Consider the following 57,292-nt stretch of genomic DNA (forward strand, 5'->3'; position numbering starts at 1 on the left):
AACTAGCTTCTTCACCATCCCAAACACTAAAATCAACTTTATTGGCTCTAGGAGGCTTTACAGCACTAGTAGGTATAGAAGTTACTAACTTCAATGAATACGCATTCTTATAAGACGTATGGAACATTCTGTGAACCTTTAATATAGTAGTAGGGGATAGATTAGTTTCTGTTAGCAGCTCATTATAAAACTCTTGAATATCAGTAGACTTAAGAGAAGCTAACTTAGTTTTACCTAGATGTTTATTTATAGTTTTAGCTAATTCTCTATATCTTTTAAGAGTAGAGGGAGCTAAATTAGCCTTGCAATAAGTATTAAGCCAATAATCTAGATATTCCTCAACAGTCATCTTAGATTCTTCAATTAAAGTTCCTGAATTAACTTTATTAATAACTATAGAAAGCGCTGCTTCAGCTTCAGCCTTAGTTCTAAAACCTCCTTTAACCTTTCTTCTTCTACTTCCAGTCTGAGGATCAATTCCTATATCAACTAAGTAATACCAAGAATTATGTTTTTTGTAGACACTACCTCTCATAATGAATATTCTCCTTATCATAATAAATTGATTGATTTATGGAATAGGAGATACCTTCTATATTTAAATTAGGTCTTTCTAAGCGTAAGAAATAAAACCTATCTAACACAAAAACAGGTGTAACATTAAAATAGTCTGACAAGTCATCAATAGACCTGCAGCCTTTCTTAATAGCTTTTATAAGCTTATCATAGGGCATGATGAATTCAGTAGCCCACTTTCTAGCTAATCTTTCTTGTTTTGATCTTTGGATTTTCTCGGAGTAGACAAAGCATTCAGCTGTTAAATCTCCATAAGATGTGAAATGATGGCCCAGTTCCTCAGCGAGAGTAGAAACCAGTCTTTTAGAATCGTTTGAGATAGATTTCCTAATTCCAATAGTAGGTGATAACCCTGGAACCTTAAAATAGATTCCATCCATATAGTAGTATTTAAATTTTACTTCCTCAACTATTATACCTTCTTCTTCGATTATTTTATATATCTTTTCTAATATTTTCATATATCATTACCCCTTTTATCTAAAGTATGGTAATATTATATCATAAACATGAGAACATATGTACGAGGTTGATGTAACTAATTTTTATTGCTAAAATATTGTTATTATTTTAAATTATTATAAATATGTTAATTTAATAGAATTTAATTAGTAAGGCGGAATAGAAATTATGAATATATTTAAGTATAAAAATAATTTGAGAGCAAAAAAATACACAGTTTTAAAAATAGCTTCTTTTATTACATCAATGCTACCTTTTAGTGTTTATATAATTTTAAAATATTGGGATAATTCTTTTAAAGTATTAGATGTGAAATTTATTACCCCACAAATTGGGGCTTTTATATTAGTTATAATTGAGATATTTTCATTAGTATATGTAATAATTTTTTATAAAAGAGATATTTTTAATCAAGAAAAATATAATTATGTTTCAGTAAAGGTAGATAACTTAATACAAGATAAAATTAATACTTCTAATTATGTGTTGGCTAATGTATTACCATTAGTATCAATAGAATTGAATGATTATGTAAATTTAATTTTTACATATATCTTAATAGTTTTTCTTGGATTTATGTATATAAAAAATAATCTTTATTACATAAATCCTCTTTATGATTTAATCGGTTTAAAAGTATACTCATGCACAATATCCCAAAAGCTAGATAATGGTAAATACTCCAATAGAAAAGAAATAAAAACAATTATTACATCAATATCTATATATGAAATTAATAATAAAGATTACTGTATTATTAATGGAGATGATATAGCATTTGTTATAAAAGAAGTATAATTCACATTTGGTGAATTATACTTCTAGTAGCGTACGTTTATTAATTTGATAAAGTATTTCATTATTGGCTCCCCTTAATATACAACCGCAAATAAATAAGGTTAAGTTTTTTGCAACCTTAGGAGTATTTATGTCAATTTGTCCCTCATTTGAGATGGGTATATTAAGTTTTTGTTTTAAAAAAGCTAAAGTTTCTTTATCTTTTTTCTTAATTTTATTAAGCTCTGTTTTATCAAAATCAGCAAAAAGATTAGGATTTCTTCCAGCAAGAGAAAATTTCTCAATTAATGAGTAAGAGTCTTTTGATAATTTTAATTCTTCTTTTATTATATCTAAACTTTCTACGCATACAGCTTTATTGTGCTGTTCAAAGCCAAATATAGCTTCAACATTATGCTCTATAAAGAAACAAGAGCTATCAAATACTATAATATGGGGGTAAAGTGGTAGTCTCAAAAAAGAACTGCTAACTACATCAAAACCTTCTATATCATCTTGCGAATCAACATTAAACATATATAGCCAACCCTTAGGATTATATATAGGAGAGCATTTGTTTATTATAGTTATCCTTTTTTCATCATTTGTTATTAATTGAATTGCTGAATATCTAAGTCCCTTATAATCTTTTTCTCTTTTAGCAAATTGGTTAGAGGTCTCTAATTCATTTAGTAAATATTGAACTTTGTAGTTGCTTTGCTTTAGCCCTTTAAGTGTTCCTTTTTTTACAGATGCTTTAGTAAAATCTAATGAGGATAAATTAATATAATCAATAACATTTTTTGAATTACCTACATTATATTCCTCATAAACTGTATTATCTTTATCTAAAAATTTATACTTAAAATATGATAATATGTCTTTAACTGATTTAACAACATCTCTTTTATCCATAGATGTGTTATAAAATTCATATTCAAGTGATATTAATTTATTATCACTTTTAGGTTTTTTTGATTTAAATGCATAGAGAGTAGCGCTTTTTATTTTCTTTTTCTCAATACTATCAATTATAGGGCTTATTAATTTAGTTAGATTATCATTATTCATTTTAGCCTCCAAAAAATTGTTTATGATATATTTAATAAGTTTATAAATTAATCTTTATTGATTATTTTTATCAGCAAGCAAGTCATTAGAACATGCATGTACTATATTATTAGAAACCTAAGAATCAATTCCAAAAAATTATAATAAGTCTTGTACATACCAGTTTTATGTAATAAGTCTTTTGATCCCAAAATGCAACAATAAGCTTAAAAGTTAAAGTCTATTACATATATCTTATGTAATTATATTGTAATGCAAATATTTTGCGAAATCACAAGAATAAGGTCGAATAAAAATATTTTATATGGTAGTTAGATGCTGAAAACCTAAAGGTGTCCGTGGCGGACACCTTTTAAATTAATTCTTATTTTATTATATTAAGATTATCCCTTATATCGAAAATATCAATAATGTTTGAATTTTATTTTTTTATGTCTAGTACCTTATTATTAGATTATTTCATATATATTTTCTAATATTTCATTATATTTATGATGTTAGTATGCCAAAATAAAAGAAAGAACATATGTTTGACCAACGTGTTTTAGTATGGTAAAATTTATATATAGATAGAAAAAATCAATAATAATGTGCTATAATGTAATGTAAAGTATTTGTTAGTAGTGAATAATCTAAAAGAAAGTAGGGGAAATAATGAGTAACAAAATTAAAGCTATGGATATAATTTTAGCTCTATTATATTTACCTGGTAAAGAAAATAGAATTAATGAACCTATTATTGGTAATACTAGATTTACAAAAATGATATTTCTTTTTGAAAAAGAAATAAAACCAGTTTTAGGTAAAAAGATAGACGAGGGCAGTATGCCAGAGTTTATAGCATTTAATTATGGACCATATTCTAGAGATTTAATGGATCAGCTAGAATATTTAATTAATCTAGGATTAGTTGAAAAATGTAGAATTGAATCAACTAGTATTGATGCGAACTATGAAAATAGATTGAATGAATTAGACAATATAGTTGATGATTTATTTTATGATACAGAGCAAATGGATATTGATTCTTCGTATTTTAATTCTTCATTGGATGTGTCAATAGCATCAGATGTAGATGAGGATGAAGATGATCCATATGGAACATATAACATAACACCAGATAATGATATAGAAGATAATAAAGAATCTGAATATAGACTTACTGATAAAGGAATTCAAGTTTTTGAGGAAAAGGTTAAATCTAAATTTGAAGGATCCAACTTAGATTTTCTTGAGAAATTTAAGAATCGAATTACTACATTAAGTTTACCAGCGATTTTAAGTTATGTATATAATAAGTATCCAGATTATGCGGAAAACTCTTTAATAAAGGAAAAATATCTTAAGAAGTAATGTGGTGATTTTATGACTGAGACAGAAATGGTATTAGATTGTTATTATAAACTAACATCATCTAATAGGTTTAAAAGAATTGTTTTAGAAGTACCATATTTATCTAGGTGCATAGATATGGTATTAGTAGATAGGGATGACAAAATAATAAGTATAGAATTTAAGTTAAAGAATTGGAAAAAAGCTATTGAACAGGCACAGGATCATAAACTAGGTGTAGATAAAGCTTACATATGTATGCCAGACAATAAAAGAGAATGTTCAGAGGCAATGTACAACTCATTGGTAAATAGTGGGGTAGGATTATTCGGTTATGATCCATTAAATACAATTCCTATAATAGAAAAAGTACCTGCACAATTGATAACTGATCATTGGAAACCATACGTAGAAAGTTTAAAAAATAAAATAGAAATAATTAATGAAATACAAAAAAAAGAAACTCTTGCTTAAGCAAATGTTTCTTTTTTTAAGTTGCTAAAATATTCTTCAGCACCATCATAGTAAAAATTTACTTTTTGATTTCCAAAAAGAGACTTATACCTATTTGGAGGTTGGATTATGTTTTTAGCTAAACTTTCAAAATTAGTATTATCAGAAGTTTCTTGAAGATAGTTAATTAAATCAGTTTTTATTACAGGGTTATCATTATTACATAGAACAACATCTATCTCAACATCTGATCTCATATTTTTTTTCAGCAAATATCTTAAGTCAAAATCAGCATCTGGAAGTGAATACCCAACAAAAACAATTTTCGTAGCTTCTGAAATTTCAATTCCAGCATTAAACCATACATTACTTAAATGGACATTTGAGAAGTCCTTTAAAAAAGTTGGAGTTATAATAAGACTTGAAAGCTCATGTTTTAATCCATTAGGTTCACAAAAGTCACAATTCTCCTCTAAAAGAGCTGTTTTGTTTCCTTTTTCATCAACTGCATGCATACAGTTAAATGCTATATTATTTTTATAGCTGGTAATAATTCTATTACAGTTACTACAAGTCAACCAATTAATAGAACCGTGAAGTTTTAATAATTTTATATTAAAATAGCCTTCGGCTTTTAGTTTCGGAGAAGGGGGGGAGTCACTGTCCTTATCGTAATTGTAAAAACATAAATCAGGCATCAATTTTTCTGACTCAGTAGATTTTTGTTTGCATAGTGAATACAAAGATAGATCAAGTAATGTATCCCAATTTAAAGTTATTATAGAAAAAGGATCTTCAATTTGCTCATGCATTTTTGATCTCAGATTAACAAAATAATCTGAGATATTTGAATAAACTCCTTGATTTGCTTTAGATTGAAAATATTCAAGAATATATATTATACAATTACTTAATGAATATTGTATTTTTTGTAATTCGACTAAATTATAATTAAAAATGCATTGCTTATTTAATAGGGCTTTATCTAAAATTGTAAATACATCTTCCAGACTAATATTATTATCAGATAAATAACTACTTAGAGCATCATATGTTTTCTTAGAGTAAGGCTTTAATGCGTGTCTTAATTTATTGCTTCTTGGAACGAAATTGCTTATTATAAATTCTGCTAGTTGGGACCTAAGTATAGCAAAAACTTCATAATATCTATAATTAAAAGTTGTGATAGTTATATTCTCCATACCAAGAAAGCTGTCTAATTGATCCAGTTTATAAATATCCAAATCATCTTCAGTATGTGTAAAAATCTTAATAAGAAGTTCATTTTGCATTGGTAGTCCAGCAGCTTTTGAAGCCCCAGCACCAAATATAAAAACTGTTTTATTATTTTTCATCGAACAACAATTCCTTCCAAAGTAAAAGATAATATAAATTATCGGAATATACTCGTTTAATTTTCGTATACTCAATATATGCGTCCTCTAAAGATTCAGCCATCTTTTCGAATGAAAATCTAGATACTTCGTGGAATTCTCTGTTTTTACTAAATAAATAATGATATAGGCAAGCTTCTTTAGTCTCTTTAGATGCATAAGGACGTCTTTGAATGATTCCATTCAATTTGACATTATAAAATAATGAGTTTTCAAAAATAGTAAAGTTTTCAATATCATTTTTTAGAATATCTTTGCATAAAGGGCAGGCACAAATTTCTTTATGATACTTTAAACAAGAAGTAATAGAATCAAAGTTTCTATATTTTGTTCTAATAAGTTCAGAAGCTGTTTTGTAATCTACTCTTTGATGAATTGGATAGAAATAATATTTAGAAGTAGGAATACCACCTCCAACAGGTGCTACAGCTCTAAATTCACCATACTCTAAGCCATGTCCAACACCATACAAACCAAATCCTAAATCTTCTTTATATCCTGCTAATAGTATTGAGAAAAAGCCACCGTAAAGATTAATAATTTTTCTGCTTCCGATTGATAGATTTTTGGTAAGATAAATAAATTGTTCGAGACAATAAGATGAAACAGTATGTTCATCAAAAGAATCAATCCAAATTAAAATATTTGTATCTGGAAACTCGTTATATCTAGAAATAATAGCATCTAAGGAATGCTTATCAACTAATAAGTCTTTTGATATAGTAATTTGAGCGTATATTTCTCTATCATAATTTAGTGTTTTTGAAATTTTTAGAAATTCTATATTTAAATCTAGCCATTCTTTATAACTAGGTGGGGTTAGATAAAAATAAGGTGCTATTAAAAATTCTGGATATAATTGAGTATAGCTTGGACTATCTTCAGGTTCATATTCAAGATAACCTTTTTTCATAACGACATCATAAACAGTCTTATTTTGAAAATCTAGTACATTTCTACAAAAAACTTCTCTTAAGGCTCCATTTTTGAAATCATCATAAGAAACAACCTCATCATTAGATAAAACTTTTTCTTCTAAAGGTTCGCCATAACTTCTAATCATTTTTTCTACAGACTTTTTTATAGTAGCAATTTGCTCGTTTTTACCTTTGCTTTTTATCATATCTAAGTCTAGTTGAAAAGCATAGGTGATTGGATCAATAAAAAAACCTCTATCTGAATTTAAGATATTTTTCAAAATAAAGTTAGTTAAAGCATTAGTTGAATGTGCTAACATATTACCATTTATTGCAAGTAAATCGTAAGGATTGTTCATATTTTCTATAAACTTTTGATCAGCATTTGTTCCATATCTAAGAATGTGAAGAGGCTTTTTTTTCTTTGACATTAAATCTCCCCCTTTTATGTAAATAAGTATTTTATATTTAAAAATTATACAGTAATAACGTTAAAAGTAAGTGTCCGTCACGGACACCTTTATCTTTTATTCTTTCTTTCCATACTTCTGTTTAACAAATTCAATGAAATTATCTATTTCTTTCCTAGCTTCTTCAGGAAGTTCTTCATCATAACCATTATTGTTATGTAGTGCTATTGTGTATTCACTATCAGAAGAAGATGGTATTTTACCTATAGCCTCTAAAAGTTCTTGAAGTGTCATACTCATAGCTTTAGCAACTTTTTCAATCACATCTAAAGTTGGTTCAATAGGTTTGTTAGTTCTAGTATCAATTCCTTTTTGTAATTTTCCAACGTAAGTATGGCTTATAGTAGCTTTCTCAGCAAAATCTCTCAATGAAAGATCATTTTCATTCATGTATTGAGTAATTATTTCTCCTAAAGTTTTCATAACAACACCTCTATAATAATTATACCCTCTGTAACCTATCGTTTACAAAAATAAAACACAAATATTTTGTATAACATAGTTGACAAAGAAAAGATTTAATAATATAATCAAAATTGTAAACAATAGTTTACTTACCTAAATCCGTTTATAGGAGGAATAAAATTGAGTAATCTAGTAAAACAACAACGTGAATTATTAAAAATGTCTCAGGAGGAATTAGCTAGTAAATCTAATATATCTAGGGTATATTTATCAAAAATTGAAAGGGGAAAGAGTATGCCGTCCTATGCTATAGCTAGTCAAATATCAGCAGCACTAGGAAAAAAAGTGAATGAAATTTTTTTAACTAATATGTAAACTATAATTTACTTAGTATTAAAAAGGAGGTAATAAATAAATGAAAGCATATTCAACACACGAAGCAGCAGAAATATTATCTGTATGCAAAGACACAGTGGTAAGAGAAATTGATAAAAAAAGAATTAAAGCATTTAAGGTTGGACGTGATTGGAGAATCCATGAGAGTAGCTTAATGGAGTACATGGATGTTGTAGCTAACAACTATAAGACTAAAAAGGAAGTTGAGCTTGAACAAAAGCTTAAAGAGCTTGAGAAAGAAAATAACAAGCTTAAAAATGTTCTTGTAAAAATCAGTACAGCTGTTGTTGAAATCAACACTTAAGAAAAAGAGCAGAGTAAGTGGGAACCCTGCCAAAATAGAAATTTATATGTATTTAGATGTGATTAACATAATTTAATTATAAATGACGAGAGGTATAAAAGGAATGAATGAAACATGCGTAAATTACTACAAAACTTGCAGAGAGAATGCGGGTTTAACTCAAGCTAAAGCTTCTGAGCTATTGGGAGTTAGTGAAAGATCTATATCAGACTATGAGAACAACAAAACAAAAGTTCCAGATGAGATAGTGGATAGGATGGCTATGGCTTATAATACCCCACTGTTAGCATGGTGGCATATCAAAAATAGCAGTGTTTTAGGTAAGTATTTGCCTGAAATAATAACACCACAAACCAATGTTGATATGGCATTTCAGACTATACTTGCACAGGATGAACTTGATCCTGCTGTAACATCCTTAAAAAAGATAATGTCAGATGGAATCATATCAGAAGATGAAAGGCTAGAATTTCATAGCAGCATAAACAGAATAAATAGTGTGGCAGGTAAGCTGATTTCAGTTGTTACTTTTGCCAAAGATTGAGGAGGAAATTTATATGAAAGAGTATTCAAACATTATATTTGATATATCCAAAATGAAAGATAATGAGGAACACGCTTTTAAAATACCAGAAGACTCAACTATACATTTTGGAGCAGCTATTTTAGGTAAAAAACTTATAACTTCAATTAAATTTAGAAAGGTCACTTTTGAAGATAAGGATGAAAGCTTATTCATTGAAGCATTTGCAGGACATATAACGGTAGCAACAATAGTGGATGATATTCCATATACGTTAGTTTTAGGTGATGATAACTATTTTGTCATTGGCCCTACAGAAATATATCTAAAAAAGGGCAAAAAAATAAACCCTTATAAAAAGAGTTTATCTTCTTATGTAATTTTTAGGACTACGATGCTCGAACATCGTAGCTCCATTATAACATAATTAAATATTTGATGTAAAGGAGCTTATAAAAATGAGAAAGATTAAGGTTGAAATGAGATCATGGATAGATCCTAAGACAGGAAAGAAAATTGTAGCGATAGCTGGAAAGAATTTTTAAGGGGTGATTTTATGGGAACAAGAGTTATAAGTTTTTTAAACATTAAAGGTGGAGTAGGTAAGACTATTTCCACTACAAATATAGGAGCTGCTTTAGATAAGATGGGTTATTCAGTTTTGATTATAGATATTGATCCACAATCTAATGCAACCAAGTATTTATCAAGTTATAAGGAAAATGACTTATCTAGCTATGAACTTCTAAAAGGTGAAACAGGAATTTATATAAAAGCTACAAAGTACAATGCCCTTCAAATAGTACCAGGTAACATAAAGCTTATCATGGCTGAGAATGAGATAATGCTTGATACTAGAAAAGCTAGAGAAACAAGACTTAAGAAATGGATAGATTCATTAGACCATGAATTTGACTTTATATTAATAGACTGTCCACCATCATTAAACATCTTAACTACTAATGCATTAGTTGCATCTACAGAGGTACTAGTACCTATTAAGATAGATAAGTTTGCATTAGATGGATTTGAGTACCTAATGTCAGCTATAGAAGAAACTAGAGAAGAATTCAACCCACACCTAAACTTATTAGGTGCATTTATAACCATGGACAAGTCAACAACAATCAACAGAGATATAAAAGCAGAACTAGATCAGATACTTGGAGATAAGTTTTTAAAACAAACAATAAGAGAAAATGTTGCTGTAACTAAAAGCACCTTCCATGAAACACCAGTAATATACCATGATCCTAAATCAAATAGTGCTAAAGACTACATCAAACTAACGGAGGAGATAGTAAATGTTCTTACAAGGGTTATCTGAAAAAGTTAATAGCTTTGATGCAAAAGATAAGTTTTCCCTTTTAGAAATAAACATAGAGCTGTTAGAACCATCTACCAATAACTTCTATGGAATAAGGGAAATTGATGAACTATCAGAATCCATAAAAGAACAAGGCTTACTCCACAACCTAGTTGTAAGAGAAAAAGAAGGAAAGTATGAAATACTCTCAGGAGAAAGAAGGTACCACGCATTAAAGAAATTAGGCTTTAAAAAAGTACCATGTAAAGTACAAAGGAATCTATCAGACATAGAGTCAGAAATCCTATTGATTGAAGCTAATGCAAGAACTAGAGAACTTACACCTTCTGAATTCATGAGAGGTATTAGTAGATTAGAAGAAATCTATAAAGCTAAGAAATCCAATGGTGAGCAGATAGAAGGAAAAACAAGAGAAGCAATAGGAAAAGTATTAGGTAAATCAGGAACTCAAGTAGGAAGATATCAAAAGATAAATAAGAAGCTCTCAGAGGATTTAAAAGAGGACTTAGACAAAGATAAGCTAACAGTAACCCAAGCTGAAATAATATCTAACCTAAAACCTCAAGAGCAGAAAGAAATAGCCAAACAAATAAAGAATTTAGATCCAAAAGAATCAAAAGAAGAAATCAGCATCCTCATAGAAGGAATTAAGCAGCCAGTAGAAAAAAGGCGAGATAAAGAACTATTAAAAGAGATTTATCCAGAGCCTAAACCTAAAGAGAAGAAACCCAAGACAACTAAGATTGTCTTTGAAAACAAGGAGCAGCTACAAACAATACAAGACCTTTGTGAACAAATGGTAAGAACACTAAAGAGTATGCTGCCCAAAAAAGGACAGAAGTGGACTGAGTTTGATCATGAGGTTAAGGGGCAATATGATGCCTTTGACCTGATGAGAATAACCTTGAGAGATCATGGATATTCGGATGGGTTGGTTTTTGAGATGCCAGGGATTGAAAGTGAGGAAGAAGATTAAATGATAGGAGAAGTAATATGGCAGCTGTTAAGAAAGTGAAATATAAAAGATTAACTAACGCAGAGAAAAAGTTTAATAAAGATATAAGAGAGCAGCTTAGAGAAGATGGAATATTACCACCAATAAAACCTAAGCTTAATAGAAAGAAATTCTCAAAAGAAGTTATTGAAGAGTTTAAGGAGTTTGGTAGTTATTCTGACTTAAGAAGCTTATATGAAGCTATATCGTGGATGCTTCCATCAGACATTGAAAGAAAAGTAACACCAGAGCAAATAGGCTTAGTTAAGACATTAAAACTAGCCTTAGAAATAAAGAAGTTTAAAGAGAAGAAAGAAGCAGAGGGGTTAGACACCTATAAGGTAGAAGAACTTTATGAAGAAGTAGTTAAGCCTATAAAGAATTTGTAGAGTAGGTGAATTAAGTTGGAGAATTGTAAAATAGAGAATCCAATATACACAGTACATGTTGGAAGTAATTCAGGATTGATTAAGAATGTAACAGATTTATATTTTATTAAAGGCGATAGAATTGCTGATGTTACTTGGGGTAAAGGAGTATTTTGGAAAGAAGTAGATAAATCAAAATATGAAATAGTTGGTTCAGATTTAAAAACAGGTATTGATTTTAGATACTTACCCTATAAGGATAATTCATTTAATCATAGTGTTCTAGATCCTCCATATGCAAGAATAACTAATTTGAAAGGTATGGTTGAATGCTATAACACTACGAGATTCACTACCCATGAAGATATAATTCAGCTCTATAAAGATGGTTTAAAGGAATTAGTAAGAATAACTCAACCAGGAGGATTTATTCTTTGTAAGTGTCAAGATGAAATATATGCAGGAAAGCAAAAATGGAGTCATATAGAGATATACGAAATTGCTAAAGCTCTTGGATTATATGCAAAAGATTTATTTATATTGGTTAGTGATAAGAAACCCAAACCTAGATATAAGCAGCAACATGCTAGAAAGATACATAGTTATCTTTGGGTATTTGAGAAATAAAAATAATCTTTTATAGTTGTAACTTTAAACAGTTAAACAACTAAACAATTAAAACTTTATAAAAAGTTATAAAGTTTTAATTTACAAAAGAAATAGAGAAGAACTCATTATAGGATTGAATGCCCTATATAAGCCATTCATTAGGATTTGTAAAATATTATGTTTAATAACCATATAACCAGTTAACCAGAAATACAGATATCCAGATAACCAGAAATACAGATATCCAGATAACCAGAAATACAGGAAATAAGAAAAAACAAAAGAAAATAAGCTTTTTGAATAGGAGGTAAATATGGCTAAATTTAGATATGTTTATACAGATTTTTGGAATGATACAAAAGTTATAGAAAGATTTACACCAGAGGACAAGTTATTTTGGCTTTATCTTTTGACTAATTCACACACGAAGCAGATAGGTGTTTATAGGGTACCGAGGAAGGTTTTAGCCTTTGAGCTTGGGTATAGTATAGAATCAACTACGTCTTTGCTAGAACGCTTTGAGTACAACTATAAACTGATTAAATATAACAAAGATACTGGTGAGGTTGCTATAAAAAATTGGGGTAAATACAACCTAGTTAATGGTGGACTACCTATTGAATGTTGTATAAAGTCCGAATTAAAAACTATAGATGATAAAGATCTTGTCTTATATGTACTTGATGGAGTAAAGAATGAAAAATTAAAGTTATTTATCATTGAATGCTTAAAAGAATACGGTACGTACTACGGCACCTATGACGACACGTACCACGATACGTCAACAGAAGAATCAAGTAAAATTGTCAATGTGGAAGAAAATAACAAAGGGCGAAATCAAGCCATTCCTACGGCACGTACTACGATACGTGGGGAAAATAAAAATGAAAATAAAAATATAAAAGAAAAGATAAATAATATATATAGTGTGCAAGACACTTCCTCAGATGAAACATCTGAGACTTTACATGCAAATGATACAAGCAAAGTTTCATATGAAGAAATCATAGCTCAATATAATGCTATCTGTAAGTCCTTACCTAAAGTTAAGGCTAGGTCAAAAGCTCGTGATAAGTCTATGAAATCTATTTATAGAAAACTTAAAAGCCTTGAAAAGATTGCAGAGCTATTCTCAAAGGTTGAAGCTAGCGATTTTCTATCTGGTAGGGATGGGAAGTGGTCAAATTGTGGCTTTGATTGGATATTAAAAGAGTCTAACTATATAAAAATTCTTGAAGGTAACTACGATAATAAATCAAAGACTCAAATGGCGAACCCAAGTAATAATACAAGCTATCAAAGCTCTAATAAGGGCAAGTTAAGGTTTGATAATTTCACTGGCCGTCAATATGACTATGATGCCTTAGAGAAAAAGTTATTAGGCTGGGATGATGAGGAGGATAAAGATGAATAAAGTAGTTCTTATAGGTAGATTGACAAAAGATCCAGAGCTTAAGTTCACACCAGGTAATGGAACAGCTGTAACCACAGTAACATTGGCGGTGGACAAGTTTAATTCATCAACAGGTAAGAGAGAAGCTGATTTTATCTCGATAACAATATGGGGTAAACAGGCTGAAAACACAGCTAACTATATGACCAAAGGTAGCTTGATGGCTATTAGTGGGAGAATTCAAACAAGGTCTTATGATGGGAAAGACGGTACTAAGAGATATGTCACAGAAGTAGTTGCAAATGAAGTTAGTTTTTTAAGCTATAGAAAACAAGGATCTATACCAAGTTTTGATGATATGACTCCAACAGATGATGGTGATATACCATTTTAGGGGAGGGGTTAAATGTCAGTTGTTTTAAGTGATAAAGAGTTTGATGTTATATCCAAGTTCTACGACTATGCAGATAAACTCTATCATCATGCAGATGAAATGCAGTTAGTAACTCAGTACAAAGGTGAAAAGATAAACTATCTAGCCACTTTAAGATATAAGCAATTAACCAAGGAAATTCTTGATAAGAAGCAGCAAGAATCAAAAAGTGTCCGTGACGGACACCTTAAGAAATTAGTGAAATAAATTAACAAAAGAAATATGCAATATAGATAATTAAATATCGGTGAACATTAGGGGAGGAGAATGAAGATGATAAAAGTACTATCGATAATAGAGAGAAAGCGAAGAAGTTTACATAAAGCTATGGATATGTATGGAATTAGTGACAATAGGGTATTAACTAAAAGTATAGAACTTGATAAACTTATAATTATAGAGCAAAGGAGAAGATTATGTTTATTAAATACTGCCAAGTCTTTCAATGCATGTGCAACGAAGTAAAAGACATTATAAAAGGTTATGAGGTTGTATGTAGCGCAGAATGTCATAACTGCCATGAAAGCAAAGACTTGAAAAAAGAAGAAATCGAAGAATAAATTTTTAGGAGGATAATTATGAAAAGCACAGGAATGGTAAGAAAAGTGGACGAGTTAGGAAGAATAGTAATACCAAAGGAGTTAAGAACAGTAATGAATATAGACATTGCAGACTCACTTGAGGTATTTACTGAGGATAAAACAATGATCTTAAGAAAATATAACCCAGGCTGCACTATCTGTGGTCACATAAAAGGTGGACAAGAGTTCAAAGGTAAGTATATTTGTGAGGATTGCTTGGAGGGGATGAGGAAGTAGGAGCTTTGATTTTTGTTCTTTGAAAAGCGAATAACCGGGGTTAGAGTAATATAAAATTATTGTGAAGTAAAATTCGTTCTAGTATTTAATTTAGATATATAAAAAACACCCTTTAATAATTTAAAGGATGTTCAATATATTTAAGAGAATGGGGTTATAAGAAGATTTGAGCTGTTTACTATAGATTGAGTAATATTATTAGCAGCAGTAACCTCAGTCCTAATAGTATAAATATCAGTACTAGTTATTGCTGCAGAATCTATAAAGGTGTAAGAAATAGGAATTCTTTCAGTAGTATCAGTTGATAGAGACTGTGTTAGTCGTGTAAAGTCTATCAAAGTAGCATTTTTATAAAGACGGAGCTGTATAGAAATTTGGGAATCTACATTTTGTGGATGTTCGTATACCAGACTAAGTGAGACATCTATCTTTAAGTTTTGTCCTGCTAACACAGGTACTGATAAAGTATTTAGAGTCACTTCTGTTAAAAAAGGTGGATAAATAACAATATTATCAGTAACTCTGTTGAAGAGTATTCTATTATTTTCAGCAACACCAGTAGCTCCAGTGACACCAGGTTCGCCAGTTGCGCCTGTAGCACCAGTAACGCCAGTGTCTCCAGTAGCACCAGTAGGTCCAGTAACACTAGTTGGAGAAACTATATCATCTTGTACTATAACAAGATTTGCTTTAACTGGGGCAAAGTAGCTTAGAACTGCTGTTCCGTCACCTATATAATTTAATGTTACTGTAACAGGTGCAGAGGTTACATCAATGATTCCAAACCCAATAACCTCACTAGTTTTTGCAGGGGAATTTCCTTCAATTAAATCCCCCTGAGATGAACTTAATGCAAATGAAACAAAGTTTGGGGTTGTAGATGTTTGTGTTGCTATCCACCAGTTTAAAATATAACGTCCAGCTTCAGTAAATGTTATTATACCAGTAGCTGGATCATATACAATATTACCTGAATTATAAACTATATTATCAAATACTACACTTGAACCAGAGGGAATATATTGATCATTTAAACGTTCAAGATGTAAAGCTGAATTACTCATATTAAGCCTCCTTATATAAAAATAATCAGGTCTAAAAATAGCCTGTGTTTTATACTATGGATATTAAAAAGATAATGTGTCGATGAGTGTAAAAAAATATGTTTATAGGGGATTATGAGTAATGTTAGTTCGCAATTCAAAAATAATATCGAGTAATATAAAATTAATGTGAAGTAAGTGGTTCTTTGAAAAGTGAATAGTGTGACATTAGGAAATATATTTTGGTTACTTGTTATATGATATAATTAGGTAATTTAACTATGAAATGAGAGGTCACTTAAATATGATAAATTACAAAACGAAGTTGGTTCAAAAAATCGGAATTATATGTGGAATGTTAAGTTCCATAGTATATATTTTTCATGTATTCTTAGGGGCGAATATGTGGGGAGAATATTCTTCTATAAAGCAGCCAATTAGTGATTTAACTGGAGAAGGAGCTCCAAATGCTGAACTTCTTAGGATTTTTACTAGTATATATGGAATATTAACAATAGTTTTTGCTGTTACTTTATATTTAAGCATAAAAAAATATGCAAATATGCCTTCTAAGATAGGAATGATTTTGTTAATTATAATGGAAATTTCATCATTTCTTGGATATTCATTATTTCCACTTGATGAGACAAATGCAGGAATGACATTTCAAAATCTAATGCATATTATTGTAACTATAATAGTTGTAATTTCAACTATTGGCTCAACATTTCTTATGGGGACAGGCTTTAGAAAAATAGAAAATATGAGAAAGTTAGGAACATTTATTATCGTATGTGGATGTATAATAACAATTTCGGGAGCTTCCACAGGAATTATTATATCAAACTCTATTCCTATTTTAGGATTAATAGAGCGTATAAATATTTTTACAGTGCAACTAATGATTTTTATACTATCATTTTTTTTAGCAAGAAATAATAAATACAGAATAAAATTGTAATTAAATAGATTAGAAATGAGGTAAAAATGAAAGGAAAAAGGAATACTGATAAGCTAGTAACTATATTGCCTAATATGGATTTTTGTTGGTATTCAAAAGATATTGAAAGAGCAATAAGGCTTTGGGAATATGGTACAGGCATAAAAGAAATGTCTAGAATTTTAAAAAGAAGTTGTGAAGAAGTCTTTATGTTGCTAATACATTTATCCTTAGAAGGTAAGATAACTCAAAGAGAAGGTTATGTATGGGGAATAAATAATTTTAATTAAACAAAAAAGAGAGCTGCAAGTTTCCAGACTCATAAGCTCTCTTTAAACCTCATTTAGTTACATATATATTATAACATAGATGTGATTAAGGAGGAAGAAATTTGATAAGCCAAGGAAAGTTAATAGAAGGAATGTTAAATGATTATATAGATTTAGAAAACTCAATAAAGAATTTAGAACTAGACATTGAAGAACTAGAAAATGATTATGTGGGTATATCATCAATAAGTATGGGGGAGAAGTCTAGTCATACATATAAAATAAATAGACCAACAGAAAATGAAGTTTTAAGCAAGGAAGAGAAAATAACAAGACTAAGAGAGCTTAAGAGATCCAATGAAATAAGAAAAGAAAGAATAGATAATGCTCTAAATGTATTAAGTGATAATGAGAGGGATGTTATTTACTTTAAATATCTGAAGTTTAGAAATAAGTCTTGGTGTTTTGTAGCCAAGCAGATGGATCTTAGTGAAGCTTGGGTAAGAAGATTAAGAGATAAAGCTATTGATAAGATGATTCCAATAGTTTATCAAGGAAAGAATGAATTAAGTAGAAAAATAATATCACTTTAGTACTTATAATAGTCTAGTTCTTTAAAAGCATCTATGAGTGGGTAGGTGCTTTTATTTTGATTTGTAATAGATATCTGGAATTTTCCAGTTATCTATAAAATTAACCCTTCAAAAATGAAGGGTTAAAATATCTAACTCAACAAAATTGTGAAATTAAGTTATTTTAATAAGTCATGTTGGGAAATCCAAAGTTGAAAATATACATTGCAAATAGTAACTAATAGTTGTTAACAGAATGTTTATCATGATGACACACTAAGGACACATAGACGCAATATAATAAAATCATACGATAACCATAAGTTTTTTTCATTATTTGTTTCCTTTTTATAAAGCAGTCACTGTTAGGTGGCTGCTTTTTTGCTGTCCATTTTAATGTGAGTATAATTATATGTACAAAATTTACTTAAATTATAAAAAACAAAATAATATGTGGGAAAATGTAGTAAATAAATCCTTGAAATTACAAAAACATACAATATATAATATAAACAGATTAATTTTGAGGGGGACGTAATAATGAAAATACAATCAAAAAAGAAATTTATCGCATTTAGTTTAGTAGTAATATTAGCAACTATATTCTCTTTAACTTGGATACAGGGGGACAGAGTTTCAGCTGCAACTGTTGGCCAAGTATTGACATCTCCAGAAACCGGTTGGAGACGATTTGATGATACAGATTCTAGAATAAAGTACATGGGAGAGAACATGGCTGGCCCACCAAAAAACACTAATTATTTTAATGGTGGATATAATGGATACTTATTTTCTGATAAAAGTCTTTTAGATTCAAACTATGTTAAATTTAGATTTTACGGAACAAAGATAAGAATTATATCAGACCAATCTTATTACAGAAGTAAGAATATTTGTATTGAGATAGATGACGCAGTATATAGATTTTCCGAAGGAGTTACTAATGCAAATGATATAAAGTATCAGGTGTTAACATATGAAAACACAAACTTAAGCCAAGGAATACACAGTGTGAAAATATATATGGATACAAACACACAGCCTAAAGTTCATGATGGAGTATCATATTCATTTTCAGTAGACGCTATAGATATAGATTCAAGTGGATATTTAGTTACTGATGTATCAGAAATATCATTAAATAAAACATCTTCAAGCTTAAATATAGGAGAAACAGAAGATTTAATAGCTACAGTGAAACCAGATAATGCGTCAATCAAAGATGTTACATGGTCATCAAGTGATGAAAGCGTTGCTACAGTAGATGAAAATGGAAAAGTTACAGCAATAAAGGCTGGTAATGCAACAATAACAGCTAAAACAACTGATGGAAGTAATTTAACTGCAACTTGTGATGTAACGGTTGTTCAACCTAGCAATGATAGAGCTATATTAGCTATAACAATGACTAATGGTCAAACTAAAGAATATGATTTACATAATAGTGAAATAGAATCTTTTATAAATTGGTTTGATAGCAGCAATGGTAAAGGACAACCTAAGTTTGGATTCACTAAAAAGATTCAACCATACAAAGAAGTAAAAGAGTATGTTGTGTTCGATAAGATATCTTCATATGAATTTAGAACATATACAGTAAGCAATTAGTATTTTAGGAGGACGTAATAATGAAAAAAAAGAAAATTAAATTTGGAATAGTGTTTTTGGTAGTAGTTATTTTAATAATAGGCTGCTTTAGTAATATACAATATGCCAAAGCTGTAGGTGTAAGTGAGTTGATAGGAGTAAGTAATCTTAATGGTACAGAAGAGAATAGTGCAGTTGTAGGGGATATTTTAAAGCTTCCAGAGAAAGGATGGAAGAGATATGATGATAGAAACGAGAGTATTAAGTATACTAATTTTAGACGTGGAAATTTATCAGATGCTTATAATTCAAGTTATGCTGAAATGCTTGCAAATAATGAAAGTGCTAGTGTAACTTTTAAGTTTTATGGAACAAAATTTAGAGTTATGGGTTTTATTTCTTTACTTTATTCTACAAACATACAAGTAAAAATTGATGGAGATATTGTTGATTCATATTCACCATACGGTGCTACAAGAAGATATCCAGTTCTATTATATGAAAAAGCAAATTTGGGATTAAAAAACCATACAGTAACATTACAAATTATAGATATAAAAGAGTCAGGATATTCGATTGATGCGATAGATATAGATGAAGCAGGATATTTAATAGATGAACCAATAGTTAACTCAAATGAAATATCATTAAATAAAACATCCTTGAATTTAAATATAGGACAAACCGATGATTTACTAGCAACTGTAAAACCAGATAATGCGGATAATAAAAGTGTTACATGGTCATCAAGTGATGAAAGCATAGCTACAGTTGAAGAGAATGGAAAAGTTACTGCTATAAAAGAAGGTAGTGTTACTATTACAGCTAAAACAGCAGACGGAACTAATTTAACTGCTACTTGTGCGGTTAATGTAATTACAAATAATGAAATTGTAACTGTAGAGTCAGAAAAAGATAAACTAGCACTTAATAGCGAATTTACTACAGATATAGTTCTACATAATGTTAAAAATATTTATGCAGAAGATTTTACTGTAGCCTACGATAAAGATGTATTTGAATATATAGGTTATGAAGATGTAGAAGGATTAAAAGTATTTAAAGAAATAAAAGATACTGACAATGGAAAACTTAGATTTATAGTTGCTAGTTTAGGTGAGGAAAATGGAATAAATGAAGATAAGGCAGTGGTAAAGCTTAAGTTTAAAACTAAAGCAAGTGGTAAAGGTAAAATAGATGTATTAAAAACACGTATATCTGATAATGAAGCTCTTGAAAAAGACATATTAGAAGAAAATTGTGGAGAGAAAGAGTTTGAGATATTTGCTGATGTCAATAGAACAGGAGATTTTACATTAATAGATTTAGGTATTGATGCATATTACTACGGAAAAAATGTTGATGATACAGATAAAACTAAGTATGATGCTGATGTAATATCGAATGGAGTTATAGATGATGCTGACTTAGCAGAAATAGCAGAGCAAATGATTAAAAATGATAAATATGAACTAAATAACTAATTGAAGAGAGTCTTTTTAGGCTCTTTTTTACACTTAAAACTAATGATATTAAGCAAGTATCAGAAAAGTAGCAGAATAATATCACTTTAGTATGTAGAATAGTTTCATTTCTTTGTGATATCATTTAAAATGTGATAATAAGTTGGTTCCTGAAAAGCATCTATAAGTGGGTAGACGCTTTTTTATTTTGGTGTAATGGGCGGTGTATTTAACCTAATCATCAAAATAGGAGTGATATTATTGACAATGTTAAAACCTCCAATATGTAGAATGGGAGGAAAATCAAAATTAAGAAAAACTATAATAGAAATGATACCAGAGCATACTTGTTATATAGAACTATTCTTTGGTGCAGGGTGGGTTTACTTTGGAAAAGAGCCTTCAAAAGTTGAGGTCATAAATGATGTAGACAAGGAACTCATAAATTTATTTAAAATGATAAAGTACCATGCTCCAGAAATAGAGAGAATGCTAGAATATGAGTTTTCAGGAAGAGATATATTTGAAGAATATAAAAACTCTACAGTTGAGAACTTAACAGAAATAAATAGAGCTGTAAGGTTTTTATACCTAATAACACAAAGCTTTGCAGGAAAGGGTGGGGTTTATGGTTATGGAACAACTAAAATACCTTCACCACAAATTTTTTATAAAAATAAATTAGATGAAATTAAATCAAGACTAAGAAATACCTATGTAGAGAATTTATCCTTTGAAAAGATAATAGATAAATATGATAGAGAACACAGCTTTATATTTGCAGATCCACCTTACTTAGATGTAACTGGATATGGTAATGAGTTCGGAGAAAAAGAGCATTTACTACTTCGAGACAAGCTATCAAACATAAAAGGAAAATTCCTTTTAACAATTAATGATCATACAAAAATCAGAGAACTCTATAAAGAGTTTAATATTAAAGAAGTTCAAGTACAATACTCAGTAAGCAAAGAGAAGAAAGCTAGAGGGAAATATAATGAACTCATAGTCACAAATTATTAACCGCTAGTTTATATAATTGACACTGTAAGGACACATAATGTTTATATAATAAATTCATAAGTTGAAATTAAGTTTTTCATTATTTAGTTCTCCCTTTTAATGGAGCAGTCACTGTTGGGTGGCTGCTTTTATTTTATAGGATTAATTTTGAACTATTGGCTAAGGATGAAGTATTTATTTCAGTGATAATATCTTTTTTTATAAATGTACTAATACCAGTTAATTTTTTTACTACATAAAAATCATTATCTTGTCCAATTAAATAACCAGTAGTTATATCTTTAGAACTATCTATAAAATTATATTTAGTTAAATCATGTAAATATCCATAACTAAAAAATAGTCCGGTTATAAATATAGTTGAGGTATAATAAAAAATTATAAAAAATATGTAGTAAATTAGTGATATAAAAGCATCTTTTCTTTCAAATAAATTCATTGCATTGGAATCTGGTTGAGTACTTTCATCGCTTTCATTTGAGGTTGAAGTAATATCTTCTGAATTTATAGTAGATTCATTTTGAGCATTAGTTAATTCATATGTTAGGTTTGTATTTATTATAAAAGTAGTATTTGTTTGAACACTTTCAGGAAATCCAACAGTTGCAGTAGCTGTTATATTTATGGTAGTAATGCATTCTATCACAAAAAAACATAGGATAGACAATACCATACTAGAAAAAACAGAAAAAAACATAGATATTTTAAGAAAAATTGTAGATTTCTGTTTATTAGCTATATATATATTATCGGAGTATAATAAAGATTTTTTTTTATTCTCAATAAATCTAGAAAGTGAGGATAGAAATATTAAGTAAAGTGTAAGTATTATTATTGGAATGAAGTTAATAATTGCAAATTGCTTTTCAGTCAAATATTTAGGAAAAATAAAAGTTTGAGTTTTCCAGAGTAAAAAATACATAGAAAAAAAAGAAATAACGTATAACAGGCAAAGTATTAAACTCTCAACATTAACGTTAATTTTGGACAGAACAGATTTATTCGAGACAATAAAATTTTTTATAGAATATGCAAATACATATCTTGTTAATAGAATAAATGAAGAACCTAAAGCAATAAGTAAAGCAACAATGTCAAAATCGTAATTCAAAAAGATCACTCCCTATAAAGTATATATTAATAGTATTCGAGTGCTTATAATATTTCTTAATATAATAATAGAAGTAAATATTGTTTTTATATGATAAAACAAGGAGGCTCAGTAAATGTCAACGAAAAGAAAACTAAATCTTAACATCAAATTTCATGGAGACAAAGTGATATGTGCTAAGTCTCCAGCTGAATGTAAAAAATGTATTGATAGTAGGTCATGTGAAAACATGACCTTATTTTATGATCCTTTTGAGGGAATAAATGAATGTATGAAGTCTAGGAGCTACAAAAGAGAAAAAGGAGCCATAAGGCAAAGGTAGGTGAGATGATGTGCCAAGAAAGGTTCCAGCTAATTCTATACCAGAGAGAAGCTACAATAGGTTTAAATATAAGCTTGAAGAAATGAGTAAGGAATATCCTGAAAGGAATCTTATGATTTTTTATATAGGTGTCGCTACTGGTTATAGAACGCAAGATATAGTGGATTTAACTATAGGTCAGATTAAAGAATCTCTTGAGGATGAGAGGTTTATGATCCAGGAGAAAAAACAATATAAAGCTTGGGAAACTCACATGAAGAATTATCCTAACTCTAAAAAGAAAAGACCACCACCAAGAGAAGTTATGATTAAACCTAATCTAAGAAAGTTATTAAGAGAATATATCAAAGGTAAAAGTAAATCTGAATATGCTTTTCCATCAAATAAGAATGAACATATCTCAGCTAAATCATATTCTGAAATTTTAAATGCTGTTGGTAAGAGTTTAGTCCTTAAGAATATAAGTGGCCATAGTATGAGAAAAACCTATGCAAGTAGATTGTGGGAAGCTAAAAGAGATTTAGAATATGTAAGAATAGCATTAGGGCATATGAATATTGAAACAACAAAGAGATATTTAGGATTAGATAATGAGATTAAAGATGATGCAGCTGCTTTAGCTGATGACAAGCTTTAATTTTTTTTGACCTTATAATCGGTAAAAAAGTGGGGTATGCAGATTCAAAGAGAAAATAAAAAATTCCTACTATTATATGTATATAAAAAATGATATCCGTAATCCTATAGCTTATTACCGATTTAGAGATAAATTAAAAAAGTGCCTTAAAGTTAGTCATATCAATGGATGGAGTGGGTTTTATAAAATCGTTGCTTTTGGCGGATTCTTTTAGGGCACCAAGAGGGCTCTAAGAAGATTCTAAGAAGGTTTTAAAAACGTTCTTAGAGGGTTTCTAGAGGACTTATTTGAAAACTTGAAATCTAAAATATCAAAATTATAGTTATTTTGAAGAGGATTAACTCAATCAGTGCCTTATATGCGTTTAAACATCAAAGCTCTGGGAGAAAAGTTATAGTTTAAAATAAGATAATGGAATAAAAGAAAAAAGATGTCCGTTATGGACACTTTTTATATGTTCATTTTGGGTAAACTCTAAAGAGTACATGAAATAAATAAAGAAATTAATAGATAAACATACTAAAATCTAATCAAATAGTCTCCAAAAGTGTTCAGTAAATTTTACATACTTAAAATGAACACTTATAATATAATTAGGGGTGAGATTATGATTTTTGGATATGTAAGAGTTTCAACTAAAGAACAAAATGAAAATAGACAAGTGAAAGCTCTTAAAGATTTTTGCAATGAGTTAAAACATGAGAATATCTATATGGATAAAGAAAGTGGAAAAGATTTCAATAGAGAACAATACCAGGAACTTAAAAAGATATTAAGGCAAGGCGACACATTAATAATAAAAGAACTTGATAGACTTGGAAGAAATAAAGAAAGTATAAAAGATGAACTTGATTACTACAAAGAAAAGAAAGTTAGGGTTAAAATTTTAAATATCCCAACTACATTAATGGATTTCCCTGAAGGTAGTGAGTGGGTTTTTGAAATGATTAATAATATTTTAATTGAGGTTCTTGGAGCTATTGCAGAAGAAGAAAGAAATAAAATAAGAAGCAGACAAAGGGAAGGAATAGAGCTTGCTAAAAAAGAGGGTAAGTATAAAGGTAGACCACAAGCTGAATTGCCAGAAGGATTCGAAAAGTTATATAAACAATGGAAAGATAATAAAATTACGGCAATACAATTTACTAGCCTTCTTAAATTGAAGAGTAGAACAACATTATATAAATATATAAAAAGATACGAAGAAAAGAATTATAAGTAAGGTGTCCGTCACGGGCACCTTTTATCATGGAGGTAATTAATATGAGTAGAGTAAGAAGTCCAAACAGAGATAAAGCTTTTGAAATATATAAAGAGCATGGCGGCAGAATATCATCAAAGGAAATAGCTGATTTATTAAATGAAAAGGTAAGTAATATAAACTCATGGAGAAGCCAGGACACATGGAAATATAAACTTAAAGGGAGAGCTGGTGCACCTAAAGGGAATAAGAATGCACTAGGAAATAAAGGTGGAGCTCCTGAGAAGAATCAAAACAGGTATAAACATGGGTTCTACTCTAAATATCTTCCTAAACAAGCATATGACATTTTTGAAGCTATAGAAGAAATGAGTCCATTAGAAATACTATGGAATAATATAAAAATGAAATATGCTGCTATAATAAGGTCGCAAAAGATAATGCATGTTAAAAGTAAAAGTGAAATGATAAAAGAGCTTAAGAAATCAAAAGTAAGAACTAAAGATAGAAGTACAGAAAAAACTTCAAGCAATGAATCAGAAGAAGAGTTTGAATATGAATTTCAATTCGCATGGGATAGACAAGCCACATTCTTAAGGGCACAGTCAGATGCTATGAGAACATTAAGCAACATGATAAAGCAGTATGATGAAATGCTTCATAAGAATTGGGATTTAGCTACAGAAGAACAAAAAGCACGTATTGAAGTATTGAAAGCAAAACTAGGAAATACAGAAGGTTCTTCAAGCAATGTAGTTATTGTGGATGATATAGATGATTAAAGTAAGTCTTAAATCAATAATTGCATCTAGTTTCTATGTACTTCATAACGACTTAAAGAGAGGACTACATACACATTATTGGCTTAAAGGTGGAAGGGGTAGCACTAAATCCTCATGGATATCTATTGAAATAGTTCTTAATATAATGAAGGATGCAGAGCAAGGCATAATGTCAAACGCTCTTATCCTAAGAAGGGTAAAAGATACCTTATCTGAATCAGTAAGAGATCAAATTAAGTGGGCAATAGACATTTTAGGTGTAAGTGATGAGTGGCATGTTCCAGAATCTAAATTGACAATAACATATAAGCCTACTGGACAAGTTATAAGGTTTAAAGGTGCAGATAATCCTAAGAAAGTTAAATCTACTAAAGTTCCTAAAGGATATATTAAATACATATGGTATGAAGAAGTAGATGAATTTGAAGGAAAACCTAAAATAGATACTATAAATCAATCATTAATGAGAGGTGGCCCTAAGTTTTTTGTATTCTATTCATTCAATCCTCCAGAGTCACAGAGAAACTGGTGTAACCAAGAAGTTCTTGAAGCTAGAGAAGATAAATATGTCCATCATAGTGATTATAGAAGTGTACCAAAAGAATGGCTAGGAGAACAATTCATAATTGAAGCTGAACATATGAAGAAAGTTAATCCCACTAAGTATGAACATGATTATTTAGGAGCTGTAACTGGTACTGGTGGAGAAGTATTTAGAAACTTAACCATTAGAGAAATAAAAGATGAAGAAATAAAAGTATTTGATAGATTAAAGAATGGATTAGATTTTGGTTATGCTGCTGATCCATTAGCCTATTTGTTAATGCACTATGATAAAACAAGAAAAAAGCTTTATATCTTTGGTGAAGTATACAAGGTTCAATTAAGCAATAGTAAAGCTGTTGAAGCAATTAAGAAACTTAATATACTAAATAAAAGAGTTACCGCTGATAGCGCAGAACCAAGAACAATAAATGAATTTAAGAAGTTAGGGTTAAATATTATAGGAGCTAAGAAAGGGCCAGATTCAGTTGAGCATGGTCTTAAATATTTATCTGAAGAAATAGAAGAAATAATAATAGATCCTGTTAGATGTCCTAATACAAAAAGAGAGTTCATGGAGTATGAAATAGAGAAAGATAAGAATGGAAACTTAAAAGGTGAATATCCTGATAAGGATAACCACACTATTGATGCTGCTAGATATGGAATGGAAGATGAAATAAATAGTAAGAAGATTAAGGTTAGTAGTAAATCAAAAATAGGATTGAGGTGATATGAAGAATATGTAATTATATGATATAATATACAAAAATTGAATGAGGAGTGATTATTATGGGGGCATCTGGGAATGTGGTTCAACAAACTAATGTATTTATGGAAATAGTTAAAATTGCAGTTCCTGCATTTGTAACAATAATAGGATTTGTAATTACATATTTTCTTACACGTAGCGACATAAAAAGAGAAACTGATAAAAAGAAAACTAATATATATCTTAATGAATTATCGAGTTTACCATTAGAAATAATAGATGTAATTGAACTTTTATATCGAAATTCAAAAGATTATAGTGATAAAATATATGAAATAATCGATAAAATATTGGCTTATGGAGCAAAAGATTCTATAAAAATAGTTGCATCTATGCAAGAAGACATTCATAAATTGATTGACGATCCTAAAGCTGAAACTAAAACAACTTATTACATGATATTACTTTCGTGTCAACTTAAATATGACATGACTGGCATACAAATGAGTCCAGATTATTTCTATAGAGCAAAAGTATATGATTATTCAAAAGGAAGAGAAGATGTTATAAAGAATAATAATGATATAGTTAATGAATTGAGCCTTAAAAAATTTCTGAAAATTAAATAGAAAGATAAAAAGACTTCGTGTTTGGGGTCTTTTTTTTTTGGAGGTGATAAAATGGCAATTATAAAAGACAGAGAGCTTTTGAATGGAGATGGTTCTGTTCCTATAGAGTTATTGGTTAAATGTTTGGATAATCATCAAGATTTAATTACTAGATATAAGAAACTAAATGATTATTATGATGGTGAACATGATATTAAAAGAAGAACATTATCAAGTAATTCACTACCTAATAATAAATTAATTTGCAATCATGCTGAGTATATAACTGATATGGGAGTGGGGTATGTGTTTGGAACTCCAATAAGTTACTCTGGAGATGATTCAGAAGCATTGAATGATATATTTACAGACATAGATGAAGATTCACACAATAATGAGTTAGCAATAGATATTAGTATTTTTGGATTAGGTAATGAGCTTTTATATATGAATGATGATGAAGTACCATATCCAGATCTAGCTGTAGTAAGTCCATTCAATGGATTTTTAGTAGTAGATAGTACAGTAAAGCATAAACCTATGTTTGCAGTAACTTATTTTGAGAAAAAGGATATTGATGATAAGAAAACAGGGTACGATGTTCACATATATACTGATACAGAAATATATTATTACTTCTTTCAAGATTTAAGTAGCAAAACTCCAAAGGAAATTGATTTAAATGAACATTATTTTGGAGAGATACCATTTATAGAGTATCAAAATAATAAGAAAAGCAAAGGTGACTTTGAAGGAGTAATAACGCTAATTGATGCATATAACCTTTTACAATCAGATAGAGTAAATGATAAAGAACAGATGGTTGATGCTCTTTTGGCTGTTATAGGAGCAACTTTAGGTGATGATGAAGAAGAAAAGATTAAAACAGGGAAATTATTAAAAGAACTTAAAATTTTAGAACTTGATCCAGGTGGAGATGCCAAGTGGTTAGTTAAAAATCTTAATGAAACAGAAATAGAAGTTTTAAAGAAAAGTCTTAAGGATGATATTCACGAGTTTTCAAAAGTTCCTTGTCTAACTGATGAAAACTTTGTAGGCAATGCAAGTGGTGTAGCTATGAAGTACAAGCTTCTAGCCTTTGAGCAGTTAGGTAAAATAAAGGAAAGATACTTTAAGAAAGGATTAAGACAAAGGTTAAAGCTTATGAGTAATATAGAGAATATTAAAGCTAAAAATATAGATTCTAACAATATAGATATCACTATGAAACGTAGCTTACCAGTAGATGATGAATTACTTGCTAGGATAGCTCAAATGACAGATGGATTTATAAGTTGGGAAACTAGGGTTAAAAGGTTTGATGAAGAGCTTGATGTAGATAAGGAAAGAGAAAACCTTGATAAAGAGAATGAGAAAAAGATTGAGCAACATCAAAAGTCTTTTGGATCATATGACTTTAAAGATATCAAAAAAGATGGTGAGGTAGATGAAGAGTAATACCTATTGGGAAAATAGAGCTAATGAAAGAATGGCTGAATATCATAAATCATCCGATGAAACTATATATAAAATTAACCTTGCTTATGATAAGGCTATTAAAGATATAAATAAGGATATAGAGAAGATATTTAATAAGTTTGTATTAGATGGTGGCTTAACTCAATCTGAAGCTATGGAGTTGTTGAATACTAGAGTTTCTCAAAAAGAATTAGATTCTATTAGATTAAAAATTAAAGGAATCCAGGATGAGGATCTAAAGAAGTATTTAATGTCTCAACTTAATGCTAAAGCCTATAAAGCAAGAATAACAAGACTTGAAGCAATTAAAGAAAGCATTTATATTAATACAAAATTAGCAGCTGATGTTGAGATTAATACAAGTACTCAACTATATACAGATACCGCAAATAAGTCATATCATAGGAATATATTTGATATTCAGAAAGGTATAGGAGTAGGCTTTAATGTTGCTCAAATGCCTGTACAAACAATTCAAGAGATACTAAAGAACAAATGGAGTGGCAAACATTACTCTAAGCGTATATGGCATAATACAGATGTATTAGTGGAGAAGTTAGAAGAGGTAATAACTAGTGGACTTATGGCTGGTAAGAGTTCAATGAGAATGGCAGCTGAACTAAGGGAATTAACCGACTATGGTAAGTTTGCAGCAGAAAGATTAATAAGAACTGAAACTACTTATATTGTAAATGCAGCTGAACTAGAAAGCTATAAAGAATTAGGCATAGAAAGATACATATATGTAGCAACCTTAGACTTAAGAACATCTGATGTATGTAGAGAAATGGACGGAAAGATAATAAAAGTTGATAAGGCTAAAGTTGGTGTAAATCTTCCTCCATTACATCCATATTGCAGAAGTACCACAAGAGCCTATTTTGAAAATATAGAAAGACTGAAGAGAAGAGCTAGAGATCCAGTGACAGGAAAAACTTATATAATACCTGGCAACATGAATTATAAAGAATGGTATGATAAGTTTGTTATCGGAAAGTATGGGCAAGAATAAAAGTAAATACTAATCAACAATAGGTAGGGAAGTGAGAATATGAAACTTAAATTAAACAAAAACCTATTTAAATTGCTTAAGAGTATACATGGCATAGATGAGTATATAGATAATAACATTAAAGATGATGAATCAATAGTAGAATTTAATATAAACGATTCTAATGTGAAAGAAATTCAATTATTAATTAATGATGAGATAGCATCGAATGGAATGAACAATAAGGATACTGTCAATGATTTAGGATTAAAGTTGTATAAATTATATGATGAAATTTTATACCAGAAGAATAAACAAGTACTATAAATAACTAATGTTTATTTATTTTATATTGAATTAGAAAAAAAACTTTCATTTGATAAAGATGAAATTTACAAACGCAAGAAATAAAAGCACTTACTTATGTAGGTGCTTTTATTACGCTCAAAAATAGGGGAGTACTTGATTATGAATGATGATATTCCAAGGAGGTGAGAAATAAGTGATTTTACTTAATATTGCTGCTGTAATAGTTATTGCTTCAAGTGTATATGACATCTATGTAAATTATCATGTTAAAAAACAAAATGACAGCTTAGAAGAAGTTACTGAAGGCATGAAGAGAGAACTAGAAGAAATGAAAAAGACTAGTGAGGTATCTATAAGTATAGATGGTAAGGAACTGATAAAAGCTATAAATGAAGAACAGAAAAAGCGTAAGAATATAAAATTAGTTCCATAGATGAATATTATTCAATAACAATTAGAATAAATATGCAATTTGATTGTGTATTTTTTATTTTTATGCAGAAAATCTTATAAAAACAATTTGAAAAGTATCATAATTATTAATTTGTGTCGGTAAATCAATGTTTAGCGACATATTTTATGTTGGTTATTATAAGAGAAACTATGATGTAAAGTCTTACTTTTAAGGCTTTTTTCTTTTGTCCTAAATAAGACGATATAAACTGTTTAAAAATAATTAAACCTAGTGGGCATTGAACATTAGGGGTAAGGAGGAAGTTATGAAAAGAAGAAAATTAATTATGAATCTACAACTTTTTGGAGTCTTAAGTAATCCTTATTCAAGGAGATTTATGGCACCTGATACTGGTGATGGAGGAGCTGGAGCAGCAGGAACAGGTGAAGGTGATACTTCAACTGGTACTGGCGAAGGGGAAAATGGAGCTGGTGATGGTAAAGATGGTAGTGAGCAAACCTTTGATGATGTATTAAAAGATAAGAAATATCAAAGTGAGTTTGATAAGAGAGTATCTAAGGCCCTTGAAACTGCTAAGACAAAATGGGAAACAGAATACAATCAAAAGCTAGAAGAAGCAAAAACAGAAGCTGAAAAGTTAGCAGCTATGACAGCTAATGAAAAGGCTAAATATGAAGCTCAAAAGGCTAAGGATGCAGAAGAAAAAAGAGTAGCTGAGTTAAATGATAATTTAGCTAAAAGAGAAAAGGAAATCACAACTAGAGAACTAAAGATTACTTCAGCTGAAACCTTAGCTGATAAAAACCTACCAATAGAACTAGTGGAAGTGCTTCATTATGAAAGTGCTGAATCTTGTCAAAAATCAATTGAAGCAATTGAAAAGGCTTGGGTTAAAGCTCAAGGCTCTTGGCAACAAGCGGTAGAGAAAGCTGTTAATGATAAGTTAAGAGGTGGTAAACCTCCAAAGGCTGGTTTAGGAAATGAAAATACACTTGAAGCTCAAATAGCAAGGGCCATGAGAGGACAATAAAAATATTTATAAGAAAGAAGGAATGTAAAAATGGCAAATACTATGCAGTATGCATCATTATTTCAAAAGGAATTAGACAAAATAGCATTACAAGAGATGTTAACAGGCTGGATGGATGCTAATGCTGGACAAGTTAAGTACACTGGAGGAAAGGAAGTTAAGATACCTAAATTATCTATGGATGGATTAGGAAACTACGGAAGAGCGGGTAATTCAGGATTTGCAGATGGAGACGTAAGTTTTTCATACCAAACTAAAGAAATGACTCAAGATAGAGGAAGAAAGTTTGTTATTGATGCAAATGATGTAGATGAAACTGGATTTGTAGTAACTGCATCAACTATCATGGGTGAGTTTCAAAGAACTAAGGTTACTCCAGAGATAGATGCCTATAGATTATCTCTGTTAGCAGCAACTGCAATGGGAATAGCGCAAGATAAGAATGTGGAGTATGGTTATACTCCTGCGAAAGATACAGTGCTTGCAAAACTAAAATATGCAATAAAAGTTATTAGAGAAAATGGATATAATGGACAGTTAGTTATTCATGCTAATTATGATGTAGCAACTGAATTTGAACTAGCTATGGCTGGAAAAATATCTAATACAACATTCTCTCAAGGTGGGATAGATACTGAAGTTCCAGTTTTAGATGGATGTCCTATAATAAAGACACCACAAAATAGATTGTATACAGCAATTACTTTATTTGATGGCAAAACAGCAGGACAAACTCAAGGGGGATATGTTAAAGGATCTACTGCAAAGGATGTTAACTTTATAATTGTACCAAGAACAACTCCTATAGCTGTAACTAAGCAGGATAATATGAGAATATTTGATCCTGAAACTTATCAAGATGCTAATGCATGGGCTATGGATTATAGAAGATATCATGATATATGGGTAAAAGATAATGCTGCTAATTCAATATTTGCAAACATAAAGGAGACTAAGAGTGGTTCATAAACTAATTCGCTTAAATGTGGAGCGAATAACTGATGACGAACACATTGCTAAGGTATTAATTGATGAAGGATTTAAATTAGTAGAAGAAAAGCAGCAGTCTACTGATTTAAGTAATGAATATGTAGGTGAAGACACTACATTAGTAAATGAAAATCAAGAAGTTGGTTTAGATACTTTAACAATGGATGAATTAAAGAAAATAGCTATTGAAAAGGGTCTTCAAATACCTTCTAAAATAAAGAAGGATGAGTTAATTAAGATGATAGAGGAAGTGGAGTAATCCCTTCCTTTTAGTCTTGGAGGTGATTATATGACTCAATTAGAAAAACTTAAGATAAGATTAGGGATAGATAAAAATGATACAAGCAAAGATGATCTATTAAATATGCTTTTAGAGGATGCAGCAGCTGAAATATTAGACTACTGTAATAGAGATATTTTATTAGATAAAATGGAGGGTTTACAAAGGGAACTAGCCATTACTTATTATAATAGACAAGGCTCTGAAGGAGAAGCTTCTAGAAGTGAAAATGGAGTATCTGTTAGCTATATTACAGAAATACCAGAGGGGATTAAATCACGCTTAAATGCTTTTAGAAGATTAAAAATAGTAGGTGTTACTAATGCGAATAAAGAATAAGAAACCTTACTACTTAAAAAGAAAAACAGTAATAGAAGATAATGAAGGTGGCAAGTATCCAGGATACTTAGAGGAACCAATTCCAATAAAAGCTAATATAGCTCCTGCAAGTGGGAAGCTACAAGCAGAAATATACGGAGAGAGATTAAACTATATACTTAACATGCTTTATGATGAAAATGAAGTTATGGCTGAAGGTGATGGAATATGTGTCTATGTACCTAAAGAAAGTAAACCTGATTATAAAATCATTAGCATAAAAAGATATTCTCACCTTGTTATTGAATTGGAGAAGTTATTATGAGTATAAGTAGTATTAATGTTAGTGGATTTGATAGTATATTAAAAAAACTAGATTCCTTAGGTGTTAATTTAGAAGATGTTACAGTTAACTCAGTTAAAAAAGAAACTAAAATGGTTAAAGGTGATGCTCAAGACTTAGTTTCAGTAGATATTGGAGATTTAAAAAAGAGCATAACTGATAAAGTTGAAGTAACGGATGAAGGAGTTACTGGAACTGTAAGTACTAATAGTGATCATGCAGCATATGTTGAATTTGGAACTGGAAAGACTGGAGAAACTACACCTGTTGAAGATAAATATCCAGGAGCTTTAAGCTACAAACAAGATAAATGGCTTGTTAATATTCCTGATGTTGGGTATAGATGGATTGAGGGACAAATGGCACAACCTTATCTATACCCAGCACTTAAAAACAACAAAGAAAAAATAGTTGATAATATTAAAAAGGATCTAAATGAAACTATAAGGAGGGTAGCAAAAGAATGATAAATATAAAGCCTTTAATTAGAACTGAGTTAAAGAAGATAGTTGAAAATATTAATGATTCTTACCCTTCAGATTGGGCTACTTTCCCTATAATTCAATACATTGAAGAGGATAATAAAACCCATACCAAAACAGATGATAAAGAGCAATTAGCTTATATAAGATACAAAATAGATATATGGAATAATGGGAGTACTTCTGATATTGCAGTCGCAGTTGATGGGGTACTTTCTTCTTTAGGATTAAAAAGAATACAATGCATTGATACTCCAGAACCTAATCAATTAAAACACAAGGTGATGAGGTTTGAAGGAATAATTGATGTAAATAATATGAGGGTTTATAACCCTTAAAAAGAAAGGGTGATGAAGATGTTAGCTAATGGTATTGAGCTTGCATATAAAGAAACAGAGACAGCCACAACTTATACAAACTTAGCGGGACTTAAAGAAGTACCTGAGATGGGTGCTGATCCTGAAAAGGTAGATGTTACTGATTTAGCATCAAAGAATAAGAAATATGAATATGGTATTGGTGACTATGGAGATTTAGCTTATAAATTCAATTATGAAAATGGCAGTGCTAGTTCAAGTTATAGAATCCTGAGAAAATTGGCAGATGAAAAAAAGTTGATTTTCTTTCAACAGAAATATCCAGATGGCACGAAGTTTATATTTAAAGCGCAATGCAGTGTGAAGCTTGGAGGCGGTGGAGTAAATGCTGCCATTGAATTTACGCTAACTTTAGCGCTTCAATCTGATATAGATGTAGTAGATCCAACATCAGGATCTTAATAAAGAATTTAAAGAAAGGATGGTGAAATAGATGTTATTTAAAACATTTAAGGTAGGAGATAAAGAACTAAAACTAAGATTAAGAGGGAGAGATTGTGTTGCTTTAGAGAGCAGCATAGGAGAATCTCCTTTAAATAAACTAATAGAATGTCAAAGTGGAAAAGTACCTTCTGTAACATTTATGATTTCAGTTCTACACGCTTCATTACAAGCATTGGAACATGGTTATAATACAGACAAAACTTATGATCTATATGATGAGTATATAGAAAATGGAGGAACTGTGACAGACTTACTGGAAGAGCTAATAGATGTGTTTGAGGTGAGTGGTTTTTTCAAGAAGGATGCTCTGAAGGAGGGGGACAAGAACAAAGAGGAGCTGAAAGCAATTTAAGCCTAATTAAGATGTTTGATGAATTATTACCAATAGCATTGGAGTGTGAAATTCCAGTGCTTTCTTTTTGGGAATTAACATTAAAAGAAATACAGGATTCCATTTCAGCATATCAAAAAAGGATTTTAAGAGATGCAAAAAATAGAGCCTTTATGGATTATAAATTAGCTGAATGTATAGGAATAAATGTTGCTGCAATCCTATCTAAAGACAGTCAACCAGTTCCCCTTATAGAGGTTTATAAGGATCTATATAAAGAAGAGTATGAGGAGTTCGAGAATCAGAAAATTAATCAAGAAGCCATAATTCACAAACAAAGAATGCTTGATTTTGCTAACTTCCATAATTCAAACAGAAAGGGGGTTAGTTAGTGGAATTAGAAGAGTTAAAAGTACTTATTTCTGTGAAAACAAAAGAAGCCACAGCTCAATTAAGTGGAATAAAAGAAAAGTTTAAGAATGTTGGCCAAGAAGCAGTAAATGTAACTAATAAAATAAACAAAGCCACAAGCAGCATAAACCCAGGAACTCAAGCTGTAAAAAATCAGATGGATAATTTAGCTGAAAAGATAAGATTAACCAATGCTCAGATAGATATACAAAAAGATAAATTGGCTCAACTTCAAGGACAGTTAGCAGGTAATACTGGAGAAGCAGATAGACTAAGAGCCAGGTATGCCGAGATAAACAGTATACTAGGTAGTACAAGTAAAACCAATGTAGCAGATCCTGCTTTAATACAAGAGCAGATTGATTTGTATACTAAGCTGCAGGAATTGAAAGCAAAAGAGCAAAAGCCATCAAGTATTAACACAGCTAAAGTTAGGGAAGAGATATTAAAAGTTGAGACAAGGATAAATAAATTGAGTGCTTCAGCAGATGTTGCTAAGGGAAAATTAAATTCTTTAAACTCAAAATATAACTCGTTAAATAATTCATCTCAGAGTGCAACAACAAGGGCTGGACGGCTTAGTGAAAAGATAAAAGAGATAAATAAAGGGCTTAATGGTTTAGGGAATTCTAATAAGAACATAAATAAAATGAGTAATGGAGTAGCAATGATAGCAAGACAGTTTTTAACATGGATGGTTATATTGCCACTAATAATGAGAGGTATTACTGCATTGACAACATTTTTAGGACAATCACTAGTTACCAATAATCAATTTTCTAATTCCTTGGCTCAAATTAAAAGTAACTTATATACTGCATTTATGCCAATATATCAAGCTATCTTACCTGCTATAAATACTCTCATGAGTGCATTAAGTACAGCAACTGCATATATAGCAAGTTTTATCAGTTCAATCTTTGGGAAAACATTTGGACAATCGCAGAATGCAGCTAAAGGATTGATACAAGCTAAAACAGCTATGGGAGCCTATGGGGATGCTGCTAAAAAAGCTGGAAAAGAAACAAAAGGTGCATTGGCAGGGTTTGATGAAATTAATCTTCTTAATAACGATAAGAATTCTGGTGATGATAGTTCAAGTAAGATACCACAAATAGTTTCACCTAATATAGATATTTCTGATGTTCAAAAAAAAACAGATGAGTTAGCAAATAGGATGAAAGCAGTATTAGGAACAATATTTAATCCATTTAAAGAAGCTTGGGCAAGAGATGGAAATGGAGCAATGGAGGAATTTAGAGAAGCGGTAGAAAAGAGCAAAACAACGCTAAGAAGCTTCTTTGACATGTTAGCAACTCCACCAGTGCAAGCATTTCTACAGAATATTGGTCGGTTAGGAATAGCTTTAGGGAAGTTAGCATTGTCTATATACAATAACTTTATTCTACCAATAATTAATTGGGTTATATCTATATTCCCAAGCATTTCAAAGGGATTGAATCCACTCTTAGATTGGATAGTTAATTTTATTAATAAGATATCTGATAGTCCAGGAGCTATGACTGGAATGATTAGTGTGATACTTGGACTAGTTGCAGGCTTTAAAGCTATGGCAATAGTATTACAGGTATCTAAATGGATAACTACGATTATAGTTGCAATTACTGAGTTAATAGCAGGTCTATCAACAACGGTATTAGTTACAACTGGAGTTATTGGAGCTATAGTTGCATTAGTAGTTGCCTTTGGTGTGCTATATGCAAGTAATGAAAACTTTAGAAATAAGGTAAATGAAGTAGGTAGAGCCATAGGAGAATTTTTATCTCCAGTATTTGAAAAATTAAAAGAGGTAGTACTGGACTTTTGGAATAATGCATTAGTTCCTTTAGGTGCTGCACTTCTTGATATTTGGCACATGGTAATAGAGCCTTTAGCAGCAATTTTGAAAGATGTTTTTGTAATGGCATTTAGTGCTGTTATTGAAGTTGCAAAAATTCTATGGAAAAACGTACTTGAACCACTTATAGATTTTCTTGCTGATATTTTCATAAAAGAAATACAAGCTGTTATAGATATCTATTATGCTTGGAAACCAGCAATACAAACAGTGATAGACATAATAATGTTTTTATGGAATTATGCATTAAAACCTTTCATAGCATTTTTAGTAAGTGTATTCCTTGGTACCTTTGAAGGTGTGGCCACAAGTATTAAAAATATCGTAGGTGATATCAAAACAATATTTGGAGGAATTATAGACTTCATTGCAGGTGTGTTTACTGGAAATTGGAGCAGAGCTTGGCAAGGGGTAAGAGATATTTTCAGAGGTATATTTGGAGCTCTTGGAGATATAGCTAAATCTCCTTTAAATGCTGTAATAGGACTTATAAATGGTGCTATTAGAGGAATAAACAAAATATCCTTTGATGTTCCTGATTGGGTTCCATCATGGGCAGGAGGAGGAAAACACTTCGGTGTAAGTTTACCTAACATTCCTTATCTAGCTAATGGAGGATACGTAGGAGCAAATGATCCTAGACTAGCTGTAATTGGTGATAACACAAGGGAAGGTGAAATAGTTTCTCCTGAGAGTAAAATATATGAACAAACATTTAGAGCAATAAGTGATGCATTAGGTAGTAGAACAGATCAAAAGGGTGGAGATTTAACTATAATGATAGATGGATCAGTAATTGGGAAGGTCGCTTTAAATCAGCTTAAAAAGATGCAAAGAAGTGGTGGTATAACATTAATACCATCATAAGGGGGTAGCAATAACATGATAAAAGTTAATGGAGTAGATATTGCTACTCCTTCAAAATATGAAACAGATGTAGAAGATATAGATGGAGAAACTAATAGAAATGGCAATGGTGAAATGATCAGAGATAGGGTTGCTGTGAAAAGAAAGTTAATGCTAGAGTGGCCGCCACTAACATATACGGAAATGATGAATTTATTAAAAGCAGTAAAAGAGGTTTACTTTACAGTCACATATCCAGATCCAGAGTTGGGAGAGGTAACTAAAACTATGTATGTAGGCCCAAGAAAAGCTGCTGCATATTCTTATGATAAAACAACTAAAGAGGTTAAGTGGAAAGGTCTAGCTATGAATTTTATTGAGAAATAGAAAGGATGATGAATAATGTTAAATGTAAGTAAGAGTATAACAGTAACAGGTCAAAGCGTGATAAATGGAAGTCAAGTTGTGGTTATGACTGCGACTATTTCTACCGATGGAAACAGCAATGCAAATATAGTTAAAACGATAGTTAACCAGGAGATATATACAACTAATAAAGTTGCTGTAAGAGAAGACATGGAGAAGTTTGAGGAAGAAGTATTTAAGATTGAAGACGGATTTGTAGGAGGTACTGAAAATGAAGTTAAGTAATGAAACTATAGTAAATAGCGCTAATGCATTATCACAACTATCTGTAATGGAGTTACCTGTAAAGGTCAGCTATGCTATAGCAAAAAATATAAATAAAATAGAAAAAGAGCTTAAGGTGTACAATGCTGAAAGGCAAAAGTTAATACAAAAGTATGCTATAAAAGATACTGATGGAAAACCTAAGATAGATGAAAATGGAACTATGAATATCCAAGAGGGATTCTTAGAGGATTGGAATAAGGATACAAAAGAGCTAAGTGCTATTGAAAATGAAATAGATATACATGTAATAAAACTTGATGATCTTTTTAATTGTTCTTGTAATATTTCTGCTTCAATACTAGCTGCAGTTGAGTACATGATTGAGGAATAATCTCTAATCTATTTTTTAGAAAGGAGGTAGACTTATGTATAGTACAAGCACAGCATATAAGACTGAAATTAAGAAGCCAAGTAGATCCTTTGAATGTAAGATTACTATAGGAGATAGAATTTATAATAACTCTGACATAGTTAATGTTGTCATTGATGGTAATATTCAACCTAGTGATGGCTTTATGATAGGAACTACAGTATCTAAAACCTTAGATTTAACCTTAATAAACTCTGGAGATACAATTTATTCTACAAGTCAAATTAAAGTTGAAATAGGACTTAAGATTGGTTCTACAATAGAATATATTCCTATGGGACTATTTAATATTGATGATATAGAAAAGACTGATTATACAACAAAGATAACAGCCTTTGATAACATGATAAAATTTGAAAGTGCTTATTTTAGTAGCTTAGGAGATAATCCAACATTACAACAAGTAGTTAATGAACTAGCAGCTAAAACAGGAGTACAATTTACAGGAAGCCTTCCAACTTACACAGTTAAGAAATTGGAAGGCTTTACTTGTAGAGAAATAGTGGGATATGTAGCTAGTATATGCGGCGGTAATGCTGTTATAACTAGGGATGGAAAGTTTACTATAGTAACACCTACAGATGTATCTTTATCAATAGTTGGTAGCAACTATATAAATTATAAAAGAGAAGAAGTTAAATATAAGGTTGGAAAAGTTACTTGTAAAGTTGGTGAAGAGGAACTATCTAAAGGATCTTTAGGCACTAATTCTATGGAATTAGGATTTGAAAATCCTTGGATTACAAATAACATTCTCCAGGATATTTATACTAAGTTAAATGGCTTTAATTATCTTGGCTATAGCATGAAATGGCAAGGAGATTTATCTTTAGATGTTGGAGATGTAATAACTATTACTGATGTTAAAGGAGTTGTTAGAAAGCATCCAGTCTTAGCTCAGAAGTTTAATTATACTGGTGGACTTACAGCTGAGATAGGAGCTAAGGGAGAGAATAAGAATAAAAACTCTTTTTCTAGTTCTGGAGATACTTCGAAAAAGTTAAATAGGATGGTTACAGAGGTTGCTATTATAAATAAAGCTTTTATTGATTATGCTCACATTAATGATGCTGATATTGTTAATTTAAAGGCTGAAACAGCTAAAATAAGATTAGTAGAGGCTGATGTAGCAACAATAAATACTGTTTTGGCAGGTACAGTTAATGCAGTAAATATAAATGCAGATAACATAAATGCAGCTACAGGAAGAATAGCAATTTTAGAATCAGGCAGCGCAACAATAAGTCAGTTAAACGCTGCTAATGCTAAAATAGCAACATTGGAAAGTAGAGCTGGAGTTATAGATACACTCCTAGCAGGAAACTTAACTGCTGATAATATGAAAGCTAATTTAATAACTGCAGGTACTACGCTAATTGCAGATGGATCTATTGCAAGTGCTAAAATTATAAGTTTAAGTGCTGACAAAATAAACGCTGGAAAGATAAATACTAATTTAGTTAGTATTCAATCATCTAGCGGAAATATGCTTATCTCAGACAATACTATTCAAATAAAGGATAATACAAGAGTTAGAGTTCAGATAGGTAAAGATGAATCTAATGACTATAACATGTATGTATGGGATAGTTCAGGAAACTTAATGTTTGATGCTACTGGACTAAAAGCTTCAGGAATTAAAGCTAAAATTATTCGTGATGATATGGTTTCAGATACAGCTAATATCAATGCAACTAAGATAGAGAAAGAAAGTTTAGTTACCAGGATAAATGGAGCTACAACATTATTACTTGCATCTAAAGTAAAATTAGATACTGAAAATCAAACATTAGAAGTTGCTTTTAATAGTTTGAAATCAACAGTAACAACTACAGCTAGTACAGTCACAAGCCAAGGAACTTCTATTTCAACTATCCAGGGGCAGATACAGGCTAAGATATGGCAACAGGATATAGATACTTTAGAGGATAGCTTAGGTACCAGGATAAGTTCTACAGAAACCTCAATTACAGCTTTAAATAGCGCTATTAGTTTAAAAGTTAGCACTTCTGACTTTACTACTTATCAAGGTACAGTTACTAATAGTTTAAATAGTAAGGCTAATCAATCAGCACTTAATACTACTAATGGGAATGTTAGCAGCTTAACCACTAGAGTGAGCACAGCAGAAAGTTCTATATCTGTTCTTCAGAATCAAATAAGTTTAAAGGTGGAGCAGGCGGATATTACTACAGCTATAAATAATGTGAGTATAGGGATTAGAAATTTATTGCAAGACAGTAGTTTTGAATTAGGAACAATAGTAACTGAATCAGTTAATAGTGGTTCGAGAAGTGTTGTAACAGAAACAAGTTATGTAGGTAGCAAAAGTTTGAAGGTTATTTCAAGTGTTTCAAGTAATGCTAGTGGTGTTTCTATTAGGTGTTCAAACTTAACGATCGGTCAAAAATACACAGTTTCTTTATGGGTTAAATGTACAACAGATGATGCTCTAAATCTAGCTATTTATAATATATCTAATTGGAATTCGGTAACTTCTAATGTTAGAACATCTTTTGTTTCCAATACTTGGACTAAAGTAAATATTTCATTTATAGCTGGAGAAACGTCTCATAGGATTTGTTTACTGAATGGTACAGCTAAATCAATAACTTTTTATGTGGATGCAGTTAAAGTCGAGACAGGAGATAAAATAACTGATTGGATACCAGCAAATGAAGATGTTGCAAGCTATACAGATAAGCAAATAGCTACAGCTAAAGCAGAGATTAAATTGACTACAGACAGTATAAGCTCTACTGTTTCAAGTGTACAAAGTTCGGTTACATCTTTAGGTACCAGGGTAACAAGTGCAGAGAGTAATATAACAAGTTTAAATAACTCGATAACTCTAAAGGTTAATACGAGTGATTTCAATAGCTATAAAACCAGTAATGATAGTGCTGTAAGTTCTAAAGCAAGTCAAGTAGCTTTAAACACTACGAATGGTAATGTAACAGCATTGACTACAAGAGTTTCTACTGCTGAATCTAGTATAAGTGTGCTACAAGGTCAGATAGTAAGTAAAGTAACGCAGATTGAGATAGATAATTCCATTAATGCAGTTCAAATTGGTGGAAGGAATCTTTGGATTAACTCTAAGACTAGTGGATATTCAGCAATTGAAAGTTTAGGAAATAATCATATAACAGGGCAGACAGGATGTTACAGAATAAATAATGGTACTTCTATGATATTTGATATAGAACCAGACTATAGCAATAGGTTATATAGAAAAATAACTTTTAGTGCATGGGTAAAATATAGTAATGTGGTTCAAGGTACTAATACATGGAACGTATTTAATGTATTTAAACATGCTGTATCTATGAAAAATTCATCAACAGGGAGTACAACAGGCACAAGTTATCTAACACTAGGAACATATGTAGGCACTTCAGACTGGAAGAAAGTAACGTTCACTTATGATTATTCAGCTAATAAAGATTATGATTCTTTAAAGACTTCACTACGATTTAATGTAGAAGGTGCGTTAAGCGGAACGGCTTGGGTTACTGGTATTAAAGTTGAAATCGGTGATAAGGTTACAGATTGGAGTCCTGCACTAGAAGACACACAAAATCAAATAGATGGTGCAGTAACTAGAATAAGTACAGCAGAATCTACAATAACACAGCTATCTAATAGTATAGCTTTAAAAGTAGAAACAAGTACTTATAATACAAAAATGAGTAGCTTAGATGGCTCAATAAATTCTTTAACTAATAGAGTAAGTGCAGCTGAATTAAAGATAACAGATAGTTCTATAGTAAGTACAGTTAGAAGCTCAACGGCTTACACAAGTGATTTAGCAGCTAAAGCTAACCAAAGTGCATTAAATACTACTAATTCTAATGTAAGTAGCTTAACTACTAGAGTAACCAATACTGAATCATCTATAACGCAGTTAAGCAATAGTATTACACTAAAAGTCAATCAATCAGACTTTGGAACTCTTATTACTCAAAATATTAGTTCAATAAAAATAGCAGTGGGACAAATAGGCGGAACTAACTTACTTAGAGATTCAAGTTTTGAGTTGGGATATTCTACAGTTACATTAACAAGTGGTCCAGTAAGTACTTGGTCTATAGTTTCAGATGCTCATGGGGTATTGCCTAATAACTCTAAGAAAATGCTGTATATGAATTGTTTTGGAAGGTTTGGAGATGCTTACGTTGATACTAATATGACAATGAATATAAGGGTAGGACAAACATATATAGTGTCTTACGATTATGTATGTGCAGGAGCAGTAAGCGGACAAAGTAGTTATATGTGGATAGGAAGTAATGCAGTAGCGTTATGGAGTAGTAGTTATATCGCAGATCAGAAGTGGCATAGAATGGTTGTAAAATATACCGCGACTACCGATACAACTATGAAATTGAGATTTGGCTTTATCGCCTCAGAGGCTTGGCTTGCAATAGATAATGTAAAAATAGAAGAAGGGGATAATGCTACTGCATATAGTCCTAACCCTAACGAGGCAAGCAATATAAGTGTAGATGTTTCAGATGCAGGATTAACTGTAAGAAATGGAGCTATAAGCATACTAAATAAAGCAGGAACACAAGTGTTAAGTGGTGATACAAGCGGTAATTTAACCATTCGTGGAGACTTCACAACCTATGATGATTCTACTGGTAATATGGCAATGAGACTTAGTAAGAGAACTATGTATTTCTATGACTATGATAGCAATGCTGTTTGTGGAGAAGTATTTGCAGGTAAGATTGTAGATAATGGAAGTCAAAGAGGAATGGTATTTGGAGCCTGGAGGAATAAGTTTCTTCAGTTATCTTATCAGGGAACTGATAATAACATGTATGGAGTTTTAACAGTAGATAACGGAGCGTTAGGGAGTACTGGCACAATATCTATAACTAGCGGTAAACAAATAAGTACTCAAAATTTATATGTAAGTGGATCTAAGAACTGTATTCAGGATACTCAAAATTATGGAAAAAGGCTACTATATGCATATGAAACTACAGAGAGCTATTTAGGAGATTTAGGCTTTGGAAAGATAAATGAGTATGGGGAATGTGTAATAAGTACAGATGAAATCTTTGGAGAGTGCATAAATGTAAATATTGAATATCATGTATTTACACAAGTTTATCAAGGTGTAATTAGAAGGATACAAAGATATGCTAACTACTTTATTGTAAAAGGTGAAATAGGAACTGAGTTCTCATGGGAGTTAAAAGCTAAAAGAGCAGGATTTGAACATGTAAGGTTAGAACAAAAATTTGTAGAAGAGTATGGAGTTGAAAGTATAGAAGATGAATTAAAATCACTGGTAAGTTCCGATATAGATGAAGAACTTTATGGAGACTTAGCAAACGAATTATTGGAGGTGTAAAGATGTTAATGTTAACTGGTGTGGCGATAGTCACTACAGCGGAAGGAAAAAGGATAACTTATAGTTATTCCGAGGTAGATGGAAATGGAACAATAGTTAAATCTAATACTAAAAGAAGTTTTGTTGCAGTAGATCAGGAAATGAAAGATATTATAGAGCAGTTAGAGAATAAAGTTTCTAATCATATGAATATAAATGAATAGAAGAAGAGATATAATATCTAAATTTGAATTCAGATATTATATCTCAAATATTTATTCTGGAATATATTTAAATAAAATTTCTGAAGTCTCTCTATTTTTAACAGTTACATAATAATTAGATGGATATATAGGGCTCATATTGTGATCTTTCCTTTTAAAGAATAGTTGATTATCAAACAGAAATATTTCCAAGTCCCAGCTTTCAAAGACCTCGTTGCTCCAAGTTGGATATCTTCCCACAGTCACAGTCATGTAACCCAAATTATCCTCATGAAAAAGAGATTTATATGGAATATCAATATCTGGTGGTAATTTGCTACCAGTGTACATAGTTCCAGGGTGAGGACCAGGGTTTTTTACTATAATAGGATAAGTATCTTTTTGTGCATTAGATGGACTTGTGTTATTAGTTGGACTTGTGTTATTAGATGGTGATTGTACATTATCAACTGGACTATTATTTGCAGCCGTAGCATTTATATTTGATGAATTATTTTTTATGTTGTTCGTGCTTGACGAGCTATTTTTATCATTGCTTACATTTGATGGTTTATTTGTATTTTGACTTACATTTGAAGCTAACTGTGAGGAACTATTTACAGTGCTTTCTTTAAGTTGCTTTGTATTTTGAAATTCTTTTGTATAAATTTCTTTTAATGATAATGCTTCAGTGTTAGTTGCTTCAATTTTCAATATATTCTCAAGAAGAGATATAGCAGAATCATATTTGTTAATGGCAGCATAAGATTTTGCTTTATTAAAGTTTTCTTTAATGTATTGGCTAATACATTCATCTATCTTATCTTTTGCTGTATTATAATATTTTGAGTCGGCTTCAGGAATTTTCTTAAATATATCAGCAGCTTCTAAGTACTTATTCTCATCAAATAATGCTAGAGCTTCAGTATAATTTTGTTTTGATTCTTTAAGTTGTTTCGTTAAATCAATTTTATCATTAATAGTACTTTCATTTTTTTTATTATACTTTAATGCGGAACTATAATTATCTATAGCTTGATCAAATTCATCTGAGGCTAGCGAGTTATCGCCGAGTATTGTAAATTTATTATAATTATGAGTGTTGTATGCGTATACACCCAATGGAGTTGATAACATTATAAGTATCAAAATAATACCTAAAATGATAAATGGTTTATTTTTTAACTGTGATATTTTCATAACTGTCCCCCTAAAATTAACATATTCAATAGTAATATATCAAATTTAAACACGCAAGTATATACAATTATTAAAAGAATTTAAGAGTGTTGAATAAATCAACTCTCTTGTTATATTTTAAATAATGAAGTGAGGTGTAATATGAATGAAGAACTATGTCTAGAGAGACATAAAAGAATTACAGAAAAGCTAGATGAGCATGAAAGGAGAATCAATAAGCATGGGGAAAGACTAGACTCGTTAGATAAGGATAGTATAGAACTTAAAACAGAAATCAAGAATTTGTGCAAGCAAATAGGGGCATTAACCTCAATTCTAAAATGGTTCATAGGTTTATTAGTAGGAAGCTTTGTAGCTTTCTTTTTTTATGCAGTGCAACACAATATTTTTAAATAAAAGGAGAGATGTAAAAATGGAATTTACAAAATTTATAACTGAAAATGCTTTAATCTTAGTACCAGCACTTTATGTTTTAGGAATGGTTTTAAAAGGAACTGAAAGGATATCTGATAAATATATCCCAATAGTGTTATTACCTATAGGTGTTATTGCATCTATATCTATGTTAGGTTACACAGTTCAATCAATTGTACAAGGTGTACTTGTGGTTGGTGCAGCAGTTTATACTAATCAATTAGTTAAGCAAATTAATAAATCAGAGTAAAACATGGGGCCTTATGGCTCCTTTTAAATTATTAAAATAATCGGAGGAATGTAAAATGATAAAAGGTATAGACATATCAAATCACCAACCAAGTGCGGATTTTAACGCACTTAAAAACTCTGTTCAAGTAGTAATTATGAAAGCTACTGAAGGAGTAACCTATAAAGATCCATTACTAGAATCACATTATCAAAAAGCTAAAGAGGTAGGTTTTCCAGTAGGGTTTTATCACTTCATGAGTGAAAGTACGTCACCTTCAGAACAGGCGGTAGCTTTTTATAATGCTATAAAAGATAAGCAATATGAAATATTACCTTGCTTAGATATAGAAACAAATAACCAAAATAGAAGTGCAACACAAATAACTGATAGATGCCTGGAGTTCTTAAATAAATTTAAAGAGCTTTCAGGAATAGATTGCATGATCTATACAGGGGGTTATTTTGGAAGAGATAATTTAGATAACAGAATTAAAGGATATAAAGCTTGGATAGCACACTATGGAGTTAGTACCCCAATGGAAACAGGTTTTTCTAATGTGGTAGGGCATCAATACACTTCTAGTGGGAATGTGCATGGAATCAATGGGAATGTTGACTTAAATAACTTTACAGAAGGAATTTATATATGTGACAAACAAAAGGATGTAGATCAACCGATACAAGAAATAGATACTGGTGGATGGGTTGCTAGATTACAAACTGAATGCAATACTCAAGGGTTTTCTAATCAAGTTGTAGACAATACACCTGGATCAATAACATTATCAGGATGCCCAATGTTAAAGATAGGTGCTAGTGGGAATATAACCAGACTATTACAAGAAAAGCTAAATACATTAGGCTTTAACTGTGGAGCTATAGATGGAATGTTTGGAGAAAAGACTAGAGCAGCAGTAATAGCTTTCCAAGCATCAAGAGGATTATCAGCAGATGGAATAGTTGGACAAAATACTTGGAGAAAACTTTTGGGATTATAAGAGATTTATTTTAATTTAAGAATTATATGGTCATCTGAAGTATGAAGGCTAAGGTTTTAATAAAATAGATAAAGAATTTAATGCAGAGCTATAAAGAAAAGATAAATTTGGTTTTGAAATATCCTAATAATAATTATGTAATTATAAAAAAACACATGGGATACATTGGATTATGAGAATAAAAATGTTAAAATTGTATTTGTTATTTTAGATGCTTAATAACTTTAATTAAATATTTAGGGGTGGGTATATGAATTGTAATAAATGTGGAAAAGAAATTTCAGAAGAAAATAAGTTTTGTAGCAATTGTGGTAACGAATTACTAAAAACTAAAGATGAAGAAACTAAAAATACATCAAATGTCACAGAAAATTTAAAAGATACCACTAAAGAAAATATAAAAACAAAGAAGTGGTATAAAAATAAAAAAATAATATTGACACTAGTTGGGTTAATATTAGTATGCATATTTATGTACATACAAAGTTATAATAAACATTTTACTCTATCTAAGTCCGCATATGATTCTAAGAATTATTCTTATGCAGCTGATCAAATAAGTAAATTATTGCCTTTATCACCAAGTGATGCAAAAGAATTTAAAAAAATTAAATTTATGGGAAAATGCTACTCTGATTTAGGATATGCAAAAGCTAATATTGAGAATGGAGATGCAGAGACAAATTTAAGACGTTTACTGCAAGGTTACGAATATAATGTGAATAATTTAGAGTTGGCTAAAAAGTACAAGTTAACAGACAATCGTAACTTTACAGATATTCAACAAGAGTACTTAAAGTATTTATCAACTTATTTCAATATGTCTAGCTATAAAGTTGATAAACTATTAAAATCAAGTGATAAAGACAAGGAAATAAAGGCAGCTGCTAGTGATTTGTCAGCAAGTATAAATATTAAGAAATATAATGAAATTAATCCTATACAATTTAAAGAAGTAGTACTAACATCTAACTCTATTTACTCACAAATAACTGGAACGGTTACAAATGTTAGTTCTAAAAAAGTAGAATTTATTAAAGTTAAAGGACTATTTAAAGACAAAAATGGAAGTGTTATCGACACAGATTGGACTTACGCGGTAGGTGAAGAGGGACTTGCTCCCAATGAATCTAAGAAGTTTACTTTATCAGTGAGCAAAGATAAAAATATAGAAGCAGGAAATGTTGAATTAATGAAATATTGAAAATAATTGTTGGAATTTAAAAAGAGTTCAATATTTACTTTTATAATAAAAAGCTCCTGCATCAATTAAGATACAGGAGCAAATATATGCTAAAGAAAATATGGGTTATGGATAGAACCCTTACGTTAACCTTCTATATAATATATGCAGATTAAAAGATTATTGCCACAACTGAGGATTAATTTCCTTGGTTGTGGCTTTTTTTCTTTTTATTTAACGATAATTACAAAATATTGAACTTTTATGCATAAATTTACAAACTTTACATAATAAATGATACACTTAAAAAGAAGAACACAATTAATTAAAAGGGGGATGGATTATGAAAAAATTATTAAAGTTACTTATTTTTGTACCAGCATTATTAATATCATTTATAGTGGCTAAGACAGAAGTGGTACAAGCAGCGGAAACTATACACATTGAATATCAAGCTCATATGCAGAACTTAGGGTGGATACCTGTAAAAGGATATGGTGATGTAGCTGGAAGACCAGGAGAAGGGTTGAGAATGGAAGCAATCGCTATTCATACTAACGATCCTAATGTTAAACTTGAATATCAAGCACATGTTGAAAACTATGGATGGATGCCAGTAGTCAAAGATGGTATGATTGCTGGAATTTCAGGTCAGAATTTAAGAATGGAAGCCATTTCTATAGCAGCGAAAGATGCAAGTGGGAAAGACGCAGTTGGATATAATTTAAGATATAGAGTTTATCTTCAGTACAAGGGATGGCAAGAATGGAAGAGTGGAGGACAAATAGCAGGAACTACAGGAGAATCTAGAGGAATAGAAGCAATACAAATTTCACTTACTAAAGGTAATCCTGATCCTTTAGGACAAGACGTTGTAAATGAAGCATATAGACACTTAGGAAAAACATATGTTTACGGAGCGACTGGACCTAATACATTTGATTGCTCAGGATTAACACGATATGTGTACAAGCAAGTAGGTATAAACATATCTAGAACAACATTTACGCAACTTAACGATGGAGTATCAGTAAGTTATTCAAATCTACAACCAGGAGATTTAGTGTTTACGAGTACTACTCATGTAGGCATATATATAGGAAATGGGCAAATGATTCATGCTCCTCAGACAGGTGATTTTGTGAAGATATCTAGTATATGGAACTTTTATGCAGCAAGAAGAATAATAAACTAAGCATAAAAAAGACTCCTCAATAGGAGTCTTTTTTATGAATACTTTTATACAGCTAATAAGTCTAAAAATATTTGTATAAAAGCAATTATCAGTATAATGATATCTAATATTGCCAAGAAAACTAGTACAATAAAGCAGATAATATTCCAAAGAAGGTGCAATCACTCATATTTCTTACCTAACCGCATTATGGATAATCTAATCATGCTCTATACAAAAACTTACTATAATATGGTATATTTTATTTATACCTATAATAGTGCAAAAACACTTGAATAATTTTACAAGTGAATAAAACAAAAAACATTTATGATAAATCCCTGTTATAATTGAGTTTGCACACAACAACTACAGCAAGGAGCTATACATAAATGTTTCAGAACACAATTATATCAAACGAACTATCAATATACAAATTTTTTAAGCAATTAAATTTTGATTTATATCTAACCAAACCACAACTAAAGCACTTAGAAAGTGTTATGAATGCTATGATATTAAAAGGCTACAATGGAAAAGTATCCGACATAGCGGAGCTTACTTCGCCAAGGCATAGAACAAGTATTACTAGATTTTTATCAAATGGTACTTGGGATGAAAAACTTTTGATTAAATCACTACAATCATTAGTGATAGAACTTATTTGGAGTAAATCGAGAGAAACTAAAAAGCCCATATACTTCATTATTGATGATACTATTTCTGAGAAAACAAAGCCCTCGTCAAAGGCTAAGAAACCAATTGAAAAGTGTTCATTTCACAATTCACATTTAAAAGGTAACACCGTATATGGACATCAAATATTAGTTTCACTACTATCGTGTGACGGTTTAGTTCTCCCATACTCAATAGATATTTATGATAAACAATCTATGAGCAAAATAGAGTTAACCCAAAATTTAATTGCAAAACTTCCTAAACCTGAAATTAAAGGTTATGTTTTATGTGATAGTTGGTACAGTTGTAAAGCTATTTTTAATAGTTCCTTGAAAGCTGGTTACAGCTATATAGGAGCTTTAAAAACTAACAGAGTTATTTATCCAAAAGACCATAAGAGATTAGGAATTAAACTTCATAAATTCGCTACAACATTAAATATAGATGACTTTGACCTTGTCACCGTTAAAGATAAAGAATACTATATTCACAACTATGTTGGCGATTTAAAGGATAGAAAAAATATTTCTATTATCCTAAGTTATCCTAAAGAATCTTTTCAAAAGGATGGTTCATTAAAAACATTCATCTCTTTAGATAATTCTTTAAAGCCTTTGGATATTTTAACGCAATATACTGACCGATGGGCGATTGAGCCATTCTTTAGAGATTGTAAATCTCATCTAGGCTTAGATGGATATCAAGTAAGAAGTGAAAAGAGTATCAATAGATATTTAGGAATAGTGCTAATAGGCTATACCTATTGCAAATTATATTCTAATGAAAATTATCACTTCAACCGTGGATATAAAGCTGCCAAGAAAGATTTAGAGAAGTCTAAAGTATTATATATTTATGAAGCTGCCGCAAGCGGTACGCCTATTGAAAAAGTTTTTGAGTTATTAAAAATAGCTTAGGAATCTGTTTGGTTATTCAACTGTAAAATTATTCAAGTAAAAATGCACTATTATAGTTATACATATTTTAAGGGGGAGAGTTATGAGAAAAGATATTGAGGATTTAATTGAAAACTTGAAATTACCTACTCTTGGATTTGAGAGTAATTATAAATGTGCTGAGGAGTACCTAACACCTGATGAAAAAGTTTTATTTATATATCCAGGTAGCGGAGGGATATCAGAAATAAAACGAGATGAGAATTTTGTACCTATTCAATTAAATTTAGAAAATAAAAAGCAAGGAATATTTGTTATAACTACAAATAGAATATTTCATGCAAGTAGTATATTAGGAGAAGGTTTTGAACAGATAGACAAGGAAGAAATAGTTACATATAGAGCATTTAAGTCTCAATTAGCAGTAAGGGTAATGGAAATATTTTCAAACACCAGAGTTCTTGAGGTTGAATTATCATATAAAAAGCAAATTGTTAAAGCTGCAGGAAAAGCTGTTATGTTCCTGATTGACAGCGAAAGTTCTAGTGAAATATAATATAGAACAGGTAGTTGAAGATATTCCAAAACGAATAAAAGGTCTTGAAGAGCTTAAAGATATGGGAATAGTATCAGATGAAGAGTTTAATCAGGAGAGAAGAGAGTTGCCTGAGATGTTGTAAAATAATGATGTAGCCACCACAAACATAAAATATATAAATATTATGCTTACATACTACAACATTAGATATGAAGATACCTTGAATATATTTATTTCTACATATACATGTTTATAAACAAATGCAAAAACAATATTGGAAAAGGAACTAAAGTGATATTTTATGAATATAATAGAAAGCCCCTGTATCAATTAAGATACAGGAGCAAAAAAAATTTTTTAAGCAAAAATGACTTCTTGGTAACTAGTAACACTGCAAAATTAACTGAGAAAAATTCTACTACTATAATATATGCAGATTATAAGATTATTGCCACAACTAAGGATTAGTTTCCTTGGTTGTGGCTTTTTAGTTATAAGAAACTAAATATCTATATAGAAAATATAGTAGTAATATATTAAAATAAGCTTAGTGATTTAAACACAATTAATAATAGAAATTTTAGTTATTTTAAAAGAATAAATTTAAGAATAGTAGTAATTGAAAAGTAATATCTTTGGTGAGGTGAGTAAAATAGCGTTTAATTTGAAATATATTGCAACAATGCATACTTTTATGCTAATAGGAGCATTAATACCTATGATGGTAGTACTATTATTTATGCTTCATTTAGCAAAGAAGAATTTTAGAGACTTTAGAAATAATGATTCTTCAATAGGCTATTTATATACATATTCTCCATCTAAATCTAAATTGCGTTTAATAAGTACATCTATATTCTGTTCAATTGTGTTTATATTTTATTTTAGTGTATTAATATTTTGTATAAAAGTTATTATAATTCCTGCAGTAAAAGATGTTCCTAAATTAATTACTAATGACTACGAATACGCTACTGGAATAGTCAATAAGGTTCAAAGTGAAAAAACTAGTAATATAATTTATATAAACGATGTAGAAATTTATGAATCTAAAATCTTTATAAAAGGTAAAATAAAACAAGGGCATAAGTATAAGATTGCGTACTTAAAAAATACAAAAGAGTGCGTAGGATTTGAAGAACTATAAGTGCTTAAATAAGGTGGACAAAAAGGTGCCACAACTTAATAATTTATAGCTTTTTTTAGTGTTTTTAGAAAAGTAATAAATATTCACAAACCTAGATAAATAAAGGCTTTGATGGCTTTTAGTATTTTATAATTTTATGTCTTTAGAGGTTCTTGGGGTCTCGGGTCAAGTCCCGCTACTCAGACCAAAATAAGATTAAAACCCTGTAAACATGAGAGTTTGCAGGGTTTATGTTTTTGTGGGAAATATGGGCTTGTGGCCAATTTGTGGTCTAAGTAAAAAATTTAGTCAAAAATATCTTCAAGTTTACGTACAGCTTCAAGCTGCATATTAGGAAGAACATGAGAGTAAATATCTAAAGTCATACTGATATTTGCATGGGCTAAACGCTCACTAACTATATTTGGATGAGTACCTTGTTGTAAGAGTAAAGTAGCAAGTATCCCCCTAAACTCATACCAGTTTGAAAAGATAGAAAAAGTATATAGTAACATTTACTGGATAATATGTAATGTATAGAAAATAAATAGGGGATATGGTATACTAATTTTATTGTGAAATGGGTATTAAAAGGGAGGGTGGTACTGAAAATGAAAAGTATGATGAAAAGTATGAGGATGAGTAAAAATGAAATTCCAGTCGATATAGTGCCTTTGTTTGAGGAGATTGTTCAAATATATAAGGGAGACGAATGTGAAGAAAAGTTTATGATAGCTATGGAAGAACATCTCTCTAAAGAGCAGCGATTCCGCTTATGTGAACAAAATGGAAGTTGTAGGGGTACTGGGGAAGATAAAGAGAGAAAAGCATTCGCACTTGAATATGCTGACAAACCTCTTGGCGAGAGATTGAGATTATTTACAAATAAATTTAGAAGAACAGCTGTTTTAAATGAGGATAATACAATTACAGTCACTTTTGCTTGTAACCATGGATACTATAAGCATGCACCAAAAGGAACGTTTCAGTTTCCAAAATCCATTGAAACATATTTTGAAAGATGTGCAGGTGGGCGTTTGTACGAATATCAAAAGGCATTAGGAATAAAATTGAAGATTAAGTCAGTTGACGTATCTCCACTCATCGAAAATATGATAAATCCAGTCGTATTTACCTTTGAGATAGTTAATTAATACCAGGTTAAAAAAAGATAGTAAATATGTACATAAGAAAATAAGGTATCTGTCACGGACACCTTTATCTTTTATTCCCCTTTCCATACTTCTATCTAACATACTCAATAAAGTAATCTATTATTTTCAGCAACACCAGTAGCATCTGTAATGCCAGTAACACTAGTTGGAGAAACTATATCATTTTATACTGTGACTAGATTTACTTCAACAAATACGATTCTAAAATAGCAAATATTAAAGCAATTTTAAAGATGCTTATTAGTATCTTTTAAGATATATAGGCTTCTCCATCACCTATAATCACTATTCTGTGCTCTGGTTTTAATGATATTAAATTAAATTTTTGTGATTTAGGAGGTAGGCGTATAGCTTGTTGTGCAATCTGATCTTTATCATAAATCTGCAATAAGAGAGAGCCCTTTTCAGATATATTTTGAATATAGTGAAGATTGTCTTCTGAAAAATTAAAATCAGATACTTTATAAACCCCTTCTTTAAAAGTATTCGAATTTGGAACTGCGTTAGCTTTATATGGAATTAAAAATAAGAGCAAAATAATTAAAAAAGTACTAGTAAATTTCCTCATATGCATAGCCACCTTTCATGGTTATTGTGAGAATAAGTAAGGTTAAATATTCATAAGTTGGAAGAAACCTTAAAAACATAAAAGAATCATATCTGAAGGAGGTTAATCTTCAAATATGATTCTAAGAAGGGTAATTTATATATTAGCATATAATGAGGATACCAACGCTTTGGAATTAAGTATCAGCACATTAGTAAGAAAACTTTTAGGAAAATGGTACATCAATAGTTTAAGCGAAAAATAGATGTCTATACTAGAAATTAATAGAATTAGGCTTGAATGCCCTATATGAGCCATTCATTAGAATTTGTAAAATATTATGTTTAATAACCATATAACCAGTTAACCAGAAATACAGATAACCATATAACCAGAAATACAGCAAATTGGAGCAAAATAAGAAAAATTGGTGCTTAAGTTTACACCAGGTAATGAGATAGCTGTAACTACAGTAACATTGGCAGTAGACAAGTTTAATCCATCTACAGGTAAGAGAGAAGCTGATTTGATCTCAATAACCATATGGGTAAACAGGCTGAAAATACAGCTAACTTCTATGACTATGCAGATAAACTTTATCATCATGCATATGAAAGGCAATTAATTACTCAGTAAAAAGATGAAAAGATAAAGTATCTAGCCACTTTAACATATGAGCAATTAACTATGGGATTTTAGACAAAAGCAGCAAGAAATTCTTTTTTAATGTTCTTTGAGAAGTGAATAGTGAGGTTTTGAAAATATATTTTTGTTGTTTATTATATGGTATAATTAAGTAATATAACTATAAAATTAAGGGTTGCTTAAACATGACAAATTATAAAATAAAGTTTGTTCAAAAAATCGGAACTATATGTGGAATGTTAAGTTCCGTGGTATATATTTTACATGTATTTTTAGGGGCGAATTTATGGGGTGAATATTCTTCTATAAAACAGCCAATTAGTGATTTAACTGGAGAAGGAGCTCCAAATGCTGAACTTCTTAGGATTTTTACTGGTATATATGGAGTATTAGCAATATTTTTTGCTGTTACTTTATATTTAAGCTTAAAAAAGCATGTAAATATACCTTCTAAAATAGGAATGGTATTATTAATAATAATGGAAATATCATCATTTTTGGGATACTCTTTATTTCCTCTTGATGATATAAATGCGGAAATGACATTTCAAAACCTAATGCATATTATGGTAACTGCAATTGTTGTAATAACTACTATTGGTTCAACATTTTTTATTGGGATAGGCTTTAGAAAAATAGAAAATATCAGGACATTGGGTTCATTTATTATCCTATGTGGATGTATAATAACAATTTCTGGAGCTTCCACAGGTATAGTTATATCAAACTCAATTCCTATTTTAGGATTAATAGAGCGTATAAATATTTTTACCGTACAATTAATAATTTTTATACTATCGCTTTTTTTAGCAAAAAACAACAAATATAGAATCGAAGTATAACTCAATAGAATTGTAAGGTGAAATTGAAAGCTAAGATAAGCAAAAGAGAAGTTATAGTTTACTGTTGATAGTGATTAGGAGAGTTTATAATATTTCTTACTCATCTTCTTTAGGATGGATAGTGTTAGGAATAGCAGTTTATACATATCCTTAAAAAACGATAGCATATGATACCGTATTATTTAATAAAAAGAATATGCGGTATTTTTATTCAACAATTAATTCTATGAAAGTGCTGTTAACCATAAACGTAAAATGATTATATTTATTTAGAAAACTCAATAAAGAATTTT

69 protein-coding genes and 2 pseudogenes (1 of these 71 running past the window's edge) are annotated in these 57,292 nt (G+C 30.3%); 61 read left to right on the forward strand and 10 right to left on the reverse strand.

Annotated elements, in window-relative coordinates:
* A protein-coding gene (locus B3N22_RS01755; protein ID WP_286904403.1) for a site-specific integrase crosses the window boundary here: on the reverse strand, window positions 1-535 show its beginning. It extends 572 nt beyond the left edge of the window; 535 of the gene's 1,107 nt are visible here — the first part of the coding sequence; its start codon is at window positions 533-535; its stop codon lies off the left edge, out of view.
* Window positions 525-1,037, reverse strand: a complete 513-nt coding sequence (locus B3N22_RS01760; RefSeq protein ID WP_286904405.1) for an ImmA/IrrE family metallo-endopeptidase — start codon at window positions 1,035-1,037, stop codon at window positions 525-527. The genes B3N22_RS01755 and B3N22_RS01760 overlap by 11 nt, the downstream gene beginning before the upstream one ends.
* Window positions 1,038-1,206: 169 nt before the next feature.
* Here B3N22_RS01760 and B3N22_RS01765 point away from each other — a divergent pair, with 169 nt between their 5' ends.
* Window positions 1,207-1,836 carry a hypothetical protein gene (locus tag B3N22_RS01765; RefSeq protein ID WP_286904407.1) on the forward strand — a complete coding sequence of 210 codons (630 nt, stop codon included), beginning with the start codon at window positions 1,207-1,209 and terminating at the stop codon, window positions 1,834-1,836.
* A 15-nt stretch (window positions 1,837-1,851) separates the two neighbouring features.
* On the opposite strand, the gene B3N22_RS01770 is transcribed toward B3N22_RS01765, so the two are convergent.
* Window positions 1,852-2,886, reverse strand: a complete 1,035-nt coding sequence (locus B3N22_RS01770) for a hypothetical protein (RefSeq protein WP_286904409.1) — start codon at window positions 2,884-2,886, stop codon at window positions 1,852-1,854.
* A gap of 654 nt (window positions 2,887-3,540) precedes the next feature.
* Here B3N22_RS01770 and B3N22_RS01775 point away from each other — a divergent pair.
* Together B3N22_RS01775 and B3N22_RS01780 are read left to right on the forward strand one after the other, a co-directional pair.
* On the forward strand, window positions 3,541-4,239 hold the full coding sequence (locus B3N22_RS01775) for a hypothetical protein (protein ID WP_286904412.1): 699 nt from the start codon (window positions 3,541-3,543) through the stop codon (window positions 4,237-4,239).
* A gap of 12 nt (window positions 4,240-4,251) precedes the next feature.
* A complete protein-coding gene (locus B3N22_RS01780; RefSeq protein ID WP_286904414.1) occupies window positions 4,252-4,692 on the forward strand; it encodes a hypothetical protein in 441 nt (146 codons plus the stop codon).
* Here B3N22_RS01780 and B3N22_RS01785 read toward each other — a convergent pair.
* From B3N22_RS01785 to B3N22_RS01795, 3 genes are all read right to left on the reverse strand, one after another.
* Window positions 4,689-6,026, reverse strand: a complete 1,338-nt coding sequence (locus B3N22_RS01785; RefSeq protein ID WP_286904416.1) for a hypothetical protein — start codon at window positions 6,024-6,026, stop codon at window positions 4,689-4,691. The genes B3N22_RS01780 and B3N22_RS01785 overlap by 4 nt on opposite strands.
* A complete protein-coding gene (locus tag B3N22_RS01790) occupies window positions 6,016-7,413 on the reverse strand; it encodes a hypothetical protein (protein ID WP_286904418.1) in 1,398 nt (465 codons plus the stop codon). The genes B3N22_RS01785 and B3N22_RS01790 overlap by 11 nt, the downstream gene beginning before the upstream one ends.
* Before the next feature lie 96 nt (window positions 7,414-7,509).
* A complete protein-coding gene (locus tag B3N22_RS01795; RefSeq protein ID WP_286904420.1) occupies window positions 7,510-7,875 on the reverse strand; it encodes a helix-turn-helix domain-containing protein in 366 nt (121 codons plus the stop codon).
* Window positions 7,876-8,037: 162 nt separating this feature from the next.
* On the opposite strand from B3N22_RS01795, the gene B3N22_RS01800 reads away from it, so the two are divergent.
* The 13 genes from B3N22_RS01800 to B3N22_RS01860 all read left to right on the forward strand — a co-directional run bounded on the left by B3N22_RS01800 (window position 8,038) and on the right by B3N22_RS01860 (window position 15,022).
* Window positions 8,038-8,232 carry a helix-turn-helix transcriptional regulator gene (locus tag B3N22_RS01800; protein ID WP_286904422.1) on the forward strand — a complete coding sequence of 65 codons (195 nt, stop codon included), beginning with the start codon at window positions 8,038-8,040 and terminating at the stop codon, window positions 8,230-8,232.
* A 40-nt stretch (window positions 8,233-8,272) separates the two neighbouring features.
* Complete coding sequence (locus B3N22_RS01805) at window positions 8,273-8,557, forward strand: helix-turn-helix domain-containing protein (RefSeq protein WP_286904424.1); 285 nt, start codon at window positions 8,273-8,275, stop codon at window positions 8,555-8,557.
* A 103-nt stretch (window positions 8,558-8,660) separates the two neighbouring features.
* Complete coding sequence (locus B3N22_RS01810) at window positions 8,661-9,101, forward strand: helix-turn-helix domain-containing protein (protein WP_286904426.1); 441 nt, start codon at window positions 8,661-8,663, stop codon at window positions 9,099-9,101.
* A gap of 13 nt (window positions 9,102-9,114) precedes the next feature.
* On the forward strand, window positions 9,115-9,507 hold the full coding sequence (locus B3N22_RS01815; RefSeq protein WP_286904428.1) for a hypothetical protein: 393 nt from the start codon (window positions 9,115-9,117) through the stop codon (window positions 9,505-9,507).
* Between the two features lie 129 nt (window positions 9,508-9,636).
* Window positions 9,637-10,407, forward strand: a complete 771-nt coding sequence (locus tag B3N22_RS01820; RefSeq protein ID WP_286904430.1) for a ParA family protein — start codon at window positions 9,637-9,639, stop codon at window positions 10,405-10,407.
* Complete coding sequence (locus B3N22_RS01825) at window positions 10,385-11,383, forward strand: ParB/RepB/Spo0J family partition protein (RefSeq protein ID WP_286904432.1); 999 nt, start codon at window positions 10,385-10,387, stop codon at window positions 11,381-11,383. Before B3N22_RS01820 ends, B3N22_RS01825 begins: the two co-directional genes overlap by 23 nt.
* 17 nt (window positions 11,384-11,400) lie before the next feature.
* Window positions 11,401-11,790 carry an addiction module toxin RelE gene (locus tag B3N22_RS01830; RefSeq protein WP_286904434.1) on the forward strand — a complete coding sequence of 130 codons (390 nt, stop codon included), beginning with the start codon at window positions 11,401-11,403 and terminating at the stop codon, window positions 11,788-11,790.
* A gap of 15 nt (window positions 11,791-11,805) precedes the next feature.
* Entirely contained in the window at window positions 11,806-12,396 is a 591-nt protein-coding gene (locus B3N22_RS01835) for a DNA methyltransferase (RefSeq protein ID WP_286904436.1), read from the forward strand.
* Between the two features lie 295 nt (window positions 12,397-12,691).
* Entirely contained in the window at window positions 12,692-13,792 is a 1,101-nt protein-coding gene (locus B3N22_RS01840) for a hypothetical protein (protein ID WP_286904438.1), read from the forward strand.
* Window positions 13,785-14,165: a single-stranded DNA-binding protein gene (locus B3N22_RS01845; protein ID WP_286904440.1), complete on the forward strand. Its 381-nt coding sequence runs from the start codon at window positions 13,785-13,787 to the stop codon at window positions 14,163-14,165. The genes B3N22_RS01840 and B3N22_RS01845 overlap by 8 nt, the downstream gene beginning before the upstream one ends.
* Before the next feature lie 12 nt (window positions 14,166-14,177).
* Window positions 14,178-14,411, forward strand: coding sequence for a hypothetical protein (locus B3N22_RS01850; protein WP_021801674.1), 234 nt, complete (start codon window positions 14,178-14,180; stop codon window positions 14,409-14,411).
* A 60-nt stretch (window positions 14,412-14,471) separates the two neighbouring features.
* Complete coding sequence (locus B3N22_RS01855) at window positions 14,472-14,669, forward strand: aspartyl-phosphate phosphatase Spo0E family protein (protein WP_286904442.1); 198 nt, start codon at window positions 14,472-14,474, stop codon at window positions 14,667-14,669.
* 113 nt (window positions 14,670-14,782) lie between these two features.
* Entirely contained in the window at window positions 14,783-15,022 is a 240-nt protein-coding gene (locus B3N22_RS01860; RefSeq protein ID WP_286904443.1) for an AbrB/MazE/SpoVT family DNA-binding domain-containing protein, read from the forward strand.
* A gap of 140 nt (window positions 15,023-15,162) precedes the next feature.
* Here B3N22_RS01860 and B3N22_RS01865 read toward each other — a convergent pair whose 3' ends face one another.
* Window positions 15,163-16,086 carry a hypothetical protein gene (locus B3N22_RS01865; protein WP_286904445.1) on the reverse strand — a complete coding sequence of 308 codons (924 nt, stop codon included), beginning with the start codon at window positions 16,084-16,086 and terminating at the stop codon, window positions 15,163-15,165.
* A gap of 283 nt (window positions 16,087-16,369) precedes the next feature.
* Between B3N22_RS01865 and B3N22_RS01870 the strand changes: the two genes are divergently transcribed.
* From B3N22_RS01870 to B3N22_RS01895, 6 genes are all read left to right on the forward strand, one after another.
* Window positions 16,370-17,026 (forward strand): DUF998 domain-containing protein, encoded by a 657-nt coding sequence (locus B3N22_RS01870; RefSeq protein WP_286904447.1) that lies wholly within the window; start codon window positions 16,370-16,372, stop codon window positions 17,024-17,026.
* 26 nt (window positions 17,027-17,052) lie between these two features.
* Window positions 17,053-17,295: a hypothetical protein gene (locus B3N22_RS01875; protein ID WP_286904449.1), complete on the forward strand. Its 243-nt coding sequence runs from the start codon at window positions 17,053-17,055 to the stop codon at window positions 17,293-17,295.
* A gap of 101 nt (window positions 17,296-17,396) precedes the next feature.
* Window positions 17,397-17,867, forward strand: a complete 471-nt coding sequence (locus B3N22_RS01880) for a sigma factor-like helix-turn-helix DNA-binding protein (RefSeq protein ID WP_286904451.1) — start codon at window positions 17,397-17,399, stop codon at window positions 17,865-17,867.
* A 519-nt stretch (window positions 17,868-18,386) separates the two neighbouring features.
* A complete protein-coding gene (locus B3N22_RS01885; protein ID WP_286904453.1) occupies window positions 18,387-19,454 on the forward strand; it encodes an Ig-like domain-containing protein in 1,068 nt (355 codons plus the stop codon).
* A 20-nt stretch (window positions 19,455-19,474) separates the two neighbouring features.
* A complete protein-coding gene (locus B3N22_RS01890) occupies window positions 19,475-20,917 on the forward strand; it encodes an Ig-like domain-containing protein (RefSeq protein WP_286904455.1) in 1,443 nt (480 codons plus the stop codon).
* Window positions 20,918-21,163: 246 nt separating this feature from the next.
* Window positions 21,164-21,919 carry a DNA adenine methylase gene (locus tag B3N22_RS01895; RefSeq protein ID WP_286904526.1) on the forward strand — a complete coding sequence of 252 codons (756 nt, stop codon included), beginning with the start codon at window positions 21,164-21,166 and terminating at the stop codon, window positions 21,917-21,919.
* A gap of 133 nt (window positions 21,920-22,052) precedes the next feature.
* Here B3N22_RS01895 and B3N22_RS01900 read toward each other — a convergent pair whose 3' ends face one another.
* Window positions 22,053-22,565, reverse strand: a complete 513-nt coding sequence (locus B3N22_RS01900; RefSeq protein ID WP_286904457.1) for a hypothetical protein — start codon at window positions 22,563-22,565, stop codon at window positions 22,053-22,055.
* A gap of 580 nt (window positions 22,566-23,145) precedes the next feature.
* Here B3N22_RS01900 and B3N22_RS01905 point away from each other — a divergent pair.
* The 26 genes from B3N22_RS01905 to B3N22_RS02030 all read left to right on the forward strand — a co-directional run bounded on the left by B3N22_RS01905 (window position 23,146) and on the right by B3N22_RS02030 (window position 45,373).
* The gene (locus B3N22_RS01905; RefSeq protein ID WP_286904459.1) at window positions 23,146-23,352 is read left to right on the forward strand and encodes a hypothetical protein; all 207 of its coding nucleotides are present in this window, start codon (window positions 23,146-23,148) and stop codon (window positions 23,350-23,352) included.
* Between the two features lie 10 nt (window positions 23,353-23,362).
* Window positions 23,363-23,989, forward strand: coding sequence for a tyrosine-type recombinase/integrase (locus B3N22_RS01910; protein ID WP_286904461.1), 627 nt, complete (start codon window positions 23,363-23,365; stop codon window positions 23,987-23,989).
* A gap of 607 nt (window positions 23,990-24,596) precedes the next feature.
* A complete protein-coding gene (locus B3N22_RS01915; protein WP_286904463.1) occupies window positions 24,597-25,211 on the forward strand; it encodes a recombinase family protein in 615 nt (204 codons plus the stop codon).
* Window positions 25,212-25,252: 41 nt separating this feature from the next.
* On the forward strand, window positions 25,253-25,972 hold the full coding sequence (terS, locus tag B3N22_RS01920; RefSeq protein WP_286904464.1) for a phage terminase small subunit: 720 nt from the start codon (window positions 25,253-25,255) through the stop codon (window positions 25,970-25,972).
* Entirely contained in the window at window positions 25,965-27,248 is a 1,284-nt protein-coding gene (locus B3N22_RS01925; protein ID WP_286904465.1) for a PBSX family phage terminase large subunit, read from the forward strand. Before terS ends, B3N22_RS01925 begins: the two co-directional genes overlap by 8 nt.
* A gap of 59 nt (window positions 27,249-27,307) precedes the next feature.
* Window positions 27,308-27,856, forward strand: coding sequence for a hypothetical protein (locus B3N22_RS01930; RefSeq protein WP_286904467.1), 549 nt, complete (start codon window positions 27,308-27,310; stop codon window positions 27,854-27,856).
* A gap of 51 nt (window positions 27,857-27,907) precedes the next feature.
* Window positions 27,908-29,293 (forward strand): phage portal protein, encoded by a 1,386-nt coding sequence (locus B3N22_RS01935; RefSeq protein WP_286904468.1) that lies wholly within the window; start codon window positions 27,908-27,910, stop codon window positions 29,291-29,293.
* The gene (locus B3N22_RS01940; RefSeq protein WP_286904469.1) at window positions 29,283-30,326 is read left to right on the forward strand and encodes a minor capsid protein; all 1,044 of its coding nucleotides are present in this window, start codon (window positions 29,283-29,285) and stop codon (window positions 30,324-30,326) included. Before B3N22_RS01935 ends, B3N22_RS01940 begins: the two co-directional genes overlap by 11 nt.
* 39 nt (window positions 30,327-30,365) lie before the next feature.
* Complete coding sequence (locus B3N22_RS01945) at window positions 30,366-30,632, forward strand: hypothetical protein (protein WP_286904471.1); 267 nt, start codon at window positions 30,366-30,368, stop codon at window positions 30,630-30,632.
* Between the two features lie 175 nt (window positions 30,633-30,807).
* A complete protein-coding gene (locus B3N22_RS01950) occupies window positions 30,808-31,047 on the forward strand; it encodes a hypothetical protein (RefSeq protein WP_286904472.1) in 240 nt (79 codons plus the stop codon).
* Window positions 31,048-31,333: 286 nt separating this feature from the next.
* A complete protein-coding gene (locus tag B3N22_RS01955; protein ID WP_286904474.1) occupies window positions 31,334-32,059 on the forward strand; it encodes a DUF4355 domain-containing protein in 726 nt (241 codons plus the stop codon).
* 30 nt (window positions 32,060-32,089) lie between these two features.
* Window positions 32,090-33,028 (forward strand): hypothetical protein, encoded by a 939-nt coding sequence (locus B3N22_RS01960; protein WP_286904475.1) that lies wholly within the window; start codon window positions 32,090-32,092, stop codon window positions 33,026-33,028.
* The gene (locus tag B3N22_RS01965; RefSeq protein ID WP_286904477.1) at window positions 33,018-33,308 is read left to right on the forward strand and encodes a hypothetical protein; all 291 of its coding nucleotides are present in this window, start codon (window positions 33,018-33,020) and stop codon (window positions 33,306-33,308) included. The genes B3N22_RS01960 and B3N22_RS01965 overlap by 11 nt, the downstream gene beginning before the upstream one ends.
* 30 nt (window positions 33,309-33,338) lie before the next feature.
* Window positions 33,339-33,668: a phage head-tail connector protein gene (locus B3N22_RS01970; protein WP_021801698.1), complete on the forward strand. Its 330-nt coding sequence runs from the start codon at window positions 33,339-33,341 to the stop codon at window positions 33,666-33,668.
* On the forward strand, window positions 33,652-33,972 hold the full coding sequence (locus tag B3N22_RS01975; RefSeq protein ID WP_286904480.1) for a hypothetical protein: 321 nt from the start codon (window positions 33,652-33,654) through the stop codon (window positions 33,970-33,972). Before B3N22_RS01970 ends, B3N22_RS01975 begins: the two co-directional genes overlap by 17 nt.
* Window positions 33,969-34,457: an HK97-gp10 family putative phage morphogenesis protein gene (locus tag B3N22_RS01980; RefSeq protein WP_286904481.1), complete on the forward strand. Its 489-nt coding sequence runs from the start codon at window positions 33,969-33,971 to the stop codon at window positions 34,455-34,457. The genes B3N22_RS01975 and B3N22_RS01980 overlap by 4 nt, the downstream gene beginning before the upstream one ends.
* Window positions 34,454-34,810 carry a hypothetical protein gene (locus B3N22_RS01985; RefSeq protein ID WP_286904483.1) on the forward strand — a complete coding sequence of 119 codons (357 nt, stop codon included), beginning with the start codon at window positions 34,454-34,456 and terminating at the stop codon, window positions 34,808-34,810. The genes B3N22_RS01980 and B3N22_RS01985 overlap by 4 nt, the downstream gene beginning before the upstream one ends.
* A gap of 18 nt (window positions 34,811-34,828) precedes the next feature.
* On the forward strand, window positions 34,829-35,251 hold the full coding sequence (locus B3N22_RS01990) for a phage tail tube protein (protein WP_286904485.1): 423 nt from the start codon (window positions 34,829-34,831) through the stop codon (window positions 35,249-35,251).
* Between the two features lie 31 nt (window positions 35,252-35,282).
* The gene (locus B3N22_RS01995) at window positions 35,283-35,645 is read left to right on the forward strand and encodes a DUF6096 family protein (RefSeq protein WP_083553582.1); all 363 of its coding nucleotides are present in this window, start codon (window positions 35,283-35,285) and stop codon (window positions 35,643-35,645) included.
* Between the two features lie 56 nt (window positions 35,646-35,701).
* On the forward strand, window positions 35,702-36,016 hold the full coding sequence (locus B3N22_RS02000) for a hypothetical protein (RefSeq protein WP_286904487.1): 315 nt from the start codon (window positions 35,702-35,704) through the stop codon (window positions 36,014-36,016).
* Window positions 36,016-38,760 (forward strand): hypothetical protein, encoded by a 2,745-nt coding sequence (locus B3N22_RS02005; protein WP_286904489.1) that lies wholly within the window; start codon window positions 36,016-36,018, stop codon window positions 38,758-38,760. The genes B3N22_RS02000 and B3N22_RS02005 overlap by 1 nt, the downstream gene beginning before the upstream one ends.
* Before the next feature lie 15 nt (window positions 38,761-38,775).
* Window positions 38,776-39,126: a DUF6711 family protein gene (locus tag B3N22_RS02010; RefSeq protein ID WP_286904491.1), complete on the forward strand. Its 351-nt coding sequence runs from the start codon at window positions 38,776-38,778 to the stop codon at window positions 39,124-39,126.
* A 15-nt stretch (window positions 39,127-39,141) separates the two neighbouring features.
* A complete protein-coding gene (locus tag B3N22_RS02015) occupies window positions 39,142-39,390 on the forward strand; it encodes a hypothetical protein (protein WP_286904492.1) in 249 nt (82 codons plus the stop codon).
* The gene (locus B3N22_RS02020; RefSeq protein WP_286904494.1) at window positions 39,377-39,763 is read left to right on the forward strand and encodes a hypothetical protein; all 387 of its coding nucleotides are present in this window, start codon (window positions 39,377-39,379) and stop codon (window positions 39,761-39,763) included. The genes B3N22_RS02015 and B3N22_RS02020 overlap by 14 nt, the downstream gene beginning before the upstream one ends.
* 34 nt (window positions 39,764-39,797) lie before the next feature.
* Complete coding sequence (locus tag B3N22_RS02025) at window positions 39,798-45,170, forward strand: hypothetical protein (protein WP_286904495.1); 5,373 nt, start codon at window positions 39,798-39,800, stop codon at window positions 45,168-45,170.
* A 2-nt stretch (window positions 45,171-45,172) separates the two neighbouring features.
* On the forward strand, window positions 45,173-45,373 hold the full coding sequence (locus B3N22_RS02030; protein ID WP_286904496.1) for a hypothetical protein: 201 nt from the start codon (window positions 45,173-45,175) through the stop codon (window positions 45,371-45,373).
* A gap of 51 nt (window positions 45,374-45,424) precedes the next feature.
* On the opposite strand, the gene B3N22_RS02035 is transcribed toward B3N22_RS02030, so the two are convergent.
* Window positions 45,425-46,552, reverse strand: a complete 1,128-nt coding sequence (locus B3N22_RS02035; protein WP_286904497.1) for a tetratricopeptide repeat protein — start codon at window positions 46,550-46,552, stop codon at window positions 45,425-45,427.
* A gap of 141 nt (window positions 46,553-46,693) precedes the next feature.
* Between B3N22_RS02035 and B3N22_RS02040 the strand changes: the two genes are divergently transcribed.
* The 11 genes and pseudogenes from B3N22_RS02040 (at window position 46,694) to B3N22_RS02090 (ending at window position 54,944) form a co-directional block, all read left to right on the forward strand.
* Window positions 46,694-46,948 carry a hemolysin XhlA family protein gene (locus B3N22_RS02040; RefSeq protein ID WP_286904499.1) on the forward strand — a complete coding sequence of 85 codons (255 nt, stop codon included), beginning with the start codon at window positions 46,694-46,696 and terminating at the stop codon, window positions 46,946-46,948.
* A gap of 16 nt (window positions 46,949-46,964) precedes the next feature.
* Window positions 46,965-47,216 (forward strand): phage holin family protein, encoded by a 252-nt coding sequence (locus tag B3N22_RS02045; RefSeq protein ID WP_286904500.1) that lies wholly within the window; start codon window positions 46,965-46,967, stop codon window positions 47,214-47,216.
* A 55-nt stretch (window positions 47,217-47,271) separates the two neighbouring features.
* On the forward strand, window positions 47,272-48,195 hold the full coding sequence (locus B3N22_RS02050) for a GH25 family lysozyme (protein WP_286904502.1): 924 nt from the start codon (window positions 47,272-47,274) through the stop codon (window positions 48,193-48,195).
* Between the two features lie 250 nt (window positions 48,196-48,445).
* Complete coding sequence (locus B3N22_RS02055; protein WP_286904504.1) at window positions 48,446-49,399, forward strand: FxLYD domain-containing protein; 954 nt, start codon at window positions 48,446-48,448, stop codon at window positions 49,397-49,399.
* Window positions 49,400-49,838: 439 nt separating this feature from the next.
* Window positions 49,839-50,210, forward strand: a pseudogene (locus B3N22_RS02060) (glycosyl hydrolase); the annotation flags it as partial.
* Window positions 50,211-50,243: 33 nt separating this feature from the next.
* Window positions 50,244-50,573 (forward strand): annotated as a pseudogene (locus B3N22_RS02065) (C40 family peptidase); the annotation flags it as partial.
* A gap of 371 nt (window positions 50,574-50,944) precedes the next feature.
* A complete protein-coding gene (locus B3N22_RS02070; protein ID WP_286904505.1) occupies window positions 50,945-52,147 on the forward strand; it encodes an IS701 family transposase in 1,203 nt (400 codons plus the stop codon).
* 82 nt (window positions 52,148-52,229) lie between these two features.
* On the forward strand, window positions 52,230-52,682 hold the full coding sequence (locus B3N22_RS02075) for a hypothetical protein (protein ID WP_286904506.1): 453 nt from the start codon (window positions 52,230-52,232) through the stop codon (window positions 52,680-52,682).
* Window positions 52,672-52,806: an SHOCT domain-containing protein gene (locus B3N22_RS02080; protein WP_286904508.1), complete on the forward strand. Its 135-nt coding sequence runs from the start codon at window positions 52,672-52,674 to the stop codon at window positions 52,804-52,806. The genes B3N22_RS02075 and B3N22_RS02080 overlap by 11 nt, the downstream gene beginning before the upstream one ends.
* Before the next feature lie 576 nt (window positions 52,807-53,382).
* Window positions 53,383-53,811, forward strand: a complete 429-nt coding sequence (locus tag B3N22_RS02085) for a hypothetical protein (RefSeq protein ID WP_286904510.1) — start codon at window positions 53,383-53,385, stop codon at window positions 53,809-53,811.
* Window positions 53,812-54,401: 590 nt separating this feature from the next.
* On the forward strand, window positions 54,402-54,944 hold the full coding sequence (locus B3N22_RS02090; protein ID WP_286904512.1) for a hypothetical protein: 543 nt from the start codon (window positions 54,402-54,404) through the stop codon (window positions 54,942-54,944).
* 271 nt (window positions 54,945-55,215) lie between these two features.
* Here the strand turns inward: B3N22_RS02090 and B3N22_RS02095 are convergent, their stop codons facing one another.
* Window positions 55,216-55,533: a hypothetical protein gene (locus tag B3N22_RS02095; RefSeq protein ID WP_073015922.1), complete on the reverse strand. Its 318-nt coding sequence runs from the start codon at window positions 55,531-55,533 to the stop codon at window positions 55,216-55,218.
* A 406-nt stretch (window positions 55,534-55,939) separates the two neighbouring features.
* Between B3N22_RS02095 and B3N22_RS02100 the strand changes: the two genes are divergently transcribed.
* Both B3N22_RS02100 and B3N22_RS02105 read left to right on the forward strand, forming a co-directional pair.
* Window positions 55,940-56,137: a single stranded DNA-binding domain-containing protein gene (locus B3N22_RS02100; protein WP_286904515.1), complete on the forward strand. Its 198-nt coding sequence runs from the start codon at window positions 55,940-55,942 to the stop codon at window positions 56,135-56,137.
* Window positions 56,138-56,342: 205 nt separating this feature from the next.
* A complete protein-coding gene (locus tag B3N22_RS02105) occupies window positions 56,343-56,999 on the forward strand; it encodes a DUF998 domain-containing protein (RefSeq protein WP_286904517.1) in 657 nt (218 codons plus the stop codon).
* The last annotated feature ends 293 nt before the right edge of the window (window positions 57,000-57,292 follow it).

This window comes from Clostridium sp. UBA1652 (assembly GCF_002320975.1).
GTDB classification, from domain to species: Bacteria; Bacillota; Clostridia; order Clostridiales; family Clostridiaceae; genus Clostridium_T; species Clostridium_T intestinale.

Bases quoted from the DNA above. Each gene is read 5' to 3' on its own strand.
- B3N22_RS01760 (WP_286904405.1), bottom strand. From the start codon at position 1,037: ATGAAAATATTAGAAAAGATATATAAAATAATCGAAGAAGAAGGTATA.
- B3N22_RS01765 (WP_286904407.1), top strand. From the start codon at position 1,207: ATGAATATATTTAAGTATAAAAATAATTTGAGAGCAAAAAAATACACA.
- B3N22_RS01770 (WP_286904409.1), bottom strand. From the start codon at position 2,886: ATGAATAATGATAATCTAACTAAATTAATAAGCCCTATAATTGATAGT.
- B3N22_RS01775 (WP_286904412.1), top strand. From the start codon at position 3,541: ATGAGTAACAAAATTAAAGCTATGGATATAATTTTAGCTCTATTATAT.
- B3N22_RS01780 (WP_286904414.1), top strand. From the start codon at position 4,252: ATGACTGAGACAGAAATGGTATTAGATTGTTATTATAAACTAACATCA.
- B3N22_RS01785 (WP_286904416.1), bottom strand. From the start codon at position 6,026: ATGAAAAATAATAAAACAGTTTTTATATTTGGTGCTGGGGCTTCAAAA.
- B3N22_RS01790 (WP_286904418.1), bottom strand. From the start codon at position 7,413: ATGTCAAAGAAAAAAAAGCCTCTTCACATTCTTAGATATGGAACAAAT.
- B3N22_RS01795 (WP_286904420.1), bottom strand. From the start codon at position 7,875: ATGAAAACTTTAGGAGAAATAATTACTCAATACATGAATGAAAATGAT.
- B3N22_RS01805 (WP_286904424.1), top strand. From the start codon at position 8,273: ATGAAAGCATATTCAACACACGAAGCAGCAGAAATATTATCTGTATGC.
- B3N22_RS01810 (WP_286904426.1), top strand. From the start codon at position 8,661: ATGAATGAAACATGCGTAAATTACTACAAAACTTGCAGAGAGAATGCG.
- B3N22_RS01815 (WP_286904428.1), top strand. From the start codon at position 9,115: ATGAAAGAGTATTCAAACATTATATTTGATATATCCAAAATGAAAGAT.
- B3N22_RS01820 (WP_286904430.1), top strand. From the start codon at position 9,637: ATGGGAACAAGAGTTATAAGTTTTTTAAACATTAAAGGTGGAGTAGGT.
- B3N22_RS01825 (WP_286904432.1), top strand. From the start codon at position 10,385: ATGTTCTTACAAGGGTTATCTGAAAAAGTTAATAGCTTTGATGCAAAA.
- B3N22_RS01830 (WP_286904434.1), top strand. From the start codon at position 11,401: ATGGCAGCTGTTAAGAAAGTGAAATATAAAAGATTAACTAACGCAGAG.
- B3N22_RS01840 (WP_286904438.1), top strand. From the start codon at position 12,692: ATGGCTAAATTTAGATATGTTTATACAGATTTTTGGAATGATACAAAA.
- B3N22_RS01845 (WP_286904440.1), top strand. From the start codon at position 13,785: ATGAATAAAGTAGTTCTTATAGGTAGATTGACAAAAGATCCAGAGCTT.
- B3N22_RS01850 (WP_021801674.1), top strand. From the start codon at position 14,178: ATGTCAGTTGTTTTAAGTGATAAAGAGTTTGATGTTATATCCAAGTTC.
- B3N22_RS01855 (WP_286904442.1), top strand. From the start codon at position 14,472: ATGAAGATGATAAAAGTACTATCGATAATAGAGAGAAAGCGAAGAAGT.
- B3N22_RS01860 (WP_286904443.1), top strand. From the start codon at position 14,783: ATGAAAAGCACAGGAATGGTAAGAAAAGTGGACGAGTTAGGAAGAATA.
- B3N22_RS01865 (WP_286904445.1), bottom strand. From the start codon at position 16,086: ATGAGTAATTCAGCTTTACATCTTGAACGTTTAAATGATCAATATATT.
- B3N22_RS01870 (WP_286904447.1), top strand. From the start codon at position 16,370: ATGATAAATTACAAAACGAAGTTGGTTCAAAAAATCGGAATTATATGT.
- B3N22_RS01875 (WP_286904449.1), top strand. From the start codon at position 17,053: ATGAAAGGAAAAAGGAATACTGATAAGCTAGTAACTATATTGCCTAAT.
- B3N22_RS01885 (WP_286904453.1), top strand. From the start codon at position 18,387: ATGAAAATACAATCAAAAAAGAAATTTATCGCATTTAGTTTAGTAGTA.
- B3N22_RS01890 (WP_286904455.1), top strand. From the start codon at position 19,475: ATGAAAAAAAAGAAAATTAAATTTGGAATAGTGTTTTTGGTAGTAGTT.
- B3N22_RS01895 (WP_286904526.1), top strand. From the start codon at position 21,164: ATGTTAAAACCTCCAATATGTAGAATGGGAGGAAAATCAAAATTAAGA.
- B3N22_RS01905 (WP_286904459.1), top strand. From the start codon at position 23,146: ATGTCAACGAAAAGAAAACTAAATCTTAACATCAAATTTCATGGAGAC.
- B3N22_RS01915 (WP_286904463.1), top strand. From the start codon at position 24,597: ATGATTTTTGGATATGTAAGAGTTTCAACTAAAGAACAAAATGAAAAT.
- terS (WP_286904464.1), top strand. From the start codon at position 25,253: ATGAGTAGAGTAAGAAGTCCAAACAGAGATAAAGCTTTTGAAATATAT.
- B3N22_RS01925 (WP_286904465.1), top strand. From the start codon at position 25,965: ATGATTAAAGTAAGTCTTAAATCAATAATTGCATCTAGTTTCTATGTA.
- B3N22_RS01930 (WP_286904467.1), top strand. From the start codon at position 27,308: ATGGGGGCATCTGGGAATGTGGTTCAACAAACTAATGTATTTATGGAA.
- B3N22_RS01935 (WP_286904468.1), top strand. From the start codon at position 27,908: ATGGCAATTATAAAAGACAGAGAGCTTTTGAATGGAGATGGTTCTGTT.
- B3N22_RS01940 (WP_286904469.1), top strand. From the start codon at position 29,283: ATGAAGAGTAATACCTATTGGGAAAATAGAGCTAATGAAAGAATGGCT.
- B3N22_RS01945 (WP_286904471.1), top strand. From the start codon at position 30,366: ATGAAACTTAAATTAAACAAAAACCTATTTAAATTGCTTAAGAGTATA.
- B3N22_RS01955 (WP_286904474.1), top strand. From the start codon at position 31,334: ATGAAAAGAAGAAAATTAATTATGAATCTACAACTTTTTGGAGTCTTA.
- B3N22_RS01960 (WP_286904475.1), top strand. From the start codon at position 32,090: ATGGCAAATACTATGCAGTATGCATCATTATTTCAAAAGGAATTAGAC.
- B3N22_RS01970 (WP_021801698.1), top strand. From the start codon at position 33,339: ATGACTCAATTAGAAAAACTTAAGATAAGATTAGGGATAGATAAAAAT.
- B3N22_RS01975 (WP_286904480.1), top strand. From the start codon at position 33,652: ATGCGAATAAAGAATAAGAAACCTTACTACTTAAAAAGAAAAACAGTA.
- B3N22_RS01980 (WP_286904481.1), top strand. From the start codon at position 33,969: ATGAGTATAAGTAGTATTAATGTTAGTGGATTTGATAGTATATTAAAA.
- B3N22_RS01985 (WP_286904483.1), top strand. From the start codon at position 34,454: ATGATAAATATAAAGCCTTTAATTAGAACTGAGTTAAAGAAGATAGTT.
- B3N22_RS01990 (WP_286904485.1), top strand. From the start codon at position 34,829: ATGTTAGCTAATGGTATTGAGCTTGCATATAAAGAAACAGAGACAGCC.
- B3N22_RS01995 (WP_083553582.1), top strand. From the start codon at position 35,283: ATGTTATTTAAAACATTTAAGGTAGGAGATAAAGAACTAAAACTAAGA.
- B3N22_RS02010 (WP_286904491.1), top strand. From the start codon at position 38,776: ATGATAAAAGTTAATGGAGTAGATATTGCTACTCCTTCAAAATATGAA.
- B3N22_RS02015 (WP_286904492.1), top strand. From the start codon at position 39,142: ATGTTAAATGTAAGTAAGAGTATAACAGTAACAGGTCAAAGCGTGATA.
- B3N22_RS02020 (WP_286904494.1), top strand. From the start codon at position 39,377: ATGAAGTTAAGTAATGAAACTATAGTAAATAGCGCTAATGCATTATCA.
- B3N22_RS02025 (WP_286904495.1), top strand. From the start codon at position 39,798: ATGTATAGTACAAGCACAGCATATAAGACTGAAATTAAGAAGCCAAGT.
- B3N22_RS02030 (WP_286904496.1), top strand. From the start codon at position 45,173: ATGTTAATGTTAACTGGTGTGGCGATAGTCACTACAGCGGAAGGAAAA.
- B3N22_RS02035 (WP_286904497.1), bottom strand. From the start codon at position 46,552: ATGAAAATATCACAGTTAAAAAATAAACCATTTATCATTTTAGGTATT.
- B3N22_RS02040 (WP_286904499.1), top strand. From the start codon at position 46,694: ATGAATGAAGAACTATGTCTAGAGAGACATAAAAGAATTACAGAAAAG.
- B3N22_RS02045 (WP_286904500.1), top strand. From the start codon at position 46,965: ATGGAATTTACAAAATTTATAACTGAAAATGCTTTAATCTTAGTACCA.
- B3N22_RS02050 (WP_286904502.1), top strand. From the start codon at position 47,272: ATGATAAAAGGTATAGACATATCAAATCACCAACCAAGTGCGGATTTT.
- B3N22_RS02055 (WP_286904504.1), top strand. From the start codon at position 48,446: ATGAATTGTAATAAATGTGGAAAAGAAATTTCAGAAGAAAATAAGTTT.
- B3N22_RS02070 (WP_286904505.1), top strand. From the start codon at position 50,945: ATGTTTCAGAACACAATTATATCAAACGAACTATCAATATACAAATTT.
- B3N22_RS02075 (WP_286904506.1), top strand. From the start codon at position 52,230: ATGAGAAAAGATATTGAGGATTTAATTGAAAACTTGAAATTACCTACT.
- B3N22_RS02085 (WP_286904510.1), top strand. From the start codon at position 53,383: ATGATGGTAGTACTATTATTTATGCTTCATTTAGCAAAGAAGAATTTT.
- B3N22_RS02090 (WP_286904512.1), top strand. From the start codon at position 54,402: ATGAAAAGTATGATGAAAAGTATGAGGATGAGTAAAAATGAAATTCCA.
- B3N22_RS02095 (WP_073015922.1), bottom strand. From the start codon at position 55,533: ATGAGGAAATTTACTAGTACTTTTTTAATTATTTTGCTCTTATTTTTA.
- B3N22_RS02105 (WP_286904517.1), top strand. From the start codon at position 56,343: ATGACAAATTATAAAATAAAGTTTGTTCAAAAAATCGGAACTATATGT.